62 protein-coding genes, 1 tRNA gene and 1 other RNA gene (2 of these 64 running past the window's edge) are annotated in these 57,671 nt (G+C 37.2%); 28 read left to right on the top strand and 36 right to left on the bottom strand.

Annotation, left to right across the window (positions count from 1 at the left end):
• From CGC57_RS09620 to CGC57_RS09515, 21 genes are all read right to left on the bottom strand, one after another.
• On the bottom strand, positions 1-8 hold the start of the coding sequence (locus tag CGC57_RS09620) for a TrmH family RNA methyltransferase (RefSeq protein ID WP_002679509.1). Its footprint begins 802 nt before the window's first position; the window shows 8 of its 810 coding nt (coding positions 1-8); the start codon lies at positions 6-8; the stop codon falls past the left edge of the window.
• 59 nt (positions 9-67) lie between these two features.
• A complete protein-coding gene (locus tag CGC57_RS09615) occupies positions 68-265 on the bottom strand; it encodes a hypothetical protein (RefSeq protein WP_002679358.1) in 198 nt (65 codons plus the stop codon).
• Between the two features lie 94 nt (positions 266-359).
• Positions 360-2,132, bottom strand: coding sequence for a signal peptide peptidase SppA (sppA, locus tag CGC57_RS09610; RefSeq protein WP_095898950.1), 1,773 nt, complete (start codon positions 2,130-2,132; stop codon positions 360-362).
• A gap of 25 nt (positions 2,133-2,157) precedes the next feature.
• The gene (locus CGC57_RS09605) at positions 2,158-2,862 is read right to left on the bottom strand and encodes a phosphoadenylyl-sulfate reductase (RefSeq protein ID WP_095898949.1); all 705 of its coding nucleotides are present in this window, start codon (positions 2,860-2,862) and stop codon (positions 2,158-2,160) included.
• A gap of 4 nt (positions 2,863-2,866) precedes the next feature.
• Positions 2,867-3,646, bottom strand: coding sequence for a DUF3298 and DUF4163 domain-containing protein (locus tag CGC57_RS09600; RefSeq protein WP_095898948.1), 780 nt, complete (start codon positions 3,644-3,646; stop codon positions 2,867-2,869).
• Positions 3,643-4,308 (bottom strand): metal-dependent transcriptional regulator, encoded by a 666-nt coding sequence (locus CGC57_RS09595; RefSeq protein WP_095898947.1) that lies wholly within the window; start codon positions 4,306-4,308, stop codon positions 3,643-3,645. Before CGC57_RS09595 ends, CGC57_RS09600 begins: the two co-directional genes overlap by 4 nt.
• A gap of 58 nt (positions 4,309-4,366) precedes the next feature.
• On the bottom strand, positions 4,367-4,894 hold the full coding sequence (locus CGC57_RS09590; protein WP_095899497.1) for an acyl-CoA thioesterase: 528 nt from the start codon (positions 4,892-4,894) through the stop codon (positions 4,367-4,369).
• 4 nt (positions 4,895-4,898) lie between these two features.
• On the bottom strand, positions 4,899-6,230 hold the full coding sequence (locus tag CGC57_RS09585; protein WP_095898946.1) for an HU domain-containing protein: 1,332 nt from the start codon (positions 6,228-6,230) through the stop codon (positions 4,899-4,901).
• A gap of 22 nt (positions 6,231-6,252) precedes the next feature.
• Positions 6,253-6,324: transfer RNA gene (locus tag CGC57_RS09580), tRNA-Arg, on the bottom strand.
• Positions 6,325-6,565: 241 nt separating this feature from the next.
• Positions 6,566-7,432, bottom strand: a complete 867-nt coding sequence (gene prmC, locus CGC57_RS09575; protein ID WP_095898945.1) for a peptide chain release factor N(5)-glutamine methyltransferase — start codon at positions 7,430-7,432, stop codon at positions 6,566-6,568.
• Entirely contained in the window at positions 7,432-8,547 is a 1,116-nt protein-coding gene (locus CGC57_RS09570; protein ID WP_095898944.1) for a glucosaminidase domain-containing protein, read from the bottom strand. Before CGC57_RS09570 ends, prmC begins: the two co-directional genes overlap by 1 nt.
• On the bottom strand, positions 8,531-9,472 hold the full coding sequence (locus CGC57_RS09565) for a 1-aminocyclopropane-1-carboxylate deaminase/D-cysteine desulfhydrase (protein ID WP_095898943.1): 942 nt from the start codon (positions 9,470-9,472) through the stop codon (positions 8,531-8,533). The genes CGC57_RS09570 and CGC57_RS09565 overlap by 17 nt, the downstream gene beginning before the upstream one ends.
• 1 nt (position 9,473) lies before the next feature.
• Complete coding sequence (locus tag CGC57_RS09560; protein ID WP_095898942.1) at positions 9,474-10,445, bottom strand: hypothetical protein; 972 nt, start codon at positions 10,443-10,445, stop codon at positions 9,474-9,476.
• Positions 10,438-11,679 (bottom strand): ABC transporter permease, encoded by a 1,242-nt coding sequence (locus tag CGC57_RS09555; protein WP_095898941.1) that lies wholly within the window; start codon positions 11,677-11,679, stop codon positions 10,438-10,440. Before CGC57_RS09555 ends, CGC57_RS09560 begins: the two co-directional genes overlap by 8 nt.
• A 112-nt stretch (positions 11,680-11,791) precedes the next feature.
• Positions 11,792-12,194, bottom strand: a transfer-messenger RNA (tmRNA) gene (ssrA, locus tag CGC57_RS09550).
• Between the two features lie 154 nt (positions 12,195-12,348).
• The gene (locus tag CGC57_RS09545) at positions 12,349-13,182 is read right to left on the bottom strand and encodes a universal stress protein (protein WP_095898940.1); all 834 of its coding nucleotides are present in this window, start codon (positions 13,180-13,182) and stop codon (positions 12,349-12,351) included.
• Positions 13,183-13,215: 33 nt separating this feature from the next.
• Positions 13,216-14,073 (bottom strand): hypothetical protein, encoded by an 858-nt coding sequence (locus CGC57_RS09540; protein WP_002679497.1) that lies wholly within the window; start codon positions 14,071-14,073, stop codon positions 13,216-13,218.
• A 4-nt stretch (positions 14,074-14,077) separates the two neighbouring features.
• Complete coding sequence (locus CGC57_RS09535; protein ID WP_095898939.1) at positions 14,078-14,899, bottom strand: hypothetical protein; 822 nt, start codon at positions 14,897-14,899, stop codon at positions 14,078-14,080.
• Between the two features lie 4 nt (positions 14,900-14,903).
• Positions 14,904-15,788 (bottom strand): hypothetical protein, encoded by an 885-nt coding sequence (locus CGC57_RS09530; RefSeq protein WP_002679488.1) that lies wholly within the window; start codon positions 15,786-15,788, stop codon positions 14,904-14,906.
• 4 nt (positions 15,789-15,792) lie between these two features.
• Positions 15,793-16,665: a hypothetical protein gene (locus CGC57_RS09525; protein ID WP_095898938.1), complete on the bottom strand. Its 873-nt coding sequence runs from the start codon at positions 16,663-16,665 to the stop codon at positions 15,793-15,795.
• 471 nt (positions 16,666-17,136) lie between these two features.
• Complete coding sequence (locus CGC57_RS09515) at positions 17,137-17,583, bottom strand: hypothetical protein (protein WP_095898936.1); 447 nt, start codon at positions 17,581-17,583, stop codon at positions 17,137-17,139.
• 230 nt (positions 17,584-17,813) lie between these two features.
• Here CGC57_RS09515 and rimP point away from each other — a divergent pair, with 230 nt between their 5' ends.
• The 4 genes from rimP (at position 17,814) to CGC57_RS09495 (ending at position 23,485) form a co-directional block, all read left to right on the top strand.
• A complete protein-coding gene (rimP, locus tag CGC57_RS09510; protein ID WP_002679480.1) occupies positions 17,814-18,281 on the top strand; it encodes a ribosome assembly cofactor RimP in 468 nt (155 codons plus the stop codon).
• Between the two features lie 10 nt (positions 18,282-18,291).
• Positions 18,292-19,524, top strand: a complete 1,233-nt coding sequence (gene nusA, locus CGC57_RS09505; protein WP_002679495.1) for a transcription termination factor NusA — start codon at positions 18,292-18,294, stop codon at positions 19,522-19,524.
• 86 nt (positions 19,525-19,610) lie between these two features.
• A complete protein-coding gene (gene infB, locus CGC57_RS09500) occupies positions 19,611-22,463 on the top strand; it encodes a translation initiation factor IF-2 (RefSeq protein WP_095898935.1) in 2,853 nt (950 codons plus the stop codon).
• 92 nt (positions 22,464-22,555) lie between these two features.
• Positions 22,556-23,485 carry an Abi family protein gene (locus CGC57_RS09495; protein ID WP_095898934.1) on the top strand — a complete coding sequence of 310 codons (930 nt, stop codon included), beginning with the start codon at positions 22,556-22,558 and terminating at the stop codon, positions 23,483-23,485.
• 131 nt (positions 23,486-23,616) lie between these two features.
• Here CGC57_RS09495 and CGC57_RS09490 read toward each other — a convergent pair whose 3' ends face one another.
• Both CGC57_RS09490 and tamL read right to left on the bottom strand, forming a co-directional pair.
• A complete protein-coding gene (locus CGC57_RS09490) occupies positions 23,617-24,321 on the bottom strand; it encodes a LytR/AlgR family response regulator transcription factor (protein ID WP_095898933.1) in 705 nt (234 codons plus the stop codon).
• Between the two features lie 6 nt (positions 24,322-24,327).
• Positions 24,328-26,904 carry a translocation and assembly module lipoprotein TamL gene (tamL, locus tag CGC57_RS09485; protein WP_095899496.1) on the bottom strand — a complete coding sequence of 859 codons (2,577 nt, stop codon included), beginning with the start codon at positions 26,902-26,904 and terminating at the stop codon, positions 24,328-24,330.
• A 41-nt stretch (positions 26,905-26,945) separates the two neighbouring features.
• Between tamL and CGC57_RS09480 the strand changes: the two genes are divergently transcribed.
• On the top strand, positions 26,946-27,674 hold the full coding sequence (locus CGC57_RS09480) for an RNA methyltransferase (RefSeq protein ID WP_095898932.1): 729 nt from the start codon (positions 26,946-26,948) through the stop codon (positions 27,672-27,674).
• A 33-nt stretch (positions 27,675-27,707) separates the two neighbouring features.
• Complete coding sequence (locus tag CGC57_RS09475) at positions 27,708-28,799, top strand: DUF6688 domain-containing protein (RefSeq protein ID WP_095898931.1); 1,092 nt, start codon at positions 27,708-27,710, stop codon at positions 28,797-28,799.
• Between the two features lie 422 nt (positions 28,800-29,221).
• Here CGC57_RS09475 and CGC57_RS09470 read toward each other — a convergent pair whose 3' ends face one another.
• The 5 genes from CGC57_RS09470 to CGC57_RS09450 form a co-directional block, all read right to left on the bottom strand.
• Complete coding sequence (locus tag CGC57_RS09470) at positions 29,222-30,010, bottom strand: hypothetical protein (protein ID WP_095898930.1); 789 nt, start codon at positions 30,008-30,010, stop codon at positions 29,222-29,224.
• Positions 30,011-30,054: 44 nt separating this feature from the next.
• Positions 30,055-30,735 (bottom strand): hypothetical protein, encoded by a 681-nt coding sequence (locus tag CGC57_RS09465; protein WP_095898929.1) that lies wholly within the window; start codon positions 30,733-30,735, stop codon positions 30,055-30,057.
• A 107-nt stretch (positions 30,736-30,842) separates the two neighbouring features.
• Complete coding sequence (locus CGC57_RS09460; RefSeq protein WP_126371674.1) at positions 30,843-31,166, bottom strand: hypothetical protein; 324 nt, start codon at positions 31,164-31,166, stop codon at positions 30,843-30,845.
• Between the two features lie 143 nt (positions 31,167-31,309).
• On the bottom strand, positions 31,310-31,759 hold the full coding sequence (locus CGC57_RS09455; protein ID WP_095898927.1) for a hypothetical protein: 450 nt from the start codon (positions 31,757-31,759) through the stop codon (positions 31,310-31,312).
• Positions 31,760-31,765: 6 nt separating this feature from the next.
• Positions 31,766-32,182, bottom strand: a complete 417-nt coding sequence (locus CGC57_RS09450; RefSeq protein WP_095898926.1) for a hypothetical protein — start codon at positions 32,180-32,182, stop codon at positions 31,766-31,768.
• Between the two features lie 211 nt (positions 32,183-32,393).
• Here CGC57_RS09450 and CGC57_RS09445 point away from each other — a divergent pair, with 211 nt between their 5' ends.
• Complete coding sequence (locus CGC57_RS09445) at positions 32,394-33,611, top strand: hypothetical protein (protein ID WP_095898925.1); 1,218 nt, start codon at positions 32,394-32,396, stop codon at positions 33,609-33,611.
• 55 nt (positions 33,612-33,666) lie between these two features.
• Here CGC57_RS09445 and purB read toward each other — a convergent pair whose 3' ends face one another.
• The 7 genes from purB to CGC57_RS09410 form a co-directional block, all read right to left on the bottom strand.
• Positions 33,667-34,998 (bottom strand): adenylosuccinate lyase, encoded by a 1,332-nt coding sequence (purB, locus tag CGC57_RS09440; protein ID WP_095898924.1) that lies wholly within the window; start codon positions 34,996-34,998, stop codon positions 33,667-33,669.
• A gap of 27 nt (positions 34,999-35,025) precedes the next feature.
• The gene (locus CGC57_RS09435; protein ID WP_095898923.1) at positions 35,026-36,150 is read right to left on the bottom strand and encodes a DNA polymerase III subunit; all 1,125 of its coding nucleotides are present in this window, start codon (positions 36,148-36,150) and stop codon (positions 35,026-35,028) included.
• A gap of 8 nt (positions 36,151-36,158) precedes the next feature.
• Entirely contained in the window at positions 36,159-36,848 is a 690-nt protein-coding gene (locus CGC57_RS09430; RefSeq protein WP_095898922.1) for an Abi family protein, read from the bottom strand.
• A gap of 166 nt (positions 36,849-37,014) precedes the next feature.
• The gene (locus tag CGC57_RS09425) at positions 37,015-37,389 is read right to left on the bottom strand and encodes a hypothetical protein (protein ID WP_095898921.1); all 375 of its coding nucleotides are present in this window, start codon (positions 37,387-37,389) and stop codon (positions 37,015-37,017) included.
• 3 nt (positions 37,390-37,392) lie between these two features.
• The gene (locus CGC57_RS09420; RefSeq protein ID WP_095898920.1) at positions 37,393-37,716 is read right to left on the bottom strand and encodes a type II toxin-antitoxin system YafQ family toxin; all 324 of its coding nucleotides are present in this window, start codon (positions 37,714-37,716) and stop codon (positions 37,393-37,395) included.
• Between the two features lie 4 nt (positions 37,717-37,720).
• A complete protein-coding gene (locus CGC57_RS09415; RefSeq protein WP_009750893.1) occupies positions 37,721-37,954 on the bottom strand; it encodes a hypothetical protein in 234 nt (77 codons plus the stop codon).
• Positions 37,955-37,968: 14 nt separating this feature from the next.
• A complete protein-coding gene (locus CGC57_RS09410) occupies positions 37,969-38,751 on the bottom strand; it encodes a TerC family protein (protein ID WP_095898919.1) in 783 nt (260 codons plus the stop codon).
• 145 nt (positions 38,752-38,896) lie between these two features.
• Here CGC57_RS09410 and CGC57_RS09405 point away from each other — a divergent pair, with 145 nt between their 5' ends.
• The 13 genes from CGC57_RS09405 (at position 38,897) to CGC57_RS09340 (ending at position 50,579) form a co-directional block, all read left to right on the top strand.
• On the top strand, positions 38,897-40,765 hold the full coding sequence (locus tag CGC57_RS09405) for a M1 family metallopeptidase (protein ID WP_095898918.1): 1,869 nt from the start codon (positions 38,897-38,899) through the stop codon (positions 40,763-40,765).
• 185 nt (positions 40,766-40,950) lie between these two features.
• Positions 40,951-41,655 carry a hypothetical protein gene (locus CGC57_RS09400; protein ID WP_095898917.1) on the top strand — a complete coding sequence of 235 codons (705 nt, stop codon included), beginning with the start codon at positions 40,951-40,953 and terminating at the stop codon, positions 41,653-41,655.
• A gap of 58 nt (positions 41,656-41,713) precedes the next feature.
• Positions 41,714-42,400, top strand: coding sequence for a hypothetical protein (locus CGC57_RS09395; protein ID WP_095898916.1), 687 nt, complete (start codon positions 41,714-41,716; stop codon positions 42,398-42,400).
• A gap of 13 nt (positions 42,401-42,413) precedes the next feature.
• Positions 42,414-42,971, top strand: a complete 558-nt coding sequence (locus CGC57_RS09390) for an RNA 2'-phosphotransferase (protein ID WP_095898915.1) — start codon at positions 42,414-42,416, stop codon at positions 42,969-42,971.
• On the top strand, positions 42,968-43,219 hold the full coding sequence (locus CGC57_RS09385) for a hypothetical protein (RefSeq protein WP_095898914.1): 252 nt from the start codon (positions 42,968-42,970) through the stop codon (positions 43,217-43,219). Before CGC57_RS09390 ends, CGC57_RS09385 begins: the two co-directional genes overlap by 4 nt.
• Before the next feature lies 1 nt (position 43,220).
• Positions 43,221-43,982 (top strand): SMI1/KNR4 family protein, encoded by a 762-nt coding sequence (locus CGC57_RS09380; protein WP_095898913.1) that lies wholly within the window; start codon positions 43,221-43,223, stop codon positions 43,980-43,982.
• Positions 43,983-44,049: 67 nt separating this feature from the next.
• Positions 44,050-44,550 (top strand): hypothetical protein, encoded by a 501-nt coding sequence (locus tag CGC57_RS09375; protein WP_095898912.1) that lies wholly within the window; start codon positions 44,050-44,052, stop codon positions 44,548-44,550.
• A gap of 896 nt (positions 44,551-45,446) precedes the next feature.
• Positions 45,447-46,547 carry a GmrSD restriction endonuclease domain-containing protein gene (locus CGC57_RS09370; RefSeq protein ID WP_095898911.1) on the top strand — a complete coding sequence of 367 codons (1,101 nt, stop codon included), beginning with the start codon at positions 45,447-45,449 and terminating at the stop codon, positions 46,545-46,547.
• The gene (locus CGC57_RS09365) at positions 46,544-47,206 is read left to right on the top strand and encodes an MAE_28990/MAE_18760 family HEPN-like nuclease (protein WP_095898910.1); all 663 of its coding nucleotides are present in this window, start codon (positions 46,544-46,546) and stop codon (positions 47,204-47,206) included. The genes CGC57_RS09370 and CGC57_RS09365 overlap by 4 nt, the downstream gene beginning before the upstream one ends.
• A gap of 1,080 nt (positions 47,207-48,286) precedes the next feature.
• Entirely contained in the window at positions 48,287-48,670 is a 384-nt protein-coding gene (locus tag CGC57_RS09355) for an Imm52 family immunity protein (protein ID WP_126371656.1), read from the top strand.
• A gap of 164 nt (positions 48,671-48,834) precedes the next feature.
• Positions 48,835-49,497, top strand: a complete 663-nt coding sequence (locus CGC57_RS09350) for a hypothetical protein (protein ID WP_095898907.1) — start codon at positions 48,835-48,837, stop codon at positions 49,495-49,497.
• Positions 49,490-50,077, top strand: a complete 588-nt coding sequence (locus CGC57_RS09345) for an SUKH-4 family immunity protein (RefSeq protein WP_095898906.1) — start codon at positions 49,490-49,492, stop codon at positions 50,075-50,077. Before CGC57_RS09350 ends, CGC57_RS09345 begins: the two co-directional genes overlap by 8 nt.
• 25 nt (positions 50,078-50,102) lie before the next feature.
• A complete protein-coding gene (locus CGC57_RS09340; protein WP_095898905.1) occupies positions 50,103-50,579 on the top strand; it encodes a DUF6678 family protein in 477 nt (158 codons plus the stop codon).
• A 2-nt stretch (positions 50,580-50,581) separates the two neighbouring features.
• Here CGC57_RS09340 and CGC57_RS09335 read toward each other — a convergent pair whose 3' ends face one another.
• Entirely contained in the window at positions 50,582-51,037 is a 456-nt protein-coding gene (locus CGC57_RS09335; RefSeq protein WP_095898904.1) for a methyltransferase family protein, read from the bottom strand.
• A gap of 85 nt (positions 51,038-51,122) precedes the next feature.
• Here CGC57_RS09335 and CGC57_RS09330 point away from each other — a divergent pair, with 85 nt between their 5' ends.
• The 8 genes from CGC57_RS09330 to CGC57_RS09295 form a co-directional block, all read left to right on the top strand.
• Positions 51,123-51,647 carry a hypothetical protein gene (locus tag CGC57_RS09330; protein ID WP_095898903.1) on the top strand — a complete coding sequence of 175 codons (525 nt, stop codon included), beginning with the start codon at positions 51,123-51,125 and terminating at the stop codon, positions 51,645-51,647.
• A 68-nt stretch (positions 51,648-51,715) separates the two neighbouring features.
• The gene (locus CGC57_RS09325) at positions 51,716-52,501 is read left to right on the top strand and encodes an SDR family NAD(P)-dependent oxidoreductase (RefSeq protein WP_095898902.1); all 786 of its coding nucleotides are present in this window, start codon (positions 51,716-51,718) and stop codon (positions 52,499-52,501) included.
• Positions 52,502-52,539: 38 nt separating this feature from the next.
• Positions 52,540-53,532: an SMI1/KNR4 family protein gene (locus tag CGC57_RS09320; RefSeq protein WP_095898901.1), complete on the top strand. Its 993-nt coding sequence runs from the start codon at positions 52,540-52,542 to the stop codon at positions 53,530-53,532.
• On the top strand, positions 53,525-54,301 hold the full coding sequence (locus tag CGC57_RS09315) for an SH3 domain-containing protein (RefSeq protein ID WP_095898900.1): 777 nt from the start codon (positions 53,525-53,527) through the stop codon (positions 54,299-54,301). Before CGC57_RS09320 ends, CGC57_RS09315 begins: the two co-directional genes overlap by 8 nt.
• Positions 54,302-54,379: 78 nt before the next feature.
• Positions 54,380-55,396, top strand: a complete 1,017-nt coding sequence (locus CGC57_RS09310) for an SMI1/KNR4 family protein (protein WP_095898899.1) — start codon at positions 54,380-54,382, stop codon at positions 55,394-55,396.
• Between the two features lie 15 nt (positions 55,397-55,411).
• Complete coding sequence (locus CGC57_RS09305; protein ID WP_095898898.1) at positions 55,412-56,089, top strand: DUF6348 family protein; 678 nt, start codon at positions 55,412-55,414, stop codon at positions 56,087-56,089.
• 67 nt (positions 56,090-56,156) lie between these two features.
• Entirely contained in the window at positions 56,157-56,897 is a 741-nt protein-coding gene (gene sufC, locus CGC57_RS09300; protein ID WP_002679493.1) for a Fe-S cluster assembly ATPase SufC, read from the top strand.
• 36 nt (positions 56,898-56,933) lie between these two features.
• Positions 56,934-57,671, top strand: the 5' portion of a protein-coding gene (locus CGC57_RS09295) for a hypothetical protein (RefSeq protein ID WP_095898897.1). It continues 123 nt past the right edge of the window; the window shows 738 of its 861 coding nt (coding positions 1-738); the start codon lies at positions 56,934-56,936; its stop codon lies off the right edge, out of view.

The raw sequence follows: 57,671 nt of genomic DNA, 5'->3' as shown, positions 1-57,671 counted from the left end.
ATGTTCATTTTTAGATAATAGGTAAGAGATAAGAAAAAGCTACCTACTTACGTAGGCAGCTTTATTATTATTTATCCATAAGCACCTTGCAGTGGGATAGTTCGGGCTTATTTTTAGTGTAGGCATCGAGCCAAACTTTTAGTTCTTCTACTTCATAGGGCAATAGTCTATCTATTGCTTTTTTGAGTTCTTTGTAAAATAAGTTTGGATCGAAACTTACCTTTGATAAAATCATTTTTGTGTACTCAAACATTGCACGTTTCATAATAGATAGGTTTTAATGTTTTATTGTACAAATGTAGCTAATAAAAATGATATGAACAAGTTTTAGGATGTTAATTTTGTGTTAAAGTCCATAACTATTTCAGTTTCACATCATATTCTAAACGGGCTTGTACCCCGCGTTGTTGGGCGATGCGTTTTATCTGCTGATATACTTCATAAGCTTCTACCCCCATTTCGTCACGCAGGTTATTTCCTCTTAACTGAGCACCAAAACGGCGGAACATTGTTTTGAAATCCATCTCGAATACAGGATAAGAAATCGTACGATATTCTTTAAGTCCGTTATCTTTAGCGGCGTAGGCAATAGCATCGTTGAGAGAACCGAGTTCATCTACCAAACCATTAGCAAGGGCTTCTTTACCACTCCACACTCTTCCTTGTGCGATAGAGTCTATTTGAGCTACTGTTTTGCCACGTCCTTGGGCTACACGGTCTAAAAATACAGTATACACTTGTTCAATAGATTCGGTCATTTCTTTTCTGAATTGTTCAGTAGGCTTTTGATAAAGGCTATACCATTGAGCATTAGGGTGAGTGCTTACCGTTTCGGCAGTTATACCCCAATTAGTAGCTAAAGCATTTACGTTAGGAATCACGCCAAATACCCCGATAGATCCTGTAATGGTACCTTCTTCAGCAAAAATGCGATTGGCATTACAAGCTATATAATAACCACCTGAAGCAGCGTAATTACCCATAGACACATATACCTTTTTCTTCTTTTTAGTTATCTCTATTTCTCGATGCATCAACTCTGAAGCTAAGGCATCACCGCCAGGGGAATTGATGCGGAGGACAATTGCTTTTACTTCTTTTTTATCGGCGGCTTTGCGCAAAGCACGGATAATGGTTTCGTTACCCACTACTTCGGCACGACCTTCGCCTTGCATAATCTCGCCATCGGCATAGATAACCGCAATTTTATCTTTAGTTTTATTATTTGAAGCTTTACCCACCACTGCTTCGGCGTAATCTTCTATATTGATAAAATCTACTTTATCAATACTCTTGCTACCGGTTTTGTCGCAGATGATTTTTTCAAACTCATCGCGGTAGAGGATATCGTCTACTAATCCGTTGTTTTTAGCGAGTTGAGCGTTACGTCCGCCTATGTTTGTAGCGATTTCATTGACTTTATCAACAGAGATGTTGCGGCTTTTGGAGATATCGGTAGCGATAACACTCCACATTGCATTGAGCAATTGAGAGATTTGCAAACGGTTGTTATCGCTCATCTTATTATCTAAGAAAGGTTCTACAGCACTTTTGTATTTACCGTGGCGAATGACTTCCATTTGTACTCCTGTTTTCTCTTGCAAACCTTTGAAGAAAAGCACTTCGGAAGAAAGCCCCCGCAAAGCAACACTTCCCAGTTGACTTATATAAATTTTATCGGCAACACTTTGGAGATAATAGTCGAGTTGAGAAATTTCATCGTTATAAGCTAAGACGAACTTACCAGAAGTTTTGAAATCTATTAAGGCTTTGCGCAGTTCTTGAGCGAACGCTAAACCGCCAATATTACCCGTACTTTTGAGGTAAATACCCTTGATACGTTTATCGGTTTTTGCATTTTGAATAGCTTTAAGGGTAGTATTCAGTCCGTTGTAAGACTGAGAGGTATAGTCGAAATCCTTAAAACTAATACGCTCACCATAATCGGTAAGAGGCTCGTTGAAAGCGAGTTCTAATACTGAATTGTCTTTCACGGTTATTTCTTCACCTGAAGAACTTCCTACTACTGAACTTATCATCACAGAAATGAAGGCGAGGAAAAGGAGCAGGCATATCCCCATAGAGATAAAGAATCCGAGAATTGTAGCTAAGAGGGTTTTGAAAAAAGTCATATTATCAATTTGTCAATTTATCAATTTATTTGTGTTCGTGGAGACCGCATTCCTTTTTGCTATTGCTTTCCCACCACCAACGACCAGCGCGGAAATCTTCACCTTCTTTGATAGCACGGGTACAAGGAGCGCAACCTATGCTCACAAAACCTTTGTCGTGCAATACGTTGTACGGAATGTTATGCGCTTTGATAAAGGCTTTAGTATCCTCGAAAGTCCAATGGAGTATAGGGTTGTACTTAAAGAGCTGATAGGTATCGTCCCACTCGAGTATAGGGAGGTCTTTGCGTGCTGTACTTTGGTCGGCACGAAGCCCTGTGACCCATACTTTTTTACCTTTGAGCGCTCTGCCAAGAGGTTCTACCTTGCGGATATGGCAGCACTCTTTGCGGAGTTCTACTGAGCGGTAGAATGATAGAGGTCCATTTTTATGTACATACTCTTCTATATCAGTTGTTTTGGGATAATAAGGCAAGATGTGTGTATTGTAACGTTCATCAGTGCTTTCCCAAACTGAATAAGTTTCGTTGAACAAGCGCCCTGTATCTAAAGTAAAAATACTGATAGGGATTTGGTTCGCCAAAATGAGATGTGTAACCGCTTGGTCTTCCAATCCAAAGCTAGTAGAGAAAACAATTTCATTAGGAAATTGTTCAGCTAAAAAAGCGAGACCTTCTATTTCAGTTTTTTGTAAGAGAGCGTTATGGAGTATTGCTAATTGTTCTTTCATTATATTATTTATGATCGGCGAAAGTGAGGTAAGGCATAATCTCTTTGATAGGCACTTTCACTTCAAAAGGTTTATCTAAATAAGGTGCAATTTCAAAAGGATCGTAGTACAAGATGAGAGCATCGGCAGCAATTCCCATTTTGTTAGGAAGGCAAAATACTCCATCTTCAAAATCTATTTTTTTATCGGCTAATTGATTTTCAGGAGCGTTCTCTTTTGCTTTTTTGAAATAGCGTTCGGCAATTTGAGTTACTTTTTGGTCATCAGTAAAAAGATTTTCATTAGTAATTACCTCACCGTTATCGAGTGCAAAGTGAGTGAACACTTTAGTTTGTATAGGTTGCGCTTCGCCCGTAGCTGCATAACGTTTAGAGACTAAAGATAACATTTTGCTATTCTGCCACATAATGCTATCGGTAACGATGAACTCGAAAGCTGGGAGATCGGGGAAATGACCGTGAAGTTTGTAGTAGTCGTTGCTCAAACTATCTAAGGCTTTTTCAATACTGATGCCTTCCACTTGCAAAGTATCTTCATTAGAAAGAAGGAAGTTAGAGATTTGTATTTCTATTTCTTTATTGAAATTCTTTGCGAACTCGCTATTGCCTTTGCAATGCAAATAGTTTAAGCTCACTGAAAAGCAATCGTCTTCGCAATTTTCGTCGCTGCGTTCTATTGTTTTCTCTTCAAAGCGGAGTTTGCTAAAATAATTATAGGTGCAGTAAGCTCCAGCTATTATTACAGCAATTAGGGCTATAATGAGGGTTAGTTTTTTCTTATTCATTTTTCTTTAATATTTCCATTGACATATATATTTCTGCAAACCATTGCAGATAGATTGATATGTTTATCATTTACTAATAGGAACATAGAGTCGTCAAAAGGTTCTTTGCTAAGTACTTCTATCTCGTCGCCCAAAGCAATATTCATTTTATTGAGATATACCAAAAACTCTTTAGAGGTGTTCTTTACTGCTACACACACTCCCTTATCACCTTGCTTGAGTTCGCTTAAAAGGGTTTGGATAGTGGTAGTGAAAACGCCTTCTTTATTAGGGATGGGGTCGCCGTGAGGGTCTTTTTGGGGAAATCCTAAGAAAGCATCGAGGCGTTCTATCAATTTTTCGGACTGGATATGTTCTAATTCTTCAGCTATTTCGTGAACTTCGTCCCAAGAAAAGTTGAGTTTCTCTACTAAGAACACTTCCCACAAGCGGTGTTTACGAATGATACCAATAGCCTTTTGAGTACCTTTTGGAGTGAGGGTAACTCCTTGATACTTCACATAGTTGATGAGTTGTTTATCGGCTAATTTTTTAAGCATATCGGTTACCGATGAAGCTTTATTATTCATCACTTCAGCAATAGCATTGGTACTCACCGCTTCTTTAGTTTCGGCATAGAGATGAAAGATAGCTTTCAAGTGATTTTCTTCTGATAAGGTCATTTTTTCTTTGTTTTTAAGACAAAAAACCGCCTTTTACATTGGCGGTTCTACTATTACATCAACTATTTTCTAACTCGGTGAATAGGGCTTTTAGCTCGGTAGCATCGTGTGGAGACAACTTACCTGCAATCACAAGGCTAAGCTGACGACGTTGCAAAGCGCCTTTATATCGCTCTTTTTCGAGCTCGGTTTCGGGTTCTAATTCGGGTACTTTTACGGGGTGACCATTCTCGTCTACCGCTACGAATGAGTAGATAGCCTCGGTAGCTTTGGTGCGTTCACCATAAGTATTTTCCATCCACACATCTATATACACCTCCATAGAAGAGGAGAAAGCGCGAGAAATAGCAGCTTCTACAGTTACTATACTCCCTACGCGTATGCTATGGGTGAAGGCTACGTGATTTACCGATACGGTAACTGTAGCACGCCCAGAGTGGCGCTGAGAGGCAATACTTGCGGCTCTATCCATACGAGCGAGGAGCTCGCCCCCAAACATAGCGTTTAGGTGATTGGTTTCGCCAGGTAGTACGAGGTCGGTGAGTATGGTACGTGAATCAGAAGGGGTTTTCTTGTATGGTATCATTTTTTTAGGGTTGAGTGAGTATCCATCCACCATCGAGTTTTTTCTCTTGTTTGGATGCTTGTACTTCGCGTTGTTGTAGTCTTGCTTCATCGGGAGAATCGAAACCACCATAGCTTACTTGGTATAGACCTTTAGCATTTACGCCCAACACGAAAGCATTAGGGTATCCTATCTTTCTAAGTTGTTGTACACGAGCTTGTGCATTTTTCTCGGAACTAAAAGCCCCTGCAATCACTTGGTATTTTTTGTTAGCCAAAGGAGATGGTTTGCTAGGGGTGCTTGGAGCACTTGTGTTAGTAGGTTTGGCACTTGTTGTAGCTTGTGTAGGTTTAGTACCTGCGGTAGTTTGCGTAGGTTTAGCGCCTGCAGTAGCTTGTGTAGGCTTAACACCTGTAGTAGCTTGTGTAGGTTTTGAGGTTGGAGCAGGTTCTGTTCTTGTAGGTTTAGGTGATTCAGCAACCGTTTTAGGTTTAGATTCAGGTTTTGCCTTACCTTTTTCTGGGGTAAGGTTGATCACCGGCATAGTGATAGGAGGTGTAAATACAGCTGCTTCACTAAGTTGTTGATTTAAACGTTCTTGTACCAAACTATCAGTAATTACATATTGTTGTTCATCGGGGTTACCATTAGCGAGTTTTTCACTAAACAAAGCATAGGCACCATAAGCCAAAATTGCCAATCCTAACATTGCCACAGCTGTATATTTGATATATGGGCGCAATTTGAATTGCTTTTTGCTCTTGTTAGGTTGAGGAGGAACCACATTTTCTACTTCGGGTTGAGAAACGGGTTCTACAGGAGGAGCGGGTTGTGAAACTGGACTCTCTATGGCTGCAAGTGATTTTTCTTCAGGAGGAAGAATTGATTGAGGGTCTATTGTAGGTTTGATTTGATTTTCAGCGATTTGAAGGTCAGAAGTAGTAACTTCGTGAGGCACAAAGGGTCCCATACCAAAAGAGTCGGTAAGGTAATTTACATCGTTAGCAGGTTCAAAAGAAACGCGTCCTTCACGTGTTTGGCGCAAAGTACCTATTCTTTCTAACTCCAAGGGTTGTTCCTGTTGCAAGATGCGTTTCCATCCTTCTACGGCAAGGTTTATATAATCTTCTACAAGCTTGTAGTCGATACCAGATTGTTCTGAGACATATTTTATTAGCAAGCCATCATTAGAATTGAGGCTTGCGTTAAAACTAAGCTCTCGTTTAGGAGGGTCAAAAGTTTTATCGTCAGCCATTTTGGCTGATTTTCTATTAGAGATAAATGCTCCAAATTTAGGGATAATCACACATTGGTGTTTGTAGAGCAACTCTTCGATGTATACGTTTAAATCTTTCATAATCTTTACTGATTAAAACAAGTGGTCCTGCCAAGAATCGAACTTGGATCAAAAGTTTAGGAAACTTCTATTCTATCCGTTGAACTACAAGACCCACTCAGTAATTTTTGGCAAAGGTAATACTTTTTTTTGAAATACCAAATTTTAAACAGTAAGGCATTGAGTTCGAGGTGGTGAGAGTTCTCTGAGTATTAGAGCTCTTGGAGGTCTCAGTACTCTCAGAGTTATCGGAGTTTATTTAATGTGAGTTCAAGGTAAGTAATTTCACGAATTTTCACTTGACGGTGGATTATTTTGTAAATATATTATGTTATATTGCTGTAAATCAATTTCTGTTATATCGAACTGATGTTATTTAACTTTGCGCAAAGCATACGATCGTTGCCAGAAAGGTCTTGACGAAGTGTGATTTCGGCAAAGTTTTTTTGGGTTAACATCGCTTGCATTTCGGCTGCTAAATACTGATTAATTTCAAAAAACAAACTACCTTCAGGCTTTAGATATTGCTGAGCGAGGGTTGCTATTTGTTCGTAGAATAACAGCGGACGCTCATCGGGGACAAAAAGCGCTAAATGAGGTTCATAACTAAGCACATTGCTATGCATTTCAGTCTTTTCTAATTCACGTACATAAGGAGGATTAGAAATGATCACATCATACTTTTGTGGAAGTGTTTCGGTTTGTAAAATATCACATTGCAAAAACTGAATTTTTACTCCATTGCGGTCGGCATTGCGCTGTGCCACGGTTATAGCTTTAGGCGAAACGTCTATAGCTGTAACCACAGACTTGGGCAAGGCTTTCGCTAATGAAATCGCAATACAACCACTGCCAGTACCTATATCTAAAATGTGCAATGGATAGTTTTTATCAGGATAAGTTTGCAATACCCAATCTACTAATTCTTCGGTTTCGGGTCGGGGTATGAGGACATTCTCATCTACAAAAAAACGATTAGAGAAGAACTCAGTTTCGCCCAAAATGTATTGTATGGGTTTGGCTGTTTGTAATTCTGTAATCGCTTGTTGTATAGATCGTTTTATATTATCTGTAAGGAGTGTATCAGCATTGGCTAATACATCGGCTGTAGTATAGTTAACATAGTGCTCCAAGAGAATAAAATAAAAAGAATTGATTTCACTCTTAGGGTACAAAGGTTGTAAGCAGTTGTGAATATGCGCTTTTAGCTCTGCAAAAGTCATTAGTTTACACGAATTTGTTGCCCTACCTTTAGGTTGCTACTAGCTACATCATCAAAGTTATTGAGTTTCATCAGTTGTTGTACAGGCACTTGCTGCTCACGTGCTATTTTATACAAAGTATCGCCTGTTTGCACTTGATAAAACACTTGAGCAATTGCCTCTTTTTTGACAGGACTCTCTTTAGCAGGTGCTGAAGCAGGTTTAGCCGTAGGAGCTTTAGGTGTTTCGGCTTTAGCTATAACTTTAGGTGTTTCTTTGACTACCGATTTTGGTGTTTCTTTGACTACTGGTTTAGCTATTTCCTTAACTACTGGCTGCGCTGCTGGTTGTGTAGTTTCTTTTGCTGCAATTTTAGGTGTAGGTGTTGAAATGACATCAGTATTAGGCATTTTGAGTTCTGCGCCCTTCATTGCAATTACCTGATTGTCGTACAGATGCAAGTTGAATTTCTTGATAAGAACAATCAATTTTTTAGCATAGGCAGGATCGGTAGCGTAGCCCGCTTTTTTGAGTCCGTGAGCCCACGATTCATAATCGGTAGGGTCTAACTCAAACAAAGAGCTATATCTACCGCGTTTTACCAAGAATTGAGAGTGATCTTCAAAAGATTCGTAAGCATATTTGTAACGGCGGAAGCACTCGCTTTTCTCATCGTCGTCGTGGGTAATAGTTTTGCCGTTCCAAGTAGCGTGGCATTTGATACCGAAGTGGTTATTGCCATAGCGCGCCAAGCGACCTTGCCCTGAGCCACTTTCTAAGATACCTTGGGCTAAGGTGATACTTGCAGGAATGTTGTAGCGTTGCATTTCCACCATAGCGATATCTTTGTAATCCTCTATATACTTTTGGGTTACCGCCCCTGTTACTTGCAAAGCAGGCGGCACCTCGTGGAAATCGTCTTCCACGAAATCTTTGCGGTTGAGTTTTGAATCCGCTAAGGCTTTGTTCCTTTGTGCAAGCTCAGAATGGGTAGTTTTTTTCACCTCGACACGGGGTGTAGGTCGTTGCCCACGATAAATTACAGAATTAGAATTTTTTCCATTTTTATAATTCTGTTCAGAGCAAGATGATATTATAAAGAGAAATAGTAATAGCAAACTAAATCTTTTCATCATAATTCAATATACTTTTATGTTTTTTAATTCGTTCGTTGTTAAAGCCCTTAATTCCTTGTAAACCACCAGTATGGATGGCTAAAATGCGGGTATTGGACGCAAAATACCCTTGCTTTGAGAGGGCAAAGATAGCAAAAATCATTTTACCTACATATATAGGGTCTAATAAAATTTTTGTTTGACTGTTAAAATCATTTAAAAAATCTACCAATTCATCGTTCACTTTGGCATAACCACCAAAGTGATAATCGTGTATCAACTCCCAGTTTGTTTTGGTAGTATATTGCTTGATTACCTCACTAAGAAATTCGCCTTTGAGAGCAGGAAATCCTATGACTTTCTGACGATTAGCGCTTGCATTGATAAGCCCAGAGATGGTACCGCCAGTACCCACAGCACTACATATCACATCAAAAGCACTATCTTCGGGGGTAAGAATTTCCTCACATCCCCTCACAGCCAGCGCGTTAGTACCACCTTCGGGGGCTATATAAATATTGTTACCATAGCGTTTCAGGAGATTCTCCAAGAATTCGGGTGTATGTTTTTGTCGGTAATCTTCACGACTCACAAATAGAAAATCCATTCCGCAAGATTTAGCAAACTTTAACGTTGGGTTAACATCTATTTTAGAAGCTAATTCATCGCCACGAATCACACCAATAGTTTTCAAACCTACAATTTGCCCTGCAGCGGCTGTAGCAGCAATGTGATTAGAATAAGCCCCTCCAAAAGTGAGGATGGTATCCTTGCCTTCCTCTTGTGCTTTGGCAATGTTATACTTGAGTTTGCGGAGCTTGTTACCCGACACAAAAGGGTGGTTCTTGTCCTCACGTTTTATAGTGAGGGTAATACCATTAGGGAAAGGGATGTTTACAGGTTCATTTTCTATATGGAGGTTATTGAACATAAGAGGTACATTCATATCAATACACTTTAAATTCTGTTTCGCCTTGAGGGATATGTAATAAGTAATCCAATTCAGCTCCTACCCATTTTCCTTCTCTTTTAAACTTACACAACAATGCAGAAGCTCCTCGAAAACCTTTGTCTTTCTTTTTGCTTTTTAAGCCCACTAATCTACCCTCTCCATAAAAAACTAACTCATAATTTTCTAATGGAAAGAATTCTAAATTATCAGCACCTGCAATGGAAATAAGTTCTTCCCATCCCTCTTGCACTTCTTCTTCATCAAAATATTGAGCAATAGCTTGGTCTTTCATTTTATTATATGAGAATTGAGCTATTTTGTCTAAATCACGCTCTTTAAATGATTTTTGAATCATTTGATAAGCTTGTAATACTTTTTGCTCCAAGAGCTTCTTATCAAAATTTCTTAAATCTTGACTATCTTTCCAGCCTTCTATTTTATAAGGCACATTGGGGAGCGTAAAGGCTACTGTTTGTTCAAAGTATTTTTTCCCTGCAAATTTAAAAAAGCCATTTTCGTCTTCTGGAGTATGATAGGTAAATATTTTGTCTTGTTGTTTTTCTATTGAGAATCTATCAGTATTCTCATACGAATTTACTTTTAAATCTAATCCAGCTTGCAGATTCAACTTATTAACACTATCTTTTGGGTAGAGAATTATTTTTAATTGATTATTTTTTGAAAGAAGAAAAGGATTAATTCTTTCAGATGTTTTAAAAGACTCATTATTAAAGCTTTTAACAACTTTGAAATCATTAATGTAAATCTCAAAATTGCATACCCCATTAAAGTAATGCATCACATATTGGGGTTCAGATGGATAGTGTTTTACTTGTTTTGCAATCTCTTCAACGAGATTATCAGCGGTGATGTTTGGATTTTGATTTACGGGGGTGGGTTGTGAGCAGCTTTGGAAAGTTAGCAAAGCTACGCAAGCTAAAACGATGTTATGTACTATTTTATTCATATCTCAATGCTTCAACGGGGTCTAATTTTGAGGCTTTCATCGCGGGGTACAAGCCAGAAATTACAGATACTACTACTGCAATAATAATGGCTATTGCTATCACGCCCCAAGGAATAGTAAATTGGAATTTTACGGCTTTGGCTATCACAAATCCTAAACTGATACCTAATATAATACCAGCAATAGCTCCCATTTGTGCAATAAGCAAAGTTTCGGTGAAGAACTGTAAGGTTATGGATTTGCGTTTTGCTCCTAATGCTTTGCGAATGCCTATTTCCTTGGTACGTTCGGTTACTGAAACGAGCATAATATTCAGCAAGGCTATGGATGAACCTAAAATAGTGATGAGCCCAATTACAAAACCTGCAATAGTGAGTGTGCCTGTGATATTACCTATACGTTGCAAAAGGTCGTCGCTGCGTTCTATACCAAAATTATTCTCTTGTAAAGGCGCTAACTGACGAAGATTGCGCATCACGACGATAGCATCATCTACCAATCCGTCGAGTTGATCTTTACTTTGGGCGCTTATTTTTAATTGGAAGTTGGGATTATCTACAGGAAAAGCGGCACGTGCAATATTTAAGGGAATGAACACTTGAAAATTTTCGTAGTTGCCAAAAGAAGAACTCTGCTCTTTGAGTACCCCTATTACTTTGAATTTATAACCGCGTATAGAAATAGTTTTTCCGATAGGATTTATATCTTTGAAGAGAGTTTTCTTAAAATCGGGACCTATGACACATACTTTGCTGTTGTTTTGGATATCAAAATCACTAAAATCACGTCCTTCCCCTATTTCTAATCCTGAATTACTGATATAGTACTCATCTACCCCTATTACTGCCGCTAACGGGTCGGTTTTTTTATTTTCGTACTTCACTTCGGCTGCTGAAGCGACATTTATAGAAATACTTGTTTTGGCAAACGGACTATTGAACTGTTCTTTGAAAGCAGTTGCCTCTTGATAAGTGATATAAGGATGAGGTTTTTGGGTAGTTCCGCTACCTTCAGCACGCTGAGTATACTGATAACGAGTTATAGAAAAGGTATTTGCTCCCATAGAAGAGAAGTTACCTTCGAGGGTATTGCGCAAAGCGGTAATCACACTGAGGATGCCCACCAATGCAGTAATACCAATAGCGATAATGAGCACGGTGAGAATAGTGCGCAATAGCTGTCCGCGAATGCTGTCGAGAGCTATTTTGATATTTTCACGAATTACGATCCACACGGTATGATTAGCAAATTAGAAAATTAGCAAATGATTTAAAAAAACAGAAAAAGGCAATCAATAACCTATCAACTTTTAATTGTTACGTGTTACCTATTGCCTGTTACTTGTTTAGTGGAGTCGGAGAGAATCGAACTCTCGTCCAAATAAGTCATCAAAGAGCTTTCTACATACTTAGTACTCGTTTGATTTTCATCGCAAAACTGACCGAGTACCGCCCATTTTGCGCTTAGCTTCCTAAAATTAAGAACCCTTAGCAGAAGCGTACCGCAGGTTCAATGTTGACTTTTATGGTGCCTCTGTACGAAACGCCGTCAACAAGGGCTTTTCAGAGACATCTCGCTTCCCTACCTTGTAGAGACTTAGCCAGCAATCTTACTAAACTTCAGATTAGGCAGCAAGAGCGTAGTTATTCTCGCCATTTAAAATTTTGAAATAGAGATTAACGAGCATTCATTTCACAGCTCGGTATGCTTACTGTTCAATGTCACTTACTGTCAAAACCGGTCGACCCCAAGTGTTCATTTATGTAATTCGGGGCAAAGATACAAATAATTTACAAATTAGCAAATTTGCCGATTGGTAAATTTGTAGACACAAAAAAAACTTTGCCAAAGATGCAAGCTACATAAGCAGGAAACTTTGGCAAAGTCCATACTACAAAAACTACTATTTCTCTTTCTCTACCCTAATAGTAAGTACCGGAGTATTAGAGTGATTTACGAGGTCGCTACTAATACTGCCGTTGAAGAAATGAGCGATACCTTTGCGTCCGTTAGGGAACATACAGATAAGGTCTATTTTATTATCTTTCACGTAGTTGAGAATACCTGTTTCTACACGAATATCGTTGTACACGTGAGTTTCGTAATGCTGACGCACGTGCTCAGCTTCTTTAAGAAACTCTTCCATACGGTGGTTGATTTCGTGAGTGGTAAGGAACTGATAAGGCGTATTCACATATACCAAATCTACTTTAGCACCAAAGAGTTTGGCTAATTTCAACGCTTTTTCAAAAGGTTTTAAAAATCGTTTAGAGAAGTCGCAACCAAACATTATATGTTTGATTTTGAGTTTTTCGTGTGGATTTTTAATTACTAATACAGGTACAGAGGCAGAGCGAATCACTTTTTCGGCATTAGAACCGATGAATAATTCTTTTGCTCCTGAAGCACCGTTAGATCCCATAAACACAAGGTCGATATGGTGTTTTTTCACAACATCTTCTACGGCATCGGGCAGAGGCGATGTTTCTACCAAATCGAAGATTTCTACATCGGTATTGAGAGTTTGACGGAGATCGTTAAAGCGCTGTTTGGTGAGGTTGAGAAAATACATAGCCTCGGGCACAGATACTTGACTCTCGGTCATTAAACGCACTGGCAATTCTATAGCGTGCAACAAATAGATTTTAGCTTTGTGTTTCTTAGCCAATTCTATTGCTACGTGAAGAGAAGCGATAGACTTCTCAGAAAAATCGGTGGTTACTAAGATGTTTTTCATAAGACTTTATTTTTTTTAGTTATTAATTAAATTTTATGTGTTAGGAATAATTTTATCATTCTCGAATTTCAGACTATATGTTTTTTTATTACCTTCATTATCTTCAAAGAAAATCTCGAATTTTTCGCGAGCTTCTATTATAGGCACTACATCTTCATCGCTGAAAGGAAGTATATAGGTATACTTAGCTATAACCTGCTTATTGTTCATTCTAAAAAGGGTAAGAGTGTTCTTGTTTTTTATAGCATAGAACGTATCATTTTCCCAATAATTACTTTGCCCCCACCCTGCTACTTTACCTAATAGCTGCCACTCTTTATTGTAAGCCAATCGCGGTCTATCGGTTCTAGAATAAATTTGAACAAAGAAACCTAAGTCTCCTTCTTTACTAATACCATATAGTTTTTCAAGAGATACTTCATAGATTTTATCATTGGAAAAGACAAATTTTTTGTGATAATATCTATCTTTATCTTCTCTAAATCCTTGTGGTTCTACCAAAGGTTGTTGTGCAACTATACGACCTACTCGCACCTCATTATCTCTATAGAAATTTAGTTTTAGTTCCTCGGTATTGAAGTTACGTCCATCTATAATCACTTTTTCAGGAAGTGTTTCTTGATGTTGCGCTATAATCTTCTTGTTTCTAATCAAATAAAAATAGAAAGTATTTTTATATTTACCTATAGTATAAGTATTTTCAGGATCGGGATAGCCTGATTCTTGACCTTGTATTTCTACCTCTTGAGGAATACCTAATTCTTTTTTAAATTCTTGAAAGGGGTCATTTTTATCAGTTATTTCTTCCTTAGGTTTGGAGGGTTCTTCCTCTTTTAGATGACAAGCTATAAAGGGGAATAGAAATATAGTGTATATTAGTATTTTTCTCATTGTTTCAATTATTTTTTTCTACAAGTTGTTCATTTTTGAGCACTAATATATAATTTTTCAGATGTCCATCCTTATCTCTAAAAATGATTGTTTTATTAGTGTTAGAAAACTCGGGGATAATTTCTTCTTTAGGAGAAAATGGTAGTTTTTTAGTATATTTAGCTATCACCCGCTGTCCTTCAACTCTAAAAAGTACTACTTCATTCTGTATATCAACTACAAAGTAATCCCAACCGTTTCTACTATCATTTTCAATTTGTGTATATGGATAGAAGAGACCTACATACGACCATTGAGGATCGTAGTAACGATATGGATCACTAGTAAGTCCAGGTGAACTTACAAGGTATCCCATTCCTTCATAAGCCTTAATAGTATTGATATTATCCACTTCTATAGCTGATATCTTATCACTTCCCATTACAAGATGCTCTTTGTAACAAGCCGGTTCAGAAATTCTAAATCCAGGTGACTCCACTTTAGGATAGTCTACTTTTAAAGATGCTAGCACTACACTACCACAATGGCTTACTACTATTTTTGCTTCATTGAAATCAAACCATTTTTCTCGTATTTTCAGTTTCTGGGGCATCGTTTTTTCTCCTTGTGCGATGATTTTCCCTTTTTTAACAGTATAACAACAGAGAGTAGTTTTTCCTTTTACTCCAGCAACATACGTCATATAAGGATGGTAATAATCAGTATATTCAGCTTTTATCACCATATTTTGTTGCTTGGAGTTATTTTTCTCTACCTTAGAAGTAGCCTCTTCTTTTGTACAAGCTATCATTACTATTAAAACCAAATAGGTTACAAGTATTCTCATAGTATTATATATTAACCAAAATTAATTCTTTCCCTGTGAATTTGAAATAGTAATTCTTTTGATGACTAATATTGTCTTCTTTATAGAAATATATTTGGACAATATCTTTTTCTACTTTTAAGCTAGGATAATAACCTGTTATTAGTTCGGGGAGAACTCCTACGTATTTCTTTACAAAAGCATTACCTTGATATTCCAAGAGAAGTATCTCATGTTCATTTTTTAGGACAGCATATTTTTTATTAATATGATAACAATCATAGGTATAGATTTGCATAGGTATTTCACCCCAGAAATCCCAATTAGCATCATACAGCAATTGTTTATCCCTATTTCCTTCTATAGTTACAAAATACCCTAAGCCTTCTTGGTATTTTATGGAGGCTACTTTATAAGGGATATCTACTACTTTTACATTTTCGTCGTTTAAGATAACCTTTTTGTTGTATAGTTCATATTCAAAATCGCCGTCATCTTCGAACTGTACCTTTATAGTTACTACGCTCACATATCCATTGACATACACAAAAGTGGGTTGCAAGCGTTTTGTATCCATTTGGGCTACTTTTTCACCTCTAAACGTTAAACTATCGGGAAGAATTTCTATGTGTTTAGAAAGCACTTTATAGGTTTGAGAATCATATTTATAAAAATAAAACGTATTATTGTGTTTCGCAAGCACATCGGAAGGAAAACCTATTCGAGGAATTGTTTGCTCTATTATCTCAGCTTCTATAGGAATATTAAGTTTTTCCTTTAACAATTCATCTTTTGTCTTTTCTTTTTTAGGTTCTTCTTTTTCTCCAATAATATCATTATTGTCCTTGGTATTACACCCTGAGAGTGCCAATATAGAAAATCCTACAATAAGTATATATATTTTTTTCATAGCATTATGTATTGACTAACATTAGTTCCTCTCCAGTAAATTTGAAATAGTAATTCTTTTTATTACCATTTTTATAAAGATAGATTAAAATTTCGTTCTTTTCAAATTTTATTTCAGCAATACAATCAGTTTTCTCAGGAAGTTCTGCAGTGTATTTTTTTACTAATTTATTATTTTTAAATTCAAAGAAGATTACTTCCTTATCATTATTCAATACAGCAAATGATTTTTTACCAGAATAGGGATATTTATGAAAATACAAAGGCACTTTTCCCCACAAATTCCAATTGGTATCGTATAATAGTCGCGATTGATAATTATCTGCCATAGTAATAAAACAACCTATTCCTTCCATATATTCTATTCCTTGTATTTCATAAGGAATATCTACTACTTTTACGACTTCATCACTTAAAACAAACTTTTTTGAATAATATTCATACTGAAAGCTGGTATAAGAAGGATTTTCTACAATAGCAAATGATACTCTAATACCTCCGATTGCAATGTTATTTTTTTGATATAGAATAGGTTCTATACGCTGTGTATTTATCTGACCTACTTTTTCACCTCTAAATTCTATATCTTCAGGAAGTGTTTCAATATGTTTAGCAAGAACTTTGTAATCACCATCATATTTATAGAAGTAAAAAGTTTTTTTATTTTTAGCAAGTAGATAAGATGGATAGCCCACTACACCAAAAGTTTCATACGTTATTTGAGCTTCAGCAGGAATACCAAGTTTCTCTTTTATAAACTCTTCTCTAGTTTTTTCTTTTTTAGGGTCTTCGTGAGAATTACCAGGTTCTTCTTTAGCATTGCATCCCAAAAGAACTAACATAAAAACTCCTATCACTATGTTAAGTATATATTTCATTTTTATATATTTTATTCATTTTGATGAGGCAAATGTACGACTTTTATTTTTTATTTACAAGAAAAAAGTTTCTTTTCTTTTCATTTTATTTACAAATCCTTGTGAAATCAGCCTTTTATTATGTTAATTTCCTAAAGTTTATTTTGTTGCATTGCTCAAAATATAGTATATAAAACTATAAAAAACTACATTCAACAACAAAAAGAAATAAGTAATTTTTACAATTTTAAATATTTTATAATGAGACTTTTGTATTAACCTCAAGACCGTTTGATATATGAGAAATATAGGTGACACTATAAAAGCAGTAAAAAATATAGCTCCCCCTATTATTTCAACCGCATTATTATACCTAAAATCATCACTCGTATGCAAAAAATTATTAAACAACATCTCCCAAAATACAAGAGGGTTGATCATCACACAAATCAAACACCAAATACCTAACAATAAAGTTACATTTCTCATTTCTTATTCATTCTTGATAGCACATTCTATCCATATAAAATAAAAGTTATTATCCTTTTTTTCAAACCAATAAATCCTCAAAAGATCATCATCCTTACCTTCATATTCCTTAAAAACAAGACCATAAAGTTTATGCTCTGTTTCTGGCGTAGTTTTATAATCCATAGCTGGATAATAGAACAACTTAAAATCTTTTTCTTTGAGTTTTCTCTCGAAAAACTCATCAAAAATAGCACTAAACGCCTTCTTTACTTTTGCCCTGCTATAGGTAGTAGAGTGATGCATATCTATGGAAGGAATGCAATCAACTGTTACTCTTTTGTCTATCTTAAAACTTTTATCTTTAAGCTGACTGAGCAACATAATAGAATCTTGCTGAGAAAAGCTATTTTCTTGCGCCAAAACAAGAGTACTAATGAATAATGATAATATCAAAAAATATACTTTCATACTTTTAATTTCATTATTCTACTTTTAGCTAAAAAGTAGTGATTTCTCCTTAAAAAAACTTAAATTGGAACAGCCCGAGAGATTAAAATAACAGCCCCAAAACTACCACCTATTTATCTAATTTCCAAAACTTTTTTTACTTTTTTTCTTGTTATTTAGAAAAATCGTTGTATCTTTGCCCCGAAAAACAACATCAGAGGGGACATTTAAGTCCCCTCTTTTTATAGAAAATGAATTTTAAAGACCAAGTTAAAGAGTTAGTAGACAAAGCTTTAAGCAATCACCCCGAACTCTTCCTCACCGATTTAACCGTGGGGACTGATAATACTATCCGCATCACTATCGATGGCGATAAAGGCGTATGTATAGATGATTGTATAGAACTCAGCCGTGCTGTAGAAGGTGCTTTAGATCGTGAAACTGTGGATTTCGCTTTAGAAGTAACCTCTTTTGGCGCTACCGAACCCTTTGTAATGGAACGCCAATACACTAAAAACGCTGGCAGAACTGTGCAAATCACTACCCTCGACGGCAAAACTCACGAGGGGGTACTCAAAGGATTGCAAGAAGGCAAAGCCGTTCTCGAAACGGAAACCCGCGAACCTAAACCCGTAGGCAAGGGAAAAATCACTGTAAAAAAAGAGCAGCTTTTTGCGCTCACCGATATAAAAGAAACTAAAGTAATCATTAAATTTTAATTGAACGTATATGAATAGTCTTGAATTAATCGAATCATTCTCGGAGTTTAAAGATGATAAACTCATCAACCGCGAAACCTTGATGGCTATTTTGGAAGAGGTTTTCCGCAACACCCTTAAAAAGAAATACGGCTCTGACGATAATTTCGATATCATCATCAACCCCGATAAAGGCGACCTACAAATCTTCCGCAACCGCGTGGTAGTGGAAGACGATGCGGTTACTAACGACAACCAGCAAATCGCCCTTTCGGCAGCTCGCAAAATCGAACCCGACTTTGAAGTAGGGGAAGACGTTTCTGAAGAAATTAAAATTAATGACTTAGGTCGTCGTGCCATTTTAGCATTACGCCAAAATCTTATCTCCAAAATCCACGAATACGATAGTATGACTATCTATCAACGTTTCAAAGACTTGATAGGTCAGCTATACGTTGCCGAAATCCACCACATTCGTCACAAAGCTATTATTCTGCTTGACGACGAAGGCAACGAAATCATTCTCCCTAAAGAAAAACAAATCCCATCCGACTTCTTCAAAAAAGGCGAACACGTGCGCGGAATTATTGAATCGGTAGAGCTTAAAAGCACTAAACCTACCATTATTATGTCGCGTACCTCTCCAGTGTTCTTAGAGCGCTTGTTTGAGCAAGAAATTCCAGAGATTGCCGATGGACTTATCACCATTAGCAAAGTAGTGCGCATCCCTGGTGAAAAAGCCAAAGTAGCTGTAGATTCATTTGATGAACGCATTGATGCAGTAGGGGCTTGCGTAGGTGTACGCGGAGCACGTATTCACGGCATTGTGCGCGAGTTAGGCAACGAGAATATCGATGTATTGCCTTTCACTAACAATCCGCAACTGCTCATCACTCGTGCTTTAGCACCTGCACGTGTATCATCAGTGATTATCAACGAAGAAGAAAAACGCGCCGATGTATATTTGGCTAACGAAGAAGTCTCTAAAGCTATTGGTAAATCAGGGTACAACATCCGTTTAGCAAGTCAGCTTTCAGGTTATGAAATCGATGTATATCGCGAAGGAGTAACCGAAGAAGATATTGAACTTACCGAGTTCAACGATGAAATTGAACAATGGGTAATTGAAGAGCTCCAAAAAGCAGGTCTTGATACCGCTAAAAGCGTACTTGAACTTTCAGCTGAAGAGCTAATGCAACGCACCGACCTTGAGGAAGAAACCGTAAACGAGGTGCTACAAGTACTTGCTGCCGAATTTGAGTAGCAGGTAATTTAGGTAAGAGGTAACAAAAAAGGGGAATTGACAATTATGTAATTGTCGATTGCTAATTGATAACTAAAAACATATATATGAGCGAGGGAAAAACAATAAGAATTAACAAAGTTTTAAAGGATTTAAATATCTCTTTGGCGACTGCAGTGGAAGAACTCAAAAAACACAAAAACATTGAAATTGAGGAGAGTTTGAACACTAAAATTACCGAAGAGGCTTTTGAGTTCCTTTCTAACAAATTTAAAGCCGACAAAAATAAGCGTGCGGTTTCTAAAGAAATTGTAGAAGATAAGCGCAAAGAGCGTGAAGCTATCCGTATGGAACAAGAGAAGGAAAACCAAGAAAAACGCAAGCAACAAGAACAGGAAGTAATTCGTGCCAAAGCTCAATTGGCAGGACTCAAACCTGTGGGCAAAATAGACCTTGATGGGGCTAAAAAAGAGGAAAAAACAATTCCTGCCGAAGCTCCTAAAACCGAGGTAGCAAGCACCCCTCCTACTCCTGTAGAGCCCGTAGTAGCAAAAGAAGTAGAAGTAACTCCTGCTGCCGAAGTTGTTAAAAACAACGAAAATAAAAATCATAACCACAAAGACCACAAAGAGATCAAAAAGAAAGAATCCCCCAAACCCGACGCTCAAAAAAATAAAACTGTTTATCAAAACCCTTTGATGCAAGCCATTACCCCGCCTAAGAAAAAGGAACAACACACTAAACACAAGGAAGAACCTACTCCTGAGATTTCTATTGGTGTGATTGAAACCCAATACCAAAAACTCACTGGGCCTAAAGTGGTAGGTGAGAAAATTGACCTTAGCCAATTCGAGAAAAAGAAGAAAAAACGCAAACGCAACCGTCATAAAGACAAAGAAAAAGAGGCTCAAACTACTAATAGTACTATTGGGGCTACTGCCGACAGCGAAAAACGCAAACGCAAACGCATTCGCAAAGATGAAGTGAATGTAACCAAAGGTGGCGACACTGCGAAAAAAGAAAAGAAAAACAAGATTATTACCAAAATAGAACCTACTGAAGAAGAGGTACAAAAACAAGTGCGCGAAACCCTCGAACGCTTGCAAGGAAAAGGTACCAAATCTAAAGGGGCTAAATACCGCAAAGAAAAACGCGAAACTCACCGCCAAAAAGCGGAACAAGAACTCGCAGAACAAGAACAACAAGAAAAAATCTTAAAAGTAACCGAGTTCGTTACCGTAAACGAATTAGCTACAATGATGGATGTGCCTATCAACAAGGTTATTGGTGCTTGTATGTCACTCGGCATTATGGTTACTATGAACCAGCGTCTTGATGCTGAAACCCTCTCTATCGTAGCCGATGAATTTGGTTATGAAGTGGAATTTGCAACTGCCAACATTGAGGAGGCTATCCATACTGAAGAAGATCAACCTGAAGATTTAGTGCCTCGTGCGCCTATCGTAACCGTAATGGGTCACGTAGACCACGGTAAAACATCACTCCTCGACTACATTCGTAAAGAAAATGTGATTGCAGGTGAAAGTGGTGGTATTACTCAGCACATTGGAGCTTACGGGGTGAAACTCGAAAGCGGTGAGCGCATTACATTCCTCGATACCCCTGGTCACGAAGCCTTTACCGCTATGCGTGCTCGTGGTACTAAAGTAACTGACATCGCTATCATTGTGGTAGCTGCCGATGACGATGTGATGCCACAAACTAAAGAGGCAATCAGTCACGCTCAAGCAGCTGGAGTGCCTATCATCTTTGCTATCAACAAGATTGACAAACCTAATGCTAACCCCGATAAAATTAAAGAACGCTTGGCTGGTATGAACCTACTTGTGGAAGAATGGGGTGGTAAAATACAATCACAGGACATCTCAGCTAAACAAGGTATTGGTGTTCCTGAACTATTGGAAAAAGTACTCTTAGAAGCTGAAATCCTCGAACTAAAAGCAAATCCTAACAAGCCTGCTGTAGGTACTGTAGTAGAAGCTGCTCTCGACAAAGGTCGTGGTTATGTATCTACTGTACTCGTAGAATCAGGAACTTTGCGCGTAGGTGATTATGTACTTGCAGGTACTAACTCGGGTAAAATACGCGCTATGCACGATGAGCGCGGTAGAAAGGTGAAAGAAGCAGGTCCTTCTACTCCTATCTCTATCTTAGGTCTCGACGGAGCCCCTCAAGCAGGTGATAAGTTCTATGTATTTGAAGACGAGAAAGAAGCTAAACAAATAGTAGCCAAACGCGCTCAGTTACAACGCGAACAATCGGTACGTACACAGCGCCACATCACCCTTGACGAGATTGGACGACGCATTGCCCTCGGCGATTTCAAACAGTTGAACATCATCCTGAAAGGAGACGTAGATGGCTCGGTAGAAGCGCTTACCGATTCATTCCAAAAACTCTCTACCGAAGAAATTCAAGTATCTATCATCCACAAAGGTGTGGGTGCTATCACCGAATCGGATGTATTGTTAGCTTCAGCCTCTGATGCGATTATCATCGGTTTCAACGTTCGCCCAATGACTAATGCACGTGCTTTGGCAGAAAAAGAATCTATTGATATCCGTACCTACTCTATCATCTACGACGCTATCAACGACTTAAAAGACGCGATGGAAGGTATGCTTTCACCAGTGTTCAAAGAAGAAGTTACTGGTACAGTAGAGATACGCGAACTCTTCAAGATTTCTAAAGTAGGAACCATTGCGGGCTGTATGGTAACTGATGGTAAAATTTATCGCAACTCTAAGATACGTCTATTGCGCGAGAATGTGGTGATTTATACCGGCGAACTTTCTTCACTCAAGCGTTTCAAAGACGACGTAAAAGAAGTGAGCAAAGGTTACGATTGCGGTTTGCAAATCAAAAACTACAACGATATTCACGAAGGTGATGTAATAGAAGCCTTCCAAGAAGTTGCCGTTAAAAAGACTCTTAAATAATTTTAAATAATTAAGTAACAGAACAAAAAAATATTTTTTTTGTTCTGTTATTCATTTTAATTAAGCCACGATATAATTAAACTTTAAAATTTATGGGAAGTATAGCTACTAATTATAAGGAGCAAATACAGAGACTACAAGAAAGAGGTATGTGCTTTGATTGGGATGAGAAGAAAGTAAAAGATGTACTCTTAGATATAGGATATTATAGATTAGGATTTTATTGGCATCCTTTTTCTATTGATAAAGAACACAATTTAGTTCCTGATACAAAATTTTCTGATGTAGTAGCTCTTTATTATTTGGATGTAGATTTGCGAAATATCTTAATGAGGTATATTAGCCGAATTGAAATAAATTTCAGAACTAAACTTATCTATTATGTCTCCAATAAATACAAAACCTCTCCTTTTTGGTTTGCCGATAGCAATGTGGTTAGTAGTATCTTTATTCAGGAGTTAGACAAATATTATAATTGTGATTTTATTGATAGAAATAAACCTATAAAAGCACATCACGAAAAATATTACAAGATTAACACTAAAAACAAAGAAGAATTGTTTGAAAATTATTTTTGTAATAAATATGAAGAAGGCAAATATGCTCCTGCTTGGAAAACCTTAGAATTCTTTTCTTTCGGCACTATCTTAAAAATATACAAGAACTTAATAGATAATGATATACGAGAAAGAATTTCTAAACTTTACAATGTTAATAACATTAATAAATTCATTAACTTTATGGAGACTATTGTTTTAATTAGAAATACTTGTGCTCATTCAGGAGTCCTATTTGACTTCAAAACTCCTAAGGGCATAGCTGCTATACCAGCTATCACTTTTGAAAATAGAGATAGACATTCATTAGCTTCTTGTATAAAAGTCATTTCATATATGTTAGAGCAAATTTCTGATAATAGAAAAAACGATATGATTAAAGCTATAGAAGATACTCTTTACAAATATAAAGAAAACCAAGTTATTAATAATGTTATACAAAATAAAATGAAAATATTCATTTAATTTTTTGGTAAGAATAAAAAAAATTGTAATTTTGCACTGAAAAACATAGTGCCCCGCCTGTCATAGCACAGTGCCCTGCACTCAAAAATAATATTAATAATGCTCAGGGATAACCTGAGCATTTACTTTTTTTATAACTTAATCTTCTCAAAAAATGATTCTTTGCAGTGCTCGGCAATGGTGATGCGCTGTTTGCCAAATACTACTTGGTTGCGCTCTACCACTTCCACTTTATCTAAGGCTACAATAAACGAGCGATGTACGCGCATAAATTGTTCAGGAGGTAAATCTTCTTCTAATTTCTTTAAACTCATCAGGGTGGTAATGGGGGGTGTATCGCCGATGAGGTATATTCTCACATAATCTTTTAGGCTTTCTATATAAAGAATATCGCTGTAGAGCACCTTCACTTGTTTGTAATCAGTTTTTACGAACATATAATCAGGTACTTCGGTAATTTGAGGGGCAGTAGTTCCAGCGATAAGCAAGGCTTTTTCTACTGTTTCCAAAAACTCGGAGTAATCAAAAGGTTTCAGTAAATAGCCTATCGCATTTACTTTATACCCTTCTAAGGCATACTGATCAAAAGCTGTAGTAAAGACGATTTTTGAAGCCGTGGGGAGCTTTTTGGAGAGTTGCAAACCGTTGAGTTCTGGCATCTGTATATCCATATAGATAAGCTCGGGGGCGGGGTTGCTATGCAGAAATTGCAATACATCTATGGCATTGCTAAACTTCCCTACAAGTTGCAAGGAAAGCGTTTTCTGCACATAACTCTCTAGGAGACAGAGCGCCATAGGTTCATCGTCTACTATAATACACGTAAGAGGTTGCATACTTTTTTAGAAAGGATAGTTAATACCAAAGTTAAACACTGTTTCCTTAATCTTAAACTTCTTTATCCAGCGACTACCTACTGGCTCAGCAGGGTCATAGGTAGGGATACCCATATCAAGGCGAATTACAAAAAAGTTGAAATCATAACGCAAACCTAAACCTGTACTCAAACCTACATCTTTTAGTGATGAAAGATCTTTGAATTTATACTTATCAAATCGAGTATCATCGGCTACATTCCAAATATTTCCTACATCGGTAAAGAGCGCTCCTTTGAGAGCTCCTAAGATAGGAAAACGATATTCCAAATTGAGTGTAATCTTCATATTGGCTTCGTTGTAATCCAAAATTGAACCACTTGCCCCAGGTCCTAAGCGGTAGGCTTTCCACCCGCGGTTATCGGTAGTACCTCCCGCAAAATAACTCTGTGAGAAGGGTATATTATCGGAATTACCATACGGAATTGCGACTCCTAAGAAAGAACGAAACGCCAAATAACTCTGTTTGCTAACAGGGAAGTGCTTGATAAAATCGACCTCAGCTTTGGCATATTGGGCGTATTCCACCCCAAAGAGTTTATTTTTAGTACTCCCATCACTATTCACTACCTTGTAGGTCGCTGCAATGGCATTGAGCAAACTGCCTGCTCCTTCTATTTTGAAGCGGAGTTGAGAGAAATTGCGGTCAAAAAACTGTGATTTGCTATTGATGATATACGTAAAACTACTTGCCACGATAAAGTCGTTGTTAGTAATACGGCGATAGCGTTCAGCGACTCCAAAAAGAGGCAAAATATCCTCATCCTGAATAGTTAAAGTCCCTTCAAATATATCATTAATAAAGTTAAAGGTACCTTCGGAGGGGGTAAGATTCCCTCGGCTATCCACATATCTACTGCCTAAGCTATACTTACGAGCAATATCATTGAGCCTTTCATACGTACTTTGGTAGATATTAAAAAAGTTACCAGGGTTGATATTGTTCACGTACTGTACGTTTATCAAATCGAAAATCACCTTATTCTTTTGGTTGCGGGGGTTCCACACATAGCGCAATAAGCCCGAAGTAGTGCGTTTGTCAAGCCCTATATTAGTTTGGTAACTCATCCCTCCTTGCAAAATAGTTTGAGGGGTCATATAGTACGGAATGAGCTTACGAGTATTCAGTGGAAAAACGATAGAGGGGAAAATGAGGCGGATATCACCACTCACCTCCGAAGTATTGAAAAATCGCGTATCTTTGAGTGTAGGCTGAGAGGCAAAAGTACCTTGGAAGTTCAGCTCTAAAGTTTCAGCCCCTCTAAACAAGTTGCGTGCTGCAAACGAAGTACCTATCCCAAAACCAATGGCTTCAATTTCCGAACGCTTAATCTCATTGGTAAGGCGCAGTGAAAATTTATCCATAGACGATAGGTAGATATTCGCATCGAGTTTGTTTTGCAAGGTATCATTGGCGGCGTATTTAAACTCCATATTGGGGTAGCGAAACACGCGTAAGTTATTGAACTGGCGATAAGTATTACCGCGCTCCATATCGGAGTAGACCGCCCCTTTTCGCAGCCCCGTAGCGTGGTACAGCACTCGCGGACGATAGCGGAGTTTATCCTTGTAGTAAATAAGCATATCGCGATACTGCAAAGAGTCCAAAGTACTCTTATCTACTTTGCTGTCGTAATCTGTGTAGAGGCGTATTTTATTGATGTGGTGTACTTTGTATTTTTTGGTAGTAATCACATCGCCATCGCGTTCTATAAGGTCGCCTATATCGGTGGTTACCTGTAGTTTAGTGTCTTTTTGGGCAGCAACCGTATCGCGCACAATTTGGAAGTTGATGGAACTCTGCTGAAAAGTGTAAAAACCATTATTGCGGAAGAGTTCATATAGGCGTGAACGCTCGTTGCTAAAATCGCTAAGCTGATAAGGCGCCCCCGATTTGAGGAAAGTTTTTGATTTGTGCAATTGGTAAACCGAATCAATTTCGGGGGAAGTGATTTTGGTTTTGAGGCTATCCAAATAGTAACGCTCGCCCGTGGTGATGTAGTAGCCTACTTTGGCTTGTTGTTTTTCTTCTTTAGGAAGAGGGAAAATGCTATCGGTTACTTTGTTGTTGAAATAACCTATACTGCGGAAGTACGCTCCCAATTGTTTGGTTGATTTATGCACACGGGCTGTATCGAGCACGGCAGGAGCTTCGCCTATGCGTTGCAATTGGTGGTCGATACCCGATACTAAAAACGATTTCTGGAGTCTGCCCACCTGTTTTTCAGACAAGAGTCCTTTGAGAAAACGATGCCAACGCGGGTGTGTATCAATCCATTGAGCGAAGTCTTTTTCGGCATTAGGATTGCCCAAATTGTAGATATACAAACTGATGGGCATTCCTAAAATATACGAATTAGGCTTTTGTAACACAAAATTGTTTATCTTTGCATCGTCGGTTTTAGTGCCATTCACATACACGAGATTTTCTCTGAGCAAATGGCGGTCTTTAGGCACACGCTTGGTAGCATCACACGCGCTGAGTGCAATGGTCAAGACGAGTAGTATACCGATAAGGCTTAGTGGGGAACGCGTATTTCTCACAAGTTTTTGTTTTTTAGGGCTCAAAAATACACAATTATTTTATGCTTAGCAAAAATCAACTCAAATTAATTCAGAAATTACAACAGAAGAAATACCGCAACGAGCTGAATCTCTTTATAGTAGAAGGAAAAAAGAGCATCGTGGAATTTCTGCAAGCAGGCTACCGATTAGAACTGCTCATCGCCACCGAAGTGTTTGCCGAAGCTCTTAGTCATCACGCTGTCACGCTGGTGAGCAAAGAGGAATTGAGGAAAGTGAGTGCCCTCAAAAACCCTGATGAGGGCTTGGCAATTTTTCAGCAACGCAAGCACAAGGGCATACTGCAAGAGGGGGTAATTCTCGCTTTGGACAACGTGCAAGACCCTGGTAATTTAGGGACACTGATACGCCTCTGCGACTGGTTTGGCATCGAAACTTTGCTCTGTAACACCCAAACCGTAGATTGCTATAACCCCAAAGTAGTGCAAGCCACTATGGGTTCACTTACCCGTGTAGCGGTGCATTACGTAGATTTAGCGGGATTTTTGGCTACTTGTAGTCTGCCCGTATATGTAATGGATTTAGAAGGTGAGCCCCTCTACACTACCGAATTTCCCGAAGATTGCATACTTATCTTAGGCAATGAAGCCAATGGGATAACCCCCGAAGTGCGCGCCTTAGCGAATAAGGCAATCACTATTCCGCGTTTTAGCAAACACCAACAAACAGAAAGCCTAAATGTAGCAATGGCAGGAGCGATTGTTTTAAGTAAGGTAAGAGGTAAGAAGTAAGAGATAAGAGGTAATAATTAACAAGTAAGAGTTATGATTTTATTATTGCCAATTTTAATATTAGTAGGTTTATGTTGCTACGGACTTATGAAGCAACAAGTTCCTTTGGCACAAAGTTTAACGATTTTGTGTTATATCTTCTTGTTTTTTCTCTTCCTCATAGGGGTAGCTATCGATGTACATCCTTATGATAAGGCTATTGACCCTATTGACAATGGTTATGAGTTCATCGCTAAACAATACAGCCTTATATATTTAGTATTTTTCTTACTATATCACATTGCTTTAGTGCTTCTTTGGTTTCGCAAATCAGCTTTGCCACCACTTATTTTAGCATTGGGATTGTGCGTGCTCTATATAGGGTTGTTTTTTAACGGGGTACTCATCTTGCAACTTTTAGGCTCACAAGAAGATGCTGAAATCTTAGCTTGCTTTCCTGCTTTCAGTCTGCTATTAGGTTTAGGCATCATCATTCGCACGCTCTACGATTTGCCTAAAAACCTATCTTTTAGTCCTTCTAAACACCAATGGCTCAATAAAATAAACGAAAAACTCTCTACCAAAAGCGCTCTGTTTTGCTCCTCGGTAATAGCTATATTGCCTGTGTTTGTACTCATTACCTTAATCCTGATGCTCTTTGGAGATGATTACGATGCTGTGAGCAAAGCACTGACCGAGACTACTACTTGGGGGTTCTCACAACACGACCACCCGCCGCATTTACCCCACCAAGGGCATTACCTTTGCACTGTGGCTGCCTGCGGGAGTCCGCAATTAGTAAAACCTTTGCGCTGGGGGATACGGGGCAAACAGCGCATTATCGTAAACCGACAGTTGCAGATTGCCAACGCTTTTGAAGAACTCATCGCCGACCTCTCTCCTACCCTACACCGCTTTATACGCAAGAACTACGACCGCTATGGCTACGACCTCTCCAAGAAAATCAAAAACCGCTGGGCTTCCAACCTCACTTATATACTGATGAAACCTTTAGAATGGGGATTCCTGCTTTGTTTATATATCTTTTGCTTACGACCAGAGGAGAAAATTAGGAGACAGTATTCTTTACAATTAACAATTAACAATGGACAGATAACAATGAAGAGGTTAGAGTATAGGGTGTAAAGATTTAATTATCAATTATTAAAATATAGTTGATAGAAATATTGCAAATAAAGAACAGCTAAAAAATTTGCGTATGTATTAAAAAAGTAGTATCTTTGCAACGCAAAACAGATTAAAATCATTTTGATGGTGAGTGACGAGACTTCGGGTCTCTATACGCACACACCCCCCGGGAGGCAAATTGATGGTAATTCAATTTGCCTCCTAGTTATTTTAGCCTATCTGTTTTATTAGTAATTGACAATTCGCCAATTTGTTTATTAGGAAAGTTAAGGCAATAAAGAACCACCGCTGAATGGATACGTGGCGGTGGTTTTTATTGGTTATCTCGTCTTTAAATACTCAATTTTGCTACTATGATAAAAAAGAGTTTTTTCATTAAGACAATGGTTAAAAATTAAAATGTTTGACACTTGTACAGTTTAATCTTCCATTTCAAAGAGAATTTCCAAAGATTGTAAAAAGCTGATAAAAGCGTCTAATTCCTCTGTAAGTTTTAGTTTTGTTGATTCATTTGCTAAGATAATAATATTCTTTCTCGGAATACCTAATCTATTGGCAAGTTCTTCTAAATCTATTCCTTCTCCTTTGCCTACGACATTAATAATAGGTAAGATTATATAATAGTCTTCAGAAGCAACCCCTGAAACCTCCATTTTCGCCTTAATTTTAGCTACAAGCTCATCAAGAGTGATTATGACAGGTAAATCAGTCTCTTTTCTACTAATATATCCAGAATTAAATAGCGGATACAACCATAGTTCCGTAAATAAATCAATAACAATAGTCCTCAGCTTCTGTTTTCTTTTAGAAATATTTTCATTCCCCTGAGCAACTTTTTTTTCAACTAACCTAATATCGTGAACAACACCATTTATATTTTTTTTAAAAAGAAGATTCCATCGATCTTTATTTAGCTGGCTACGTATGTACTTTGCTATGTAAAACTCTATAAGAGTTTGAGGGGGAGTAAATGTATAAGGGTTAGTCTCAAAAACTTCAGGTTCGTTATATTGGTCAGCGACTTCTGCACATTTTTCTAAAAGAGTAGAAAGGTCAATTATTATGTCTTGGTATACTTTTTTTACATAATCATCTATACCATTAAAAACTTGCGTATAACCCTCAGTTATACCTTTGGGTTCTGGAAACATTCTATTTATTCTTTCTTCAGATGTTTCTTTTGTTGTACTACTTATCAATGATGCCATTTTTTTATATATTTTAAGTTTAATATTTTTCTAATTTGTTATTTTTAATCAACTCTTACTATACAGTAATGAAAAGCTATTTTAGTTTCTTCATTTGCCACTTTGTCCCATTTCTCTATCTGGTAGTCTTTTGACAATGAAAATTCTGGGCACTTTTTTTTCGTCTTGCCATCTTTAAGAGTTAAAGTACCTATATGAGGCTTCTGAGCCTCCATAGTAAATTCTTCTGAAATACCTTTATCTCCCTTTGTATAAGTCTTATTATTCGTTAGAAATATACAAAGTCCACCTTTAACTTTCTCAAAACTTTCTTTTAGGAATTCTAAACGAGCTACATCTTTCCAAAAATCATATTTACTTATAGGTATGCGAGACTGGTCTTTTAATGAAACACAATTTATTTCCCCAAATCTCTCAAATTTTATAGTTGCTCTTTGAGTTTTATATTTGAGTTCTATAAGATAGAAAAGATCTTCTTTCTCTATCACAATATCAATGTTGATATTTTCTTTGTTAGCAAATGGATATTTCTTCTTATTCTTTTCAACTAAAAAGTTTAAAGGTACAACATACTCTAAGTGAACTTTATAACCTTTTATATGTGTTAGAAAAAGAGATAAACTCATTTGAAAATCCCATTCATTAAGGAATGCCTTACCTTCTTCTTTTAGTTCTTTATTCAAAAACTCTTTTATATCTTCTTCTATTCGGTATAAAATACTCATTTTAAATATGTTATTATAGTCTTTACTTTTTTAACAATCGTTAAATAAGGTAAAGAAAGGCACAAACTCTATTTTTTTTATAGTTTGTGCCTTTTTTAAAAAAGGAACTAATAATTACTAATAATTCCACCTGTTTTACTTCTCAATTGCATTTTAGAATTTTGAAAAGTAAGAAGAACATTATCTCCTTGAAAAACTGCTCTTATTACTTTTTGCGAAGCATTAGCATTAACTACTGAATACCTATGTCCTCCAGACTTTACAGCATAGATTTTTACATCTCCATTTTCGAAAAGAATAAGAACCTCTTCTTCATTGCTATTAAGACAAGCATCTACAGCTTTACCTATAGCACTTATACCACCACAGAGCCCTCCAGTTTGAGGGTTATAAAATTTTACTTTTCCATTGTTATCTATTTTTGTAATCATAGACATTTTTGTTTATTTTTGTTTTATGCTTACTCTATCAGGTTTTCAGCTTCCCCTATGTTGTACAGTTTAATATCATACAAAAAAATATGATTTTAATTTTTTAACAAATTTTTAACATTTTTGCATTTTTAAGTAGTTGATTAAAAGAGTGTTCCTTCGGGATAATCGTAAGCTTCATCAGCATCATCTCCCATATACTCTGCGATTAATTCTTCCGATTTTCCACGGTAGAAGTTGTACTGTCTCGCATCGGACTTATAATCTTCTCCAATGACATAGGCAGTTATTTTAAGCGACCAAAACTCTTCAGAAAGTTCCCGCATATCCTCTTCAAAATTGAACCAATCTTGTTCAAATACTTCAGCATACGATAAATCTTCTGCCTCTTTAATATAGTCACAAAAACTTTCGATATATTCTTTGAAAGATTCTTTCAAAAAAGACAGTAAATCTTCCACAGTAGGGTCTTCTTTGTTGTATACCCTAATATAATCGTCATAGTTCTCTTGTTCAAACTTATCTTTTGCAATTTCCTCAAAACCTTGATCAACGTTTGAGATGTAGATTCTAAAATCTGATAAATATGCCATTTGTTATTAGTTTAAAGCGTTTACAATTTTACGTCCTAATGTTTGCGTATTCCAAGTAGGGTCGTACTCAATATGATATTTTTCGGCTATTTTTCGCAAGCCCTCTTTAGTACTACCACTGTATTTTTTACCACATAAAATAGTACTAAAAAACATTGGATTACTTAAATAATACTCTCCATTGTTAAGAACTGTTTTAGCTCCTACATACGATAAAATTTTCTCTCCTAAATAATTTATAGTTTCCCATTCTGGATCTATAAAAAATTTTTTTTGAAAATTGAGCTCAATAGCATTAGCTATTTCATACAATCCTTGGCGAGTGTTGCGAAATCTCTCAAACACATCCACTGAGTTGTCATCATAAATTACTATGATGTGCAAATCAGTATTCACTACTTTTAATACTTCTTTTTCTTTCATATCTTAACATTTCTTTTTTGTTAATACTATGTTATTTTTTCGCCGGCAAAAATATAGTGCTTTTTTCAAACTGAAAAATAAAATAGTGTCCAGATTTTATCCAATTTTACAATCTTGTAAAAAATCACAAATAGATTTCTATTAGTTCTAATTTTTAAATTAAAAAAATTATGCTTATTTTTGCCGCTAAATGAAATGTTCACAATAATATATGAATCAAACCGATTTAAAAAATCTCAGAGAACTACAAAAACTCGTTTCTGATGAATTTGAAGGTACTGTTACAAAATTAATAGATGACATTTATAAACGAACAGGGGTTTTATTAGCCCCTATAACCATTCGGCGTTTTTATGAGAAAGCTGAACCAGGAAAAGTACCAAGCCCTAATTCTTTAGATGTCATTTGTAAGTATGTAGGTTTTGAAGATTGGAATGCTTTTCGCAAAAGAACTTCTGTTGCAACTAACTCTCTGTACAAAATAATTGAGATTTTTTATGATATGGTCTCTAAGAAAAAATACTTTTTTTTCGATGCAAAACTTCGAGAAACTCACGAAACCTACGCTTCTTTTGTTCTTAAAGATTTAGATTATGCTTATAGTTTCTTAGAACGCTACAAAAGTTATCCTATCATCACTCAATCTCTCTACCCTTGGTACCCTTACCACGATCGTATGTCGCAAAAAGACTATGTTGGTCTGATCAAAACTTATTTAGCTACTAACCCCTTAGAGCATTTGCATTTATGTCAAAATTCTTTCTTAGCTTATGGGGCTTACTGCTCTGGCAATTGGGAAAAAGCAGGAGGTGAAGCGCTTGTAAAAGAAGCCGATAAGTACATACAGAGTGTTTATAACGACTACCCTAATAGTTTTTTCTACTACCCCGAAACACATTATGTAGTTGCTAAAATGATACAAGCCTACCACCGTGGTGATGATGATGAGGCTACAGCAATAGCTGAAAATGCTTTGGAACGCAACGAAAAAGCTCAACCTCTACACGTGTTTGAGCAGGTGTTCGACACCCCTGATGTGTTAATTTCTAACCTTTGTAATTGTCTTATTTGGATGGACAAAATAGAATATGCTATCGATATCTACAAGCAATACAACCACTTATTATGGAAAGCCAAAGACCCTGTGGAAGAAATGTGGAGCGACTTTGCTTATGAAAGAGACACCAATCTTTGTGCGCAAACAGTAGAGATGATGCACCTTTTTGACAGTGACATTGAACTGCTTACACAATCCAGACTGAGAAAACACTGGAAAACTGAAGTGTACGAAGAAGTTCAACAAAACCTCATCGGACTAAAAAAGAGCAATAAACGCAAAGAAAAAGATGCTTACAAACTGCGTTTAAAAGAATTAGCACAGCAAACCAACTTTGGGGTCATAGAAAATTTGATACAACTATTCCAATAAAAAAATGCTCAGGTAAATCCCTGAGCATTTTTTTATTTCTTATCTCTTACCTAAACTAAACTCCTGTGTAGTTCTCGGGGGTGATGACTTTTAATTCTGCCTTTACGTCTTCACTTACTTCCAAAGTATCGATAAAACTGCTGATAGTCTCGGCTGTAATAGTGGTATTGGTGCGCGTGAGGGCTTTGAGGGCTTCATAGGGGTTAGGATAACCTTCACGACGTAAAATCGTTTGGATAGCCTCGGCTACTACTGCCCAATGGTCTTGTAAATCTTGGCGGATTTTATCTTCGTTTAAAAGGAGTTTGTTGAGTCCTTTGAGGGTAGATTGCAAGGCGATGAGTATATGACCAAAAGGCACCCCTACATTGCGCAATACGGTACTATCGGTGAGGTCGCGCTGCAGGCGGGAAATAGGCAATTTCGCCGATAAATGCTCTAAAAGAGCGTTGGCAATACCTAAATTACCTTCAGAATTTTCAAAATCAATAGGATTTACCTTATGAGGCATAGCCGAAGAGCCTACCTCGCCTGCTTTTATCTGTTGTTTGAAGTAATCCATAGAGATATACGTCCAAATATCGCGGTTCAAATCGATGAGAATCGTATTAATGCGTTTGAGCGCATCAAAAAGAGCAGCTAAATGGTCGTAATGTTCAATTTGGGTAGTAGGGAATGAGTGGTGTAATACCAGTATTTCCTCTACAAAGCGGGTGCCAAAAGCCTTCCAATCGATATTAGGATAGGCTACTTTATGAGCGTTGTAGTTACCAGTAGCGCCCCCGAATTTGGCAGCATAAGGCACGGCTATAAGGGTTTGTAACTGCTGTTCTATACGAACGACAAACACCTCAAACTCTTTGCCCAAACGTGTAGGTGATGCCGGCTGACCGTGGGTGCGTGCTAATAATGGCACCTCTTTCCATTGGACTACTAAACTTCTCAGTTTCCCGAGCAATTGCTCTAAGGCAGGCAAATACACTTGTTGTACGGCTTCCTTGATGCTGAGCGGAATAGCAGTATTGTTGATGTCCTGAGAAGTGAGCCCAAAGTGTATAAACTCCTTATAGGGTTGCAATTGCAAATAATCGAAAGCCTCTTTGATGAAATATTCTACCGCTTTCACATCGTGATTGGTAGTTTGCTCTATTTCTTTTACTTTTAGAGCTTCCTCTTCAGTGAAATTTTGGTAGAGTTTTCTCAAATCGGTGTATTTTTCCTTAGGAAAAGCAGCAAGTTGAGGCAAGGGGAGTTCACATAGAGCAATGAAGTACTCTACTTCCACTTGCACACGATAACGAATAAGTGCCATTTCGGAAAAGAAAGGCACAAGGGAAGTCGTTTTATCGGCATAACGACCATCGATGGGGGAAATTGCTTTGAGCATAGTTTATTAGGTGTTAGGGGTCAGTTTTCAGGTGTTAGGGGTGTGTAATAGTCGGGTGAGTTTGATAGCCAAATCGGTGAAAATAACTTTGCCATTGCCGTTGCGCTCTACGTGTAACTGGGCTTCTTCGAGGAGGTTGTGTATTGCCTCGATATTGTTGCCGTGAATAAAAGGCGCAAATTTGGCAAGTTGGAAAGTAGGGTCGTTAAATTGCATATACACCAAATTGGAGGCTGTGTAGTTCAGCAGAAATGCCTGACGGAATACCTCAGCGCAGTACTGCAAAAACTGTTTTTGCGCCTCACGCCCTACCTTATTAATCTCGTCGCTCCACTGCAAGAGCCCTTGTATAGAGGCTTTGTTGCCACGCGCGCGGTAGGCAGTACGCACCCACGCAATAAACCAACGTTCAAAAGTAGTTTCTTCGCTTTCTTTGTTGTCCATCAGTTGGAGAGCTTTGTTGAAGTTTCCTTGAGCGCGTAGGGCTATTTTAGTTGCTTCGGCTTCAGCCAAACCACATACGATGAGCGCTTCCTTGATAGCTTTCTCACTGAGTGGCGGAAAGCGCAGAATTTGGCAACGCGATTTGATAGTGTCTAACAAGGCATTTTCATCTTCTACCACCAAGAGAAAGACCGTTTTATCGGCGGGTTCTTCAAGGAGTTTGAGGAGCTTGTTAGAGGCTTCGGGATTCATTTTCTCTGCCATCCAGATAATCATCACCTTATAGCCCCCTTCAAATGATTTCAGTGCTAACTTATTGGTAATCTCTTTAGCCTCATTTACCCCTATGTTGGCTTGTTTCTTCTCAATACCAAGGAACACGAGCCAATCGAAAAGAGAGCCATAAGGCTGTTCTTTTACAAAAGTGCGCCATTCATCCATAAAGAGCGAGCTAATAGGGTCTTTTTTTACCTTGTCGTTAGTCGCTGTGGGGAAAGCAAAATGGAGGTCGGGGTGAGCGAGTTGGGCGCATTGAGTCTTTGCTTTGGGGTTGTCGTGCGAGAGGATGAGAGTTGCGTAGGCAATTGCCATTGGCAGTCCACCTTGTCCTTCGCCAGCGACAAATAACTGAGCGTGTGGAATGCGACCTGCTTCCACACTGGCTTGCAAATAGTTCTTTATAGTATCATATCCTAAAATATTGTTCATTGTTTTTACTAATTTTTTAATTTATCAATTTCATTACAAACATTTTGAATATGATCTAAACCATAAAGTAGTTCAGCAGCATTGATATTCATCCAAGTAAATAATTGTAAAATCAAATTGTATATCTGTCTTATGTAGTTAGTATCAATAACAGCAGTATTATTTTTGAAACATATTGGTTCGTGATGGGCTATTCTGTTTCTAAGTTCATTGATTTTTGTAAGTTCGTTAAAAATATAAGTGTTATTATATTGCATAGAAACTGAACTGCGTGGTTTAGAAGGAAAAATCTGTAATAAATTCTGTCCTCCTGCTACAAATTGAGGACGTGCAAATAAATATCTCCACAAACCAAAATCTAATTCTGCTATCAACTTAAAATGTGTATAATCAGCACCTAATTTATTTTTTGCAAAACGAATAATATTTTGAGTTCTTTTTGTAGATGGAGTATCAAATCTTCCTCCTTCATAAATAAAATCAGACAGCCACTCAACACCATATAGAGAAGTATAATGTTTGTTTATCTTATTTCGTAAAGCTACTTCAAAACAAGAAATAATAGTAAACATTTCTTGTGAGAGTTTTAGATTTTTCCTGTAGAGAGTTTGTGCATTACGCGTGTTATTGTTTACAGAAAAAAGATATCTATTCATACGTTGCTCTGAAATAATATCTTTAAAATCATCAAAAACCATTATATTTTTTTGTTGTTTCTAAAATTATTCGTATTTTTGCCCCAGTTTTATTCCCGATAGGTCTCTGAGCAATCAAACTATCGGGTTTTGTTTTTTTATAACTTATACAACTTCAGCAAACTCATCAAGATGCTCTAATATGTATTGCTTTATATTTTCTGGTAAGTTATTCTCGTTGTGATTTTCTTCTAAAAAGGACTTGGTTAAAACTGCTTACTCTGCTGCGGTCTTGCTGGGTGATAATGGCATAGACAGCCCATGGAATCAGCAAATAACCTCCTAATACTATGTAGTTCTTTCCTGCAAAAGCATAGATAAGAGCAGGCACTCCCAAAATGAGAATAGCTAAGGCTACTATTTGTCCTATTTTTGAGGGTTTGGCGCGGAAATCGTTGGGTTCATAAGTAAAACGGCGATTACAGTTAGGGCAAACGAGTGATTTTTCTTCCCCCTCTCGCATCGCAAACTCCACACGGTCAGTAGCTTCTGTAGTGCAAGATAGTTCTTCAGTGCAATGTTTGCATTGGGTGTATACTTTCATTTCTTACTTTTTAAAAAGTTCTGAATGTGAGCCTAAACGGGTAAGAACAATTCTCTTTTGTTCTTCATCATATTGTAGCCAAATAATGAGTAAATCTGGCTCTATATGACATTCTAAATGACCTTTGTATTTTCCTGTTAAAAAATGAGCTTTCATTTTTAGAGGTAACTGTTCTACACCTCCAATTCTTAACTGTTTGATAGTATCATCTATCTTAGCTATTCTTACCTTATCATTCAAAAACTTCTTATAATCCTTCTTAAAACTTGTAGAAGAGAATAACTGATACTTATACTCATCTTCTTTTTTAGTTTCTGTAGACTCCATAATCTTAGTTTTTTAAGAACGATAAAAACGCATCAACATCATCAAAGAAAGGTGTATCTTTGTCCTTTATCAACCTTTCTGCTTCAGCCATAGCTTCTTTAGTTTCTTGATTAGGAATCTCTTTCTCTTCCTTCTTTAATTTTTTAACATCAACAATATTAAAGTTAAGACTTTTAAGGATATTCATAGCATTTTCCAAAGAAATACCTTGTGGAGGAGTGGTTAAAATTGCATTCATATCTTTTTATTTTTTTAGTTATTAGTCTTCTTCCGCATTTTCATATTCAAAAACTCAACACCCAATGAGAAAGCTATTGCAAAGTACAAATAGCCCTTAGGCACTGCCCCTACTGTTTGTCCGGCGAGTACTGCTTCCGAGAGGTGCATACTCTCGGTAATAAGCATAAAACCAATGAGTATCAGGAAGGAAAGGGCTAATATTTGAATTGACGGATTGCGGTTCACAAAGTTACCTACAGGGTTAGCAAAGAGCATCATTATTGCCACTGAAAGGATTACAGCGATAATCATTAGGTAAATCGCACCTTCCAATCCATTGGTCATTCCCACAGCTGTGAGGATACTATCTATTGAAAAGATAATGTCTATCAGTAAGATTTGCACGATAACTCCGCTAAAAGAAGCGTGTTGTCGCGCTTGAGGCTGCTCCGATTCGGTAACGTGCTCTATATGATTTACTTTGGCGTGAATTTCTTTAGTTGATTTGTAGAGTAAGAAAATACCTCCTGCGAGAAGTATCAGTGCTTGTCCGTTGAAATGTGCTGAGAACCAACCCCAATCAAAACTGATAAGCGGGTCTTTGAGGCGAATGAGGAAGGAAATTCCCAATAGCAAACCTATACGCATAAACATTGCCAAGAAGAGTCCCAAGCGAGTAGCACGTTTGCGTTGGTTTTCGGGTAATTTACCTGTAACGATAGAGATAAATATCACATTATCAATCCCCAAAACGATTTCGAGGAAAGTAAGGGTAAGAAGTGCCACAAGGGCATCAACAGAAAATAAAAAATCCATAATATTTCAATTAACAATTGACAATGAATAATTAACAATAATTGAGGCGACAAAGGTAGTAAAGAATTTGCTAATGAGCAAATTTGGAAATGAGCAAATTAACCTTTATCTTTGCGCTTTCTAAAAAACTAAAACAATTCATCTGATGAAAAAAATGCTATTAGCCCTTTGTGGCTTCGCTTTTGCGCTGAATGTAAGTGCGCAAGACAATCCTTGGCAACAACAAGCTGATTACCAAATGGACGTGACAATGGACGTGAAAACCTTTCAGTACAAAGGCACTCAAAAACTCACGTATACGAACAATTCCCCCGACACTCTTCGCGTGGTGTTCTATCACCTCTACTACAATGCTTTTCAGCCTAATAGCGAGATGGACAGCAACTTGCAAGCCCTCCCCGATCCCGATAGACGTATGGCTAACAACGTAGGTACTAAACAAAAACCTATCTACGAGAGTAGAATTGCCAAACTATCACCTTCGGAAATAGGCTCTTTGCGCATTACAGCTATGACTCAAGATGGGCAAAAAGCAACTTTCACCCACGAGAGTACTATCTTAAAAGTTACCCTCCCCTCCCCTATCCTCCCTCATAGCAAAACAGTGCTCGATATGACTTTTGAAGGTCAGTTACCTGTGATGATACGCCGTGCAGGGCGCAACAACCCCGATGGTGTAGCTCTTTCAATGGCTCAATGGTACCCTAAAATGGTGGCTTACGATCACCAAGGTTGGCACACCACCGAGTACTTAGGACGTGAATTCTATGGCGTTTGGGGTAATTTTGATGTGAAAATCACCCTCGACAAAACCTATATGGTAGCTGGTTCGGGTATACTCCAAAACGCTAATGAAATAGGCTTTGGCTATGAAGATGAAGGGGTGAAAGTTCCTGCGCTACCTAAAAAAGCTAAAACCAGAACTTGGCACTTTGTCGCTGAACGCGTACACGATTTTACTTGGGCTGCCGATCCTCAGTACATACACGACAAACACAAACTTGCCGATGGTAAAACCATACACTTCTTCTACAAAAAATATCCTGAAACTTGGAAACGCATTCAGCCTGATATGCTGAAAGTGTTTGATTATTTCAACAAGCTCATCGGTGCTTATCCTTGGCGTCAATACTCTTTTATTCAAGGTGGTGACGGCGGTATGGAATACGCTATGTGCACCCTTATGGTAGGCGGTGAAAAATATGAAAAATTAGTAGGCACAGCCACTCACGAACTTGCCCACGCTTGGTTTCAGCATCTTTTAGCTACTGATGAAGCAGCTTATCCGTGGATGGACGAGGGTTTTACTTCGTATATACAAACTCTTGCCGAACAGCAAGTTTTAGGGCTTGTCCCTCAAAACACATATCCTTTTGAAGATGCTTATGAAGGCTACCTCAATTTGGTACAATCGGGTTTACAAGAGCCTACTATCACTCATTCCGATCGTTATGCGACCAACTACGCTTATAGCATTGCCGCTTATTACAAAGGTCAGTTGTTTCTCACTCAGTTAGACTACCTAATGGGTAATGAGGCGCTACTAAAAACTCTCAAACGTTATTACCGCGAATTTGCTTTCAAGAACCCTACTCCTAACGATTTTATTCGCATTGCCGAAAAAGTATCGGGTTTGCAATTGCAGTGGTTCCTCAACGAGTTTATGCAAACTGACCACGTAGCCGATTACGCTATCGACAAGGTGACTGCCAAAGGCAATAAAACGACCGTTACCCTCAAGCGTTTAGGCAGATTACCCCTCTCTATCGACCTTTTTGTAACTGATAAAGCTGGGAAAACTCAATATGTATATGTGCCTTCGCGAATGACTTACGGCGAAAAACCAAACACTTATCCTGATTACTCTCGCCTTGTGCTCCCTGCTTGGGGTTGGGGTAACCTCACTTACACTTTTGAGCTTGATATGCCACTGAGTGATATCCAAAGCATAGTGTTAGACCCTAACAACAGAAGTGTGGATATCAATAGAGAAAACAACGTATTTAAACAATAGGCTTTAAATAATAATCAAGGGTTGAAGGTGGTGTAAAGGAAAGCAAAACCATTTTTCAACCTTTGATTTTTTACTAAACTTTTGACTTTTAAGAAGAATATAACGAGACATTTCGATTGAAATAATTAAAACTATAAAAGATTCTTTCTTAGCAATAGACAAACAAATATTTGACTGAAAACACAATGAAACACCTCCTATTATTCTTTTGCTTGGTTACAGCCCCTATATGGGCGCAACAGACGAAAACTATACACGTTTTGGTAGCCCTCTGCGATAATAAGTATCAAGGCATTGTGCCGGTACCCAAAGGAATTGGCAATGGGCAAGATGCCGATAGTAACCTCTATTGGGGTTGTGGTTATGGCGTGCGCACTTACTTTAAACGCAGTAAGGAATGGAAGTTTGTAAAATCGGAAAAGCCTTATAGTGATATTATTTTGGATCGAGTAACCTTTAAGCACGCTACTAAAAACTATACGCTCATCGCTGATGCTTACGACGGCAAATATATCAAAACTTGTACAGAAAACTTCTTGAAAAATACCGCTGCTGGCAATGCCGATTTGGTTGCGTATGTAGGACACGACGGACTGATGGATTTTCAGCTCAATACCACTTATAAAAATACCGATGGTAAGACACGCGATGTGATTATCCTAGCGTGCTATAGCAAGCGTTTTTTCGAGCCTCACCTGCAGCACGCAAAGGTAAATCCACTGGTTTGGACTTCAGGATTGATGGCTGCCGAAGCCTACACACTTCACGATGCACTTACGGGCTATGTGAATGGTGAAAGCGATGAACAGATACGCCTGCGTGCTGCTAAAGCTTATGCTAAACATCAAAAATGCAATGAGAAGGCAGCGAGGAACTTGTTTCGGAAATAGTTGTTAAATAGCGACTAAAAGCTAAACCCTAATTTCTAACCCCTAAATAATTATCATTATGTATTTTGCAAACACTTGGCACAAAAGTTTTAATTTTGTAATCACTCCTGAGGAGTTTGAAGCGGTATTTAGTAGAGATGATTATGAGTTTGTAACTGGCAATACGCTAGTAGATATAGACTATATCAGCACTGAAAAGCAGGAAATCTTTAATGCTTATCAGCAATATTATGAAAAAATACTGCTCCGTGAGGAAAAGTATAATCACAAAACCTTATGGACTATTGAGGATAAGATGCGACAAAGTATGATTGATCAAACCAAAAAACTCATTTTCCTCGAAGTAGAGGACAACAAGAAAGATGCTGTTAAGTATAAACGAGTGCGTACGAAAGAGCCTTTTATGAATCTTGATCCATTTTATCTTCTCTATAAAAAGGAAAAGAACTTGCTCTCTACCATTTATCACGCGCCTGAAAACACATTCGGGCTCAAACTTACCTATCCTAAAACTATCAGTCTTGCAGATAAGAACGATAACCTAAGAGGTAATTACGACACCGAAAAGTACCCTATGTATGCCATTTTCAAGGATATCATCAAGCAAATTAAGAAAATCAGCCATAAAGCAAAGATGATGAAAGGAGAGCAATTGCTCAAACCCGATTTTTGGATTTCCGACAAGGCAAAAGAACAAGTAGGGAAGAACTATTACTTACAGCAAACGGGATTGGTGTTTGTTTAAAGGATATAGAACAATGTCTAAAGAAGAAAAACATAAAAAAGAGAGCAAGTTTCTCAGTTTGGTACTGCGACACCACCCTGAGGCGATTGGTATTAGCCTCGACACACACGGTTGGGCTGAGGTGAATGTGCTCATTAAGAATATGAAGCGTAAATTTCCAGTGTTCAGTCTTAAAATATTAGAAGAAATCGTCGCTACCGATAGCAAACAGCGATATGCTTTTAGCGAGGATAACACAAAAATACGCGCCAATCAAGGGCATTCGCTTGCCGTAACATTAGAATTACAGCCCCAAACACCTCCTGAATGTTTGTATCACGGCACTGCCAGCAGGTTTGTAGAGAGCATTCTCAAAAGCGGACTCCAAAAGCAAACCCGCCAACACGTACACCTTAGTATGGATATAGCAACCGCAACCAAAGTAGGTGCACGACACGGCAAGCCCGTCATTTTTAAAGTAAATACAATAGCAATGCATAAGGCAGGGTATGTTTTTTACCTCTCTGCCAACGGGGTTTGGCTTACCGATGAAGTACCCCCGAAGTATTTAGAACTAATCGTTAACGGATGAAATTATTCAAGCAAAAAACATGGCAGTTTGAAACCTCGGGAGTAGAAGGCGAGGTAAAACTCTTTGGCGTAAATATATTTGACTACAAATGGCAAGAAACGGGAGAATATGTAAAAGTAACAGACCCTCTCTATCACGCCGAAAGGTCTTTTTGCCTTTATAAAGTAGTGATAAACGGCGAGACACACAGCTTTGTAGCAGGAGAATTTAGCAATATGATATGGGGCTTTTATTTATTGAAATATTGATATGGAAAACATCAAAAAATTATACAATCTCACGGCAAAGGACTGCAAGGGCTTCTCGGAAGCACAATTGTTAAAGGCTGAAAAACGCTTGAACATTACCTTGCCTGAGGAGTTCCGTGCCTATTACTTACAATTAGGGGCAACCAAAAGTGTAAACCAATCCTATAACTCGTTGGCAACACCTCAGCAATTGTATTTTGCAGGCGATTACTTATGCTTTTGTGAAGAAAACCAAGGAGTAGTGATGTGGGCTATCCGCAAAGAAGATTTAACCAACCCCAATCCGCCCGTTTGGGGTAATTACAGATCCGAAACTGACCCCAATTGGATACAAGAAACTCAAAGTCTCTCCGACTTTTGGCTCTACCTCGCCATTTACAATGGTGTGATGGGAGGCTTGCCTTACAACGCCAATGCAATGGGCGGTTGGGGTATGGAAAACTTTGAAGTACCCACAGAAGCAGTTGCCCATATCGAAAAACAATATACTGAGCTTACCTCCCTCAGCTGGAAAGGGCAACGCACCTTTACCGATACCGATTTTCAAATAGTTATTACCCTTGCCATACATCGAGACACAAACCGAGCCACAGCTATTTTTATAGGCAGCGCTCAGCAAGAATTATTCGATACTCTTTTAGACGCTATCGAAAACTTTGGCTTGGAATGGGATTACACTTCCTACGATGACGATGATTTTCAAGAAGTCTCAGAAGCCGAATTAAATGATTTAAAAGCCAAAGGCTTATGGACGCTAAGTTAGATGCATTTGTACTACCAATGATAGTATAGTAACGATTTTGAAGAGTTTTAAAAGAAATCTATCTTTTATGAAAAAGAAAATACTCACATATATTTATCTCTTTTCCTATGCTGCTTTACTTCCTATGATTATTGGAGGTTTGATAATAATGATAATTTCATTTGTACAGCATCGTGATATGATCTTTAATCCCGATACCTATACCAAAAGGTTTGTAACACTTGATTCTGTCATATATTCTACTATGAAAGGGACTCAACGCTACCCTCGGCAGGCTTATTCAAACCAAGTGAATAAGGGTAAAACTACTATTGAAATTGTGAATATTGAAAAAGGTACTTTTTATAACTATGTTCAAAAGGAAAATGATAAAAACTATATATACATTTGGTACAAGCCTAATGAGGAATATGCTTATTTAGCTAAAAAAGAAGAAACTATTTTTCCAGTAAAGGAATATTTGCACGATGATAGAAATCTGATAATTGCATTTTTGGCAACAATTATCCTCAACAGGGCACTTCACCGATACCTGTTTAAAAGATGGTGGTCTTTACCACGCAAATAGCTTTATAAGTCACTTTAAATATTAAACGTGTTTAAACTTTTTTGAGGAACTTGGAGATAAACCCTAATAGGAGCATTCCAGCCCAAGTTATATCAAGAAATTTACGTCTCATTATCAAGTATTTATGTCTGCAAAGACGACCATTTGTATATTTAATTTTAAGTCTATTTTTACGCAACTCTTCTAGTGTTTTTAGTTACTACCTTTCTCTTGCTTGATAACCCGCTGATTCTTCTTTTTGACGACAATGTGTATGGATCCCATCTAACTGAACACAAGATATATCTAATTTTCTTTTATTCTTGCTTAATAAATTCATCTATACTCGCTGAAAATTACTATCTTTAGTCCATTTCTGAAAGTAATAATAGACATTTTTGCGAAAAGATTGCTCTTTTTTCTTTAAACTTCAATAGGAAATTCTCTCCATTAAGCATTTTTTTAATCTTTTGATTATCAATAAGAAGACAGGCGCTAAATTATATTTTACTTTTAAATTCTGTAAAAAAAAATTGATTTTTAAAAAAAAGAATTACCTTTGTGCTAATTTTATAATCTAATAACATACATATCTCTAAAAAAACATGTTAAAAATTGTGTTTATATAATTTATTTTCAGAAATTTATATCTTAAAAATTTGTGCTCATGTTTTGAATAAATTCATTTTTTGAGTTACAAATCTGTTAGAAATTCTTATCTTTAGGTAAGTAATCTATGTGTAAATATATATTATTTTTATAATCAGGAGTTAAAATTTACGAAATTTATATATGACTTTAATTTTAATAATATAGAATAACTTTTATCCCCCCTCCATTTTATAAAAAATAGAAGTATATAAGTGTATAAGAAACACAATTCATAATAAATTAATTTTATATTAAAATAATCACTCATGGAAGAGAATAAAAAAACAAAAATTAGTGAGCAAATAGAAATAGAACAGAGGGCTATTTCATATGATATAAAAGAGTATACAATTGAACTATATGTATCTAAATATCTCAAGCAAATAGATATGGACGATAATGAACTATATGTTCCAGATTATCAACGTGAATTTGTTTGGGATGATAAACATCAATCACGCTTCATTGAAAGTTTATTTCTTGGATTGCCTGTTCCATTTATGTTTTCTGCAGAGATAAAAGAAACAGGACGTTTAGAAATTGTAGATGGATCGCAACGTATTCGTACCTTATCTGCTTTCTTAAGTAATGAATTAACACTTTCTCATTTAGAAAAGTTGACAGAAATGAATGATTGTAAATATTTAGACTTACCAGTTAGCTTACAAAGAAGTTTCAAGAATATTTCCATTAGAATGGTTGTACTTTCTTCCAAAGCAACAGAAGATGTAAGAAATGAAATGTTTGATCGAATAAACACTAGTAGTGTACCTCTGTTGCCTATGGAGACCCGTAGAGGAATATATAAAGGTAAATTCACAGAGTTTATTGCTAAACTAGCTAAAGAAGACAAATTTAAGAAACTTTGCCCAATGGCAAAATATATGCAGAATAGACGTGAAGAAGAAGAATTAATACTAAGACTATTTGCTTTTTCAGAGATATTTCCAAACTTTTCATCTGTTGAATCAAAAGGGGTGGCAAAATTTTTAGACTCATATCTTATTGAAAAAAATAGACTTGCAGGAGATAAAAATGATATGAAAGTAAAGGAAGAAATGAAAATGTTGGAAGATAGATTTTACAAACTTATTGATTTTGTAAAAAAGGCTTTTCCAGGACAAGGCTTTACAAAAAAGAAGGGTGCTATTGGTATTTCAAAGCCCTATTTCGAATCAATTGCTGTTGGAATATTTTTAGCACTTAAAGAGAATCCAAATATTGTACCTATAGGAAAATCAGAATTAGAAATTAACAAAAACAATAGGAATGATTTTTTTAAATTGATAGATGGAAGATATCGTACCCATACAGCTTTGAAGATTAAAAATCGTATAGAATATGTGAAAAATCTTTATTTAGCATGATTGTAAAAAATAATTTTAAGAAGAGAAAGGAAGATGTAGAAGAAGTCTATAAATTATTAACTTTTATTCTTTCTATTGAAACTCATCGTAACATTCCTTTGCAATACAATAAAGATATATTCATTCTTACACAAGACATGCAATGCATTTTAAAGGCTCAATTTTTAATAGTCTTATATAATATGGTTGAATCAACTGTATATGATTGTTTAAATATAATTTATGACACTATATTAGACGAGAAGTTGGTATATGCAGAACTATCTACAGAAATGAAAAAAATGTGGCGATCTTATCTCAATCGAAATAATCTTCCAGATAAAAACAAAACAGATTTAGAACTTGAGAATATGCCAATTTATTTTAAGAATTTAGCTATTAATATTTCAGGTAGTCTTGATTTTAAAAAAATTAAAGAAATTTTCGAACAGCATGGATGTATATTAGATTTATCAAAAAGAGATCTTATAGGAGCAAGTTTGCTAATAGTGAAAAATAAACGCAATTTTTTAGCACATGGTAATATCTCTTTTTCAGCATGTGGATCAAACTATCTTTTGTCAGATCTTAAAAAAATTCAAGAGCATGTCATTATTTGCTTGGAAGATGTTGTTGATAAGACAAATGATTACCTATTAAATAAGAAATATAGGGTTTGATCTCTATGATATTTAATTTATTTACTATACTAATTTGATTTATTGAATTTTTCTTAGAAGAAAACGTGTTTATTTTTTTGAGGAACTTAGAGATAAACCCTAATGAGAGCATTCCAATCTAAGCTATATCAAAACACTCATATTTCATTATCAAATCTTTATGAATCTATCAAGCCTACTATTTACCTATTTAATTTTAAGTCTATTTTTGTACAACTCTTCATATAATGTTTGTAGTTGCTGCTTTTTTCTTACTTGATAAATTCATCTATACTCACTGAAAAGTACTATATTTAGTTTATTTCTGAAAGTAATAATAGATATTTTGAGAAGTGATTACTTCTTTTTTAAAATAAACCCAATAGAAAATTCTCTCCATCGAATCTCCATTTTAATCTTTTGATTATCAAAGAAAATGTTGAGACTAATTCAAAAATCACTTTTAAAGCCTCTTTTCCCTACACTTAAAAAGGGAATAATCTATTTATTATTTTTTACTTAAAGTTCCTGAATTTTAATATTTTTCTCAAACACAAAATTGCTATTTTTCTCAAACTTTTACTTTTTTGTAAAAATTTAAATAATGTGAGTTCGATATAACAAAACACTTATTTACAAATAGTTGTCGAGATATAATAATGATGTAATTCATCTTTAGGTAAAACTTTGTGAGGTAATGTAATACAAAGAGCCTATTCAGTTTCTTTTTTGTGCAAATTTATGAAATTCATTGGAGATTTGAGTCTATATCTAGCAATTATCAAACAATTACTTACATCGAACTCACGTTAAATATAATATTTTTTTTAATCAATGGAGTTAAGTTTGATGGTGTATCAAGAAATTTTCTAAAAGAAGCTAAATCAAGATATAAAAATTTTGTTAAAAATAGGGATTTTTATAGCTAGTTCAAAGGGAAACAAGATTTATTGGATCAAGCTCAAAGGCAAATACGAGCAGCTAAAGGTGATAAAATAAAGTGGTTTTTTGAAAATAAAGAAGTAATGGAAGCAACAAAAAAACTATTTGACAAAGAGAGTATAAAAAGAATTGAATTAATTTATAAAAAATGCCGATACTATGAAATATGCAAAAATAGAGTCAATAAGTATTATATGGGGAGCAAGAAAAGAGTCTATTGAAAGTATTACTGATAAGATGGTTGCTTCTTTGGATTATCTTTCAATGAGATTTCCTGATATATTTTCCAAGTTTTATTGCTTAGGAAATAATTCACAAAGCTCTTTAAAACAAGAAGTTTTTATAAACAAAGAATGTATAACAAATATTTTAAAAGAAAAATTAGATAAAGAAGATGAAGCGTTTGGAACTCGAATTGGTTTATGGAATGGTAAAAAAGAATACGAGAAACAAGCTTCTTGTTCAGCTAAATTAGGGTCTTACTCTCAGTATCTCTTTAATAATTTTGTTTTAGATCTTCCTAAAATACAAGCTACACTTTAGAAGAAATAAAAGAAACTATTGTTTTCTTAAATAAACTTTTTGTTGGAGAGGAAATAAAAATTAATGGAGAGAAACAATTTTCTTTTTAAAAAATATTTATGAGTTCAAAAAGAAGTATATTTGTAGTTCCTTAACAATAAATTTAAAACATATCTATTAACAATATGACCGAAGCAGTAGCAAAATACATCAAAAAGCTCCATCAGTTGGAGAAAAAAGGCAATTTGGAGGTAGAAGACCTCTTGAAAATCCTCAAAACACCTAATAAGGAATATATTACTCCCTTGCGAGAAATGGTAGCGCAATACGATTGGCAACCACTCAATGATGAGCTTATTGTGCCTTTCGCCTCGTGGGTAGATGCCCTTTGCATTTATTTAGAAGAAGGGGTACAAGGCTTGGTAAAATCAATACACAAAACAAAAGACTTTTTTAGCATCATTTTTGGAGTATTGAAAGGGTTACCTACTGAGGAATCACTCCCTGCTTTTCTGGAAATTGCCCAAAATTTTTCTGCTAAAATCACCGATGAGCAGGAGGATTTTGTAAAAGAATACACCTATTCACTTTGTGATATATCACACCAACTCAAAAGTGAAAAAGTGAATAAAGACCTTCACGAGGCTTTTGTACCTATCTTAAAGCAAACTATCAGCTTTGCACAGTCTAAAAAAGACGAAGTGCTAATGTGTAGTGCTGCTGTATGCTTTCAGGCGTTTGGCGACAAGAACGATATACCCTACCTCAAAGCACTCTCCTTTACAGAAGCTTATTACAAAAACACAGGAAAAACTATTGCCAAAAGAATAGAGAAGAAATATGCTTAGTTTTACAAAAGACGATATAGAAGCCCTACACCAAGCCGGCATTACCGCTGAGTTACACCCTCCTCAACCCCAGCTAATGAGCCTTGACGAGGTACTGCAAAACAAGTTTGCCCTCCTGAACGACTATCCACAAATGGGGTTTTACTTCATTCGCTTTCCCGATGAGCTTGTCTCTATGCAACTACAAGGAAAACACTTCCAATGTTTTGGAAAATGCTGTTACGGTTATTTTGTACTGAATACCAAGGGGAATGTATGCTTACTCTCTACTAATAACGATTGTACCGACGCCCCTGTGGTGTGGGTGAATCATTCGCTCGACGAGTTTATCAAAAGTTATAGTTGGTTGTTAGCAGGGGTATTTCAGCTCAAAGGTAGTGATACATCTACCCAAGAAAAACTTTTTGCAGTACTAGATAAAGTCGCCCAGCAAGTAAGCGAGGCTATTCGTGAACTTCATCCTAAATTATTAGAGGAAGGAAGCCTTTGGAGCCAATTTATTTATATGATAGAAGACGGCTGGTTTTCTACCGCTTACCACGAAATATTCTATATCAGAGAAGGAAGAAGAAGTCTGTAATAATTTGTTAATTAAAAATACTCCTATGGAAAAATACAAGGAACTATTTCCATCCGCAGAAGACTACCATCGCTATATAGAGCAATTAGAAAAGAAAATAAGCACTTTTGCTACTTCGTATATGAGCAATGCCAAATGGCGCAAGCTCTTTACGGCTATCATCGCTCATAAAAATCTTATCAAGCAGTGCGAAATATATGATTTCTTTGGCTATTGTGTGAACGAAATCGCTTGGCACAAAGTAGGCAATGACAGCGATTTGTACATTCAAGAAGATTATATTTCGGAAAATATTACCACTGGTGAACACCCTACTTATTACCGCGAAATTGAATATATAGAGTTCAAAGCGCGCTGGCAAAGGGCATATATTGGCAAGTTAGTCCCTCCTATTTACGAGACACAAGACCTGAACGCTATCGAAACCTTGCTCCACAGTATATGTCAGTTTCAGTTATTAAAAACAGAAGAGAGTTTGAGGGTATTGGGGTATGGCAATTAAAATTACAGCCAGCGGCGTACTTTTAGGCAATAGTTTTCGTATTCTTTGCCAAATTTCAGTCTGAGAGCGCGCTCTTCTGGAATGATTTGGAAGCGTGTCATATAAGCTATAAATAGCAGTATCCCTATCCAAGTTAAAAGATAAGAGAGCCATATCGCCCAAGCGAGCAAACAGCAAGCCAAGCCTACGTACATAGGGTTGCGACTCAGCTGGTATACCCCTTTTGAAACAAAATGAGTAGCCTGTGATGGCTCGAGAGGATTGATAGTAGTGCGAGCTTTATGAAAACTCCAAACACCTGCGAATGAAACACCTATACCTATCCCTGCAACAGCTATAGCCACTACAGGCAAGTGAGGCAATGCACCAAAAGGCAACAAACGAGCAAGCACCCACATTATCAAGGCACAGATAAACCATACTGCAGCTGGTGGGATTTTAAGTTCTAAATTCTTCATTTATAAATCTCCTATACTGATTTTCATTGCAAAAATAGTAATATTTCACAAATTATTAGTACCTTTGTAGCATATTTTGAATTAAATGAATACACTAAGAAAAGAACTACGCCCCGATTTTGCGACAGCAGAAAAGCTGTATCCACTTGTACTAAAACGTTTGGAAGACTTCAAAGCCTTTTGCGAGGCTCAAAGTGAAGACACACCTAAGGAAGTATTTGATAAAGAATACAAGGCGATGGAGCAATACCTCAGTAAACTCACGGGTAAAGACCTTTCCGATACTTGGCTGTGGGAATGGTGGGAAGGCAATGGTATTGAGGCTTTTGCCTTTGATTTGGCAATGCCCGACCCTGTAAAACACAACGACCTCACTCGTGAAGATATTGCTGCTTTTGTGCGTATCATCATAGACATTGAATTTGAGTGCGAAAACGACTTTCAAAGGAAGTTTATGATGGATATGTTCTACGCGCATCAGTACTTTTATAAGTTTTTAGCACTGAACTGTCCGCATTTCGACCCTACTGTGCTCAATACCACAGAGTATAAAAATGGTAAGTATCTCCAACCTACTGTAGAAGGAGTAATGGAGAAAATATGGAGGTAGGTGTCAGGTATCAGGTATCAGGCGTCAGGGAATAGAATTGACAATTAATCTTAAAAAAATCTAAACAAATGGAACTAAATCGTATCAAAGGAAAAATCGCTTTTATCTCGGGCGCCAGTAGCGGGATAGGTAAAGCCGTAGCCGAAAAATTGGCGCAAATGGGTGCAAACCTTATTCTCTGCGCTCGTAGGGCTGAGGTATTGACAGAACTGAAAACCCAACTCGAAAAAGAACACGCTATAGAGGTCATTACCTTAGCTTTCGACGTGAGAAACTACCAAGAGGTGGCGAAAAATATTCAGTCTTTACCCGAAAAATGGCGACAAATAGATATCCTCATCAACAATGCAGGCTTAGCAATAGGATTGCAACACCTCCATACCTACGCCATTGAAGATATAGACCAGATGATAGACACTAATATCAAAGGGTTTACCTATATCGCCAACAGTGTGATTCCGCTAATGATTGCCACTGGTAAGGTAGGAACGATTGTAAATGTAGGGTCGGTAGCGGGAGAAATAGCCTACCCCAATGGCAGTATTTATTGTGCGACCAAGTTTGCCGTAAGAGCCCTCAGCGATGCAATGCGCATAGAGCTAATGGACAAAAATATAAAGGTAACTAACGTAAAACCAGGGTTGGTTGAGACCAATTTCAGCAAGGTGCGTTTCAAAGGCGACCAGCAGAAAGCAGATAATGTATACAAAGGCATTACGCCCCTATATGCCGAAGATATTGCCGACACTATCGCCTATATCGTCAATCTGCCCGACAAAATTCAAATCACCGATATTACCGTCACCCCCCTCCACCAATCGGATGCTATTCACGTTCACAAATTAGCAAATTAGTTAATTTACCAATTTGTCAACTCACTAATTTCCTCCTTATGTTAAAAACCTTAGAACAACAATACCAATTTCAATATCCTGAACTATATCATCGGCTTTATGCTGACCAAATGCTCGATATAGGCGAATATACTTCACATTGGAGCAAGGAAGTATATCCACGACTTAAAAATCACCCACTGCTCTTTTTGTACAGCGGTGAGTTTGAGTTGATTCCTCTTGCTAATATTGCCGAAGCTATCGAAGAACTCAACGGCGAGGACAGTTGGTTCAGTATCAACCCCGATTACCTTTTTATCCCTTTCGGACAAACGGGCGGCGGTGATTATTATTGCTTTTTGTACGACCAAAACGCTCCTAAACCTACTCCTCCTATAGCCTTGCTACAACACGATTCTGACGAGGCTGAACTATTAGCAAACACCCTCGAAGACTTCTTTTTCTATGAGATGCTCAACTCGGTGAACGATATATACGAGGGGTCGCTCGTACGCAGTGAAGGTGATTTCTACGAAAATATCACCCACCTGCTACAAAGTCATCTGCCTTATATAAGCAACGAGGCGCAACGGCAAGTAATACAAGATGTTTACAGCCGGAAACTCACCGATTTCACACGTGTGTTGCCACGTTCTACCCAAACCTATCAAGGATTATTATCCGATGAAGAATTGGCACAACTCCTGCAACAGTATATCCCCATAACAGGCGAAAAGACCTTTGTATATACAACTGAAAATGAAGTAGAAAGTACCCCTCCACGATATATAGACGGAACGCTCTATGTACGGGTAAGTCCTATTCCTGCTAAAAACGACAAAGTGTATGATGCCCTCAAAGCCCTCAATTGGCGACAAAACAAAGCCGTTACCGACCGCTTAGAGTACAGCAAGAAAATGCAATTGTACTACAACGACCAGTATGGCGTTCCGTGGGAAGAGTATATTTTAGGTGCTTTCAAAGAGCGTATCGAGGTGCTTAAGAAATTCCCCAATGTAACCGTAACTTTTGAACAAGCAAACAATGACTAAACAAGAAAAAGATTTCAGCGACCTCTCCCAAAAACTTCTCACCACTACCGATGGCAGTGAGTCATTTCTTGCGTTACAAAAGAACAAAATTAATATTATAGCAATGAAACGAATCCTTTTAGCACTATTATTCATAAGTCATTGCAGTTTTGCACAAGTAAAAGACTTCTTTGGCATTATCAAAGATAACGATGGTTATGTAAATATTCGTGAGAAAGCCAACATCAAAAGTAAGATTATTGGCACACTTAGCAATAATACAATGGTTTATATTGGTGAAGATCCTATTGGTAATTGGCTTAAGAACGAAGATAATGGATATATCTATAAAGATAGAGTACAATGGATACATCATTTTAAAGCAATTCCATCAGTTGGAGGGAATGAATACTTAGATATTTTTTCACAAGATGGCATTGAAGTAAAGGTGGCAACTCAAAAGTTTGACAAAAACAAACATAAAATCATTTATACTAAAAAGTTTGGTGTCACTAAAATAGACGGATTTGACCCTTATGGCGTTGATTACGACCTTCCTAAATACGAATATAAAAGTATTGAAGTAACCATTAACGGCAAAAAAGTTGATTTTCCTAAAAAGGCTTATAGTGATTTGCTTGATCCTTTGTCTGCTATAAAAGTTTATTACGATAAAGATAATGATGCTTTATACATAGTAACAACAGGCGGGGCTGGAGCTGCAGAATATGACGTTTGTTGGCAGATAATAAATGGTATTTACAAAGAGAGAAAAGTAGGCTCTTTCTAATTTTAGTGCGAATCTATGTATTTGCACGACTTTTCTAACAGTTTTTGTGACATTCTATCTGAAGTAAAAATTAAAAAAATGACTAAACAAGAAAAAGATTTCAGCGACCTCTCTCAAAAACTCCTCACCACTACCGATGGCAGTGAGTATCACGAATTGGTAAGAAAAATAGTGAAGAAGTACGGCGAGAAAATGCGTCAAGAAACCTTACAGACCTTAGTACGAGCAGTAAAAGAAAGCAAAATTACCCACGCTCGCAACTTTGTAATCGCACGTATCTCGGAACTTGTGACCGAAAACGACACTGCGCTCGCACCTTTCTTCTACGAAATGATAACCAAAGGCTTACCCTATTGGGCTTTTAGTGGACTGCTGAAAGTAGAAGGCGACAAGTGCTATCCTTTTTTGGTAGACTACTTGCAAAAGAAGGGTAACAAAGAAAATAAAGGAAGTGCTATTATCGCCTTAGCCGAGCATAGCGGACAGCCTTTTAATAACGACCTCCCCTCCGACCCTGCTTATTGGAAAGCCCTGCCTATAGAAAAAGTCCTTGAATGGCAGACGCAAGGTTACCCAAGAAAACAAGCACACAGCGAGTTTCCATTTTTAATAACCCATCCACAAACCGACTTAGAAAAGGCAATGGCTAAAATAGAACAAGTTTTAGCAAAAAAGAGAGCGTTTTGGCACGTAAAATCATATCAATACAACCGCGCTATTTTGGAAGTACCCGAAAAGCAAGTTATCGACAATATTAAAACGCGTTGGGAACTGCCCGCTGTCTACCTCACTTTCTTAGAACGCTTTTCGCCTGCCGATGATGCTTTTCTCAAGGGCATCAATCTGTATGGTGCTAATACTTTAATAAAGCATCAATGCGGTTATGCTTTCAGTAGTCCCAATGATGAACTCTTCCCCGATTGGAAAGCCCATTGGCTCGTAATCGCCGATAAAGATGCCGACCCTTATATACTCGACCTTTCCAAAAGTGACAGCAACGATGCGCCTATCTACAAAGCTCCCCACGGAGCAGGTGAGTGGAAATGGCGCAAAGTAGCGGGAAGTTTCTTAGAATTTTTAGAGAAATTAAGCTAATGAATTATATATATTATGGAAGAAATAATACTTTTAGAACTTTCTAAACAGATAAGAGATCAAGGGTACGATGCCACTCCAGATTTGCCTAATCTTATGATACGAATAGGCGACAAAATGCGTATTGAGCTTGATCCTATCCCTATCACCCCTGATATTCATAAAAGTGTGTTGCCAATGCATATAGGCACTTATTTAGAGGACGGTTTTTTTCCACAAGGAATTTTGGATAATATAGCAGGTTTTGGTGATACCGATGAGGAAAAGATAGATTCATTCATAGAAAATTACCTTTCTACTACATTCCAAACCATCATCAATAGTTTGGGTTGCCTTTTTGATAAAGGTTGCGATATCTATCGGGACAATTATCATTGGCATACCTCTATAGGCAACCTATATTTGTTAGGAAAATGGCAAACGCCTCGCAATGAAAGAGATTTCTATAACCTTTTGATAGACATTCTACCTCAAAAATTCACTACCGAATACCGTATCCAGTCGCTAAAATGTTTTGTAGCACGTACAAAAAGCGGATATGTAACCGAGTGTTTGTTAAACAATGAAGATTGGGACGAAGGAGCAGAACGCCTGCGTCAATACGCCCAAACTTGGCAAGACGAAGCCTCATTTCTATCTATAAAACAACTACTGATATTCCGTCTTTGTGACGCAATACACAATGAGAAATAAACGCCTAATTTTGCATAATTCAAAATAATATCGGAACTTTGCGCCCTTAACGCTAAACTCAATTAAAATGTTAATAATAAAAAATCTCCACGCAGGTGTGGACGGCAAAGAAATCCTCAAGGGGATTGACTTAGAAATAAAAGCAGGTGAAGTACACGCCATTATGGGACCTAACGGAGCCGGAAAATCTACTCTCTCTTCGGTAATTTCAGGCAACGAAAACTTCGAGGTAACCGAGGGTGATATCCTCTTAGAAGGCGAAAGTCTGTTAGAAGATGCCCCCGAAGAGCGCGCTCACAAAGGTATCTTTATGTCTTTCCAATACCCAGTGGAAATCCCTGGTATATCTGTAACGAACTTCATCAAAACAGCTATCAACGAGAGTCGCAAAGCAAAAGGACTCCCCGATATGCCTGCTGCCGAACTCCTCAAAAAAATACGCGAAAAAGCAGCCCTTTTAGAAATAAACCCCGATTTTCTCTCTCGCTCCCTCAACCAAGGATTCTCTGGCGGTGAGAAGAAGCGCAACGAAATCTTCCAAATGGCAATGCTCGAACCCAAAGTCGCTATCCTCGACGAAACCGACTCTGGTCTCGATATCGATGCCCTCCGCATTGTCGCTAATGGCGTGAACAAACTCAAAAACGAAAACAACGCAGTGCTCGTTATCACCCACTACCAACGCCTCTTAGACTACATCGTCCCCGATTATGTTCACGTGCTTTCCGATGGTAAAATCGTAAAAACAGGCGACAAAAACCTCGCCTTAGAATTGGAAGCTAAAGGTTATGATTGGCTGAAAGGATAATGGTTAATTATTAATGATTAATGATTAATTACGGTTATGCTCATTGAAAAATACACAGAAACCTTAACAAACCCTTTGTTACCTGAGGCGTTTCAGTTCTTAAAAAGAAAAGACCTCTTTGCTATCAACTATAAACATCAGCAAATAGGCGTATGCAATGAGTCAGAAGGATTTTCGCTCTACACTTTTGAAAAAGAACTGCTTTGGGAAATAAATAAACCTATTGTAGGGGCTTTATTAGCGATAGAACGCCAGCAAATTTGGCTTGCCGAGCGCCACGATGCTGAACATATCACCGTATGGGTATATGATTTGCAAGGGAAGGCATTGGCGTCTATGCCTATGGACGACGAAATCTACGATGCTAATATAGAACTGAAAGCATTGCCTAATAACAAGGTGGTTATCACTTTCTATGGCGGACAAGATGGTTGTATGAGTTATCTGTTATCTTTTGAAAACGAAAAACTGAAAGTAGCTAAACAATTGCCTAACGATGTAGATTTCTGCTGTATGCTCAGTGAAAAAGAAGCTGTATTCACCAATTTCTACGAGGCAGAGCTTTATGTAATGAGTTATCCATCGCTAAAAACACTCAAAAAGCACCATTTCTCCGAGGATTGGGGAGCCATAGCACAACCTTTCAAAGGTGACAAAATACTGATTACTGATATGTATTGCAATCGGCATTACATTTTTGATGTCAGTACCCTCACAGTGGAAGACGAAATCATTTTCAAAGGTTTTGAACCTTATAAAGATGAGATAGAAGAC

The organism is Capnocytophaga sputigena (genome assembly GCF_002302495.1).
GTDB classification, from domain to species: Bacteria; Bacteroidota; Bacteroidia; order Flavobacteriales; family Flavobacteriaceae; genus Capnocytophaga; species Capnocytophaga sputigena.
This window is presented reverse-complemented; position numbering and strand designations above follow the sequence as displayed.

Excerpts from the sequence above, each read along its gene's own strand:
- CGC57_RS09615 (WP_002679358.1), bottom strand. The coding sequence starts at position 265 with ATGAAACGTGCAATGTTTGAGTACACAAAAATGATTTTATCAAAGGTA.
- sppA (WP_095898950.1), bottom strand. The coding sequence starts at position 2,132 with ATGACTTTTTTCAAAACCCTCTTAGCTACAATTCTCGGATTCTTTATC.
- CGC57_RS09605 (WP_095898949.1), bottom strand. The coding sequence starts at position 2,862 with ATGAAAGAACAATTAGCAATACTCCATAACGCTCTCTTACAAAAAACT.
- CGC57_RS09600 (WP_095898948.1), bottom strand. The coding sequence starts at position 3,646 with ATGAATAAGAAAAAACTAACCCTCATTATAGCCCTAATTGCTGTAATA.
- CGC57_RS09595 (WP_095898947.1), bottom strand. The coding sequence starts at position 4,308 with ATGACCTTATCAGAAGAAAATCACTTGAAAGCTATCTTTCATCTCTAT.
- CGC57_RS09590 (WP_095899497.1), bottom strand. The coding sequence starts at position 4,894 with ATGATACCATACAAGAAAACCCCTTCTGATTCACGTACCATACTCACC.
- CGC57_RS09585 (WP_095898946.1), bottom strand. The coding sequence starts at position 6,230 with ATGAAAGATTTAAACGTATACATCGAAGAGTTGCTCTACAAACACCAA.
- prmC (WP_095898945.1), bottom strand. The coding sequence starts at position 7,432 with ATGACTTTTGCAGAGCTAAAAGCGCATATTCACAACTGCTTACAACCT.
- CGC57_RS09570 (WP_095898944.1), bottom strand. The coding sequence starts at position 8,547 with ATGATGAAAAGATTTAGTTTGCTATTACTATTTCTCTTTATAATATCA.
- CGC57_RS09565 (WP_095898943.1), bottom strand. The coding sequence starts at position 9,472 with ATGAATGTACCTCTTATGTTCAATAACCTCCATATAGAAAATGAACCT.
- CGC57_RS09560 (WP_095898942.1), bottom strand. The coding sequence starts at position 10,445 with ATGAATAAAATAGTACATAACATCGTTTTAGCTTGCGTAGCTTTGCTA.
- CGC57_RS09545 (WP_095898940.1), bottom strand. The coding sequence starts at position 13,182 with ATGAAAAACATCTTAGTAACCACCGATTTTTCTGAGAAGTCTATCGCT.
- CGC57_RS09540 (WP_002679497.1), bottom strand. The coding sequence starts at position 14,073 with ATGAGAAAAATACTAATATACACTATATTTCTATTCCCCTTTATAGCT.
- CGC57_RS09535 (WP_095898939.1), bottom strand. The coding sequence starts at position 14,899 with ATGAGAATACTTGTAACCTATTTGGTTTTAATAGTAATGATAGCTTGT.
- CGC57_RS09530 (WP_002679488.1), bottom strand. The coding sequence starts at position 15,788 with ATGAAAAAAATATATATACTTATTGTAGGATTTTCTATATTGGCACTC.
- CGC57_RS09525 (WP_095898938.1), bottom strand. The coding sequence starts at position 16,665 with ATGAAATATATACTTAACATAGTGATAGGAGTTTTTATGTTAGTTCTT.
- CGC57_RS09515 (WP_095898936.1), bottom strand. The coding sequence starts at position 17,583 with ATGAAAGTATATTTTTTGATATTATCATTATTCATTAGTACTCTTGTT.
- rimP (WP_002679480.1), top strand. The coding sequence starts at position 17,814 with ATGAATTTTAAAGACCAAGTTAAAGAGTTAGTAGACAAAGCTTTAAGC.
- nusA (WP_002679495.1), top strand. The coding sequence starts at position 18,292 with ATGAATAGTCTTGAATTAATCGAATCATTCTCGGAGTTTAAAGATGAT.
- infB (WP_095898935.1), top strand. The coding sequence starts at position 19,611 with ATGAGCGAGGGAAAAACAATAAGAATTAACAAAGTTTTAAAGGATTTA.
- CGC57_RS09495 (WP_095898934.1), top strand. The coding sequence starts at position 22,556 with ATGGGAAGTATAGCTACTAATTATAAGGAGCAAATACAGAGACTACAA.
- CGC57_RS09490 (WP_095898933.1), bottom strand. The coding sequence starts at position 24,321 with ATGCAACCTCTTACGTGTATTATAGTAGACGATGAACCTATGGCGCTC.
- CGC57_RS09480 (WP_095898932.1), top strand. The coding sequence starts at position 26,946 with ATGCTTAGCAAAAATCAACTCAAATTAATTCAGAAATTACAACAGAAG.
- CGC57_RS09475 (WP_095898931.1), top strand. The coding sequence starts at position 27,708 with ATGATTTTATTATTGCCAATTTTAATATTAGTAGGTTTATGTTGCTAC.
- CGC57_RS09470 (WP_095898930.1), bottom strand. The coding sequence starts at position 30,010 with ATGGCATCATTGATAAGTAGTACAACAAAAGAAACATCTGAAGAAAGA.
- CGC57_RS09465 (WP_095898929.1), bottom strand. The coding sequence starts at position 30,735 with ATGAGTATTTTATACCGAATAGAAGAAGATATAAAAGAGTTTTTGAAT.
- CGC57_RS09460 (WP_126371674.1), bottom strand. The coding sequence starts at position 31,166 with ATGATTACAAAAATAGATAACAATGGAAAAGTAAAATTTTATAACCCT.
- CGC57_RS09455 (WP_095898927.1), bottom strand. The coding sequence starts at position 31,759 with ATGGCATATTTATCAGATTTTAGAATCTACATCTCAAACGTTGATCAA.
- CGC57_RS09450 (WP_095898926.1), bottom strand. The coding sequence starts at position 32,182 with ATGAAAGAAAAAGAAGTATTAAAAGTAGTGAATACTGATTTGCACATC.
- CGC57_RS09445 (WP_095898925.1), top strand. The coding sequence starts at position 32,394 with ATGAATCAAACCGATTTAAAAAATCTCAGAGAACTACAAAAACTCGTT.
- purB (WP_095898924.1), bottom strand. The coding sequence starts at position 34,998 with ATGCTCAAAGCAATTTCCCCCATCGATGGTCGTTATGCCGATAAAACG.
- CGC57_RS09435 (WP_095898923.1), bottom strand. The coding sequence starts at position 36,150 with ATGAACAATATTTTAGGATATGATACTATAAAGAACTATTTGCAAGCC.
- CGC57_RS09430 (WP_095898922.1), bottom strand. The coding sequence starts at position 36,848 with ATGGTTTTTGATGATTTTAAAGATATTATTTCAGAGCAACGTATGAAT.
- CGC57_RS09425 (WP_095898921.1), bottom strand. The coding sequence starts at position 37,389 with ATGAAAGTATACACCCAATGCAAACATTGCACTGAAGAACTATCTTGC.
- CGC57_RS09420 (WP_095898920.1), bottom strand. The coding sequence starts at position 37,716 with ATGGAGTCTACAGAAACTAAAAAAGAAGATGAGTATAAGTATCAGTTA.
- CGC57_RS09415 (WP_009750893.1), bottom strand. The coding sequence starts at position 37,954 with ATGAATGCAATTTTAACCACTCCTCCACAAGGTATTTCTTTGGAAAAT.
- CGC57_RS09410 (WP_095898919.1), bottom strand. The coding sequence starts at position 38,751 with ATGGATTTTTTATTTTCTGTTGATGCCCTTGTGGCACTTCTTACCCTT.
- CGC57_RS09405 (WP_095898918.1), top strand. The coding sequence starts at position 38,897 with ATGAAAAAAATGCTATTAGCCCTTTGTGGCTTCGCTTTTGCGCTGAAT.
- CGC57_RS09400 (WP_095898917.1), top strand. The coding sequence starts at position 40,951 with ATGAAACACCTCCTATTATTCTTTTGCTTGGTTACAGCCCCTATATGG.
- CGC57_RS09395 (WP_095898916.1), top strand. The coding sequence starts at position 41,714 with ATGTATTTTGCAAACACTTGGCACAAAAGTTTTAATTTTGTAATCACT.
- CGC57_RS09390 (WP_095898915.1), top strand. The coding sequence starts at position 42,414 with ATGTCTAAAGAAGAAAAACATAAAAAAGAGAGCAAGTTTCTCAGTTTG.
- CGC57_RS09385 (WP_095898914.1), top strand. The coding sequence starts at position 42,968 with ATGAAATTATTCAAGCAAAAAACATGGCAGTTTGAAACCTCGGGAGTA.
- CGC57_RS09380 (WP_095898913.1), top strand. The coding sequence starts at position 43,221 with ATGGAAAACATCAAAAAATTATACAATCTCACGGCAAAGGACTGCAAG.
- CGC57_RS09375 (WP_095898912.1), top strand. The coding sequence starts at position 44,050 with ATGAAAAAGAAAATACTCACATATATTTATCTCTTTTCCTATGCTGCT.
- CGC57_RS09370 (WP_095898911.1), top strand. The coding sequence starts at position 45,447 with ATGGAAGAGAATAAAAAAACAAAAATTAGTGAGCAAATAGAAATAGAA.
- CGC57_RS09365 (WP_095898910.1), top strand. The coding sequence starts at position 46,544 with ATGATTGTAAAAAATAATTTTAAGAAGAGAAAGGAAGATGTAGAAGAA.
- CGC57_RS09355 (WP_126371656.1), top strand. The coding sequence starts at position 48,287 with ATGAAATATGCAAAAATAGAGTCAATAAGTATTATATGGGGAGCAAGA.
- CGC57_RS09350 (WP_095898907.1), top strand. The coding sequence starts at position 48,835 with ATGACCGAAGCAGTAGCAAAATACATCAAAAAGCTCCATCAGTTGGAG.
- CGC57_RS09345 (WP_095898906.1), top strand. The coding sequence starts at position 49,490 with ATGCTTAGTTTTACAAAAGACGATATAGAAGCCCTACACCAAGCCGGC.
- CGC57_RS09340 (WP_095898905.1), top strand. The coding sequence starts at position 50,103 with ATGGAAAAATACAAGGAACTATTTCCATCCGCAGAAGACTACCATCGC.
- CGC57_RS09335 (WP_095898904.1), bottom strand. The coding sequence starts at position 51,037 with ATGAAGAATTTAGAACTTAAAATCCCACCAGCTGCAGTATGGTTTATC.
- CGC57_RS09330 (WP_095898903.1), top strand. The coding sequence starts at position 51,123 with ATGAATACACTAAGAAAAGAACTACGCCCCGATTTTGCGACAGCAGAA.
- CGC57_RS09325 (WP_095898902.1), top strand. The coding sequence starts at position 51,716 with ATGGAACTAAATCGTATCAAAGGAAAAATCGCTTTTATCTCGGGCGCC.
- CGC57_RS09320 (WP_095898901.1), top strand. The coding sequence starts at position 52,540 with ATGTTAAAAACCTTAGAACAACAATACCAATTTCAATATCCTGAACTA.
- CGC57_RS09315 (WP_095898900.1), top strand. The coding sequence starts at position 53,525 with ATGACTAAACAAGAAAAAGATTTCAGCGACCTCTCCCAAAAACTTCTC.
- CGC57_RS09310 (WP_095898899.1), top strand. The coding sequence starts at position 54,380 with ATGACTAAACAAGAAAAAGATTTCAGCGACCTCTCTCAAAAACTCCTC.
- CGC57_RS09305 (WP_095898898.1), top strand. The coding sequence starts at position 55,412 with ATGGAAGAAATAATACTTTTAGAACTTTCTAAACAGATAAGAGATCAA.
- sufC (WP_002679493.1), top strand. The coding sequence starts at position 56,157 with ATGTTAATAATAAAAAATCTCCACGCAGGTGTGGACGGCAAAGAAATC.